Source organism: uncultured Clostridium sp. (assembly GCF_937920395.1).
Lineage (GTDB): Bacteria > Bacillota > Clostridia > Clostridiales > Clostridiaceae > Clostridium_AD.
This window is the reverse complement of the sequence record NZ_CALEVF010000036.1, coordinates 57,672-115,342: the sequence shown is the minus strand read 5'-3', so window position 1 is coordinate 115,342 and position 57,671 is coordinate 57,672. Positions and strand designations below refer to the sequence as shown.

General features: G+C 30.4%; 61 protein-coding genes and 3 pseudogenes (2 of these 64 cut by a window edge). 14 read left to right on the top strand and 50 right to left on the bottom strand.

All coding sequences use genetic code 11. The annotated features are described in order from the left end of the window. Positions 1-32: the beginning of a MarR family winged helix-turn-helix transcriptional regulator gene (locus tag Q0649_RS03035; RefSeq protein ID WP_298837086.1), read on the bottom strand. 415 nt of this gene lie to the left of the window's left edge; the window shows 32 of its 447 coding nt (coding positions 1-32); the start codon lies at positions 30-32; the stop codon falls past the left edge of the window. Positions 33-187: 155 nt separating this feature from the next. Here Q0649_RS03035 and Q0649_RS03030 point away from each other — a divergent pair, with 155 nt between their 5' ends. Both Q0649_RS03030 and Q0649_RS03025 read left to right on the top strand, forming a co-directional pair. Then, positions 188-328 (top strand): ribbon-helix-helix domain-containing protein, encoded by a 141-nt coding sequence (locus tag Q0649_RS03030; RefSeq protein WP_298837084.1) that lies wholly within the window; start codon positions 188-190, stop codon positions 326-328. 40 nt (positions 329-368) lie between these two features. Next, positions 369-794, top strand: a pseudogene (locus Q0649_RS03025) (TraB/GumN family protein); the annotation flags it as partial. A 49-nt stretch (positions 795-843) separates the two neighbouring features. Here Q0649_RS03025 and Q0649_RS03020 read toward each other — a convergent pair. The 11 genes from Q0649_RS03020 to Q0649_RS02970 form a co-directional block, all read right to left on the bottom strand. Continuing rightward, positions 844-2,211: a glucoamylase family protein gene (locus tag Q0649_RS03020; RefSeq protein WP_298837080.1), complete on the bottom strand. Its 1,368-nt coding sequence runs from the start codon at positions 2,209-2,211 to the stop codon at positions 844-846. Positions 2,212-2,228: 17 nt separating this feature from the next. Further along, entirely contained in the window at positions 2,229-4,616 is a 2,388-nt protein-coding gene (locus tag Q0649_RS03015; protein ID WP_298837078.1) for a GH36-type glycosyl hydrolase domain-containing protein, read from the bottom strand. 38 nt (positions 4,617-4,654) lie between these two features. Next, entirely contained in the window at positions 4,655-5,173 is a 519-nt protein-coding gene (locus Q0649_RS03010) for a hypothetical protein (protein WP_298837075.1), read from the bottom strand. Positions 5,174-5,208: 35 nt separating this feature from the next. Beyond that, positions 5,209-6,084 (bottom strand): carbohydrate ABC transporter permease, encoded by an 876-nt coding sequence (locus Q0649_RS03005; RefSeq protein WP_298837072.1) that lies wholly within the window; start codon positions 6,082-6,084, stop codon positions 5,209-5,211. 19 nt (positions 6,085-6,103) lie between these two features. After that, the gene (locus tag Q0649_RS03000; protein WP_298837071.1) at positions 6,104-6,994 is read right to left on the bottom strand and encodes a carbohydrate ABC transporter permease; all 891 of its coding nucleotides are present in this window, start codon (positions 6,992-6,994) and stop codon (positions 6,104-6,106) included. Positions 6,995-7,112: 118 nt separating this feature from the next. After that, positions 7,113-8,426 carry an extracellular solute-binding protein gene (locus tag Q0649_RS02995; protein WP_298837070.1) on the bottom strand — a complete coding sequence of 438 codons (1,314 nt, stop codon included), beginning with the start codon at positions 8,424-8,426 and terminating at the stop codon, positions 7,113-7,115. 24 nt (positions 8,427-8,450) lie between these two features. Continuing rightward, positions 8,451-9,449 carry a LacI family DNA-binding transcriptional regulator gene (locus Q0649_RS02990; protein ID WP_298837068.1) on the bottom strand — a complete coding sequence of 333 codons (999 nt, stop codon included), beginning with the start codon at positions 9,447-9,449 and terminating at the stop codon, positions 8,451-8,453. Positions 9,450-9,646: 197 nt separating this feature from the next. Then, positions 9,647-9,757: a fibronectin type III-like domain-contianing protein gene (locus tag Q0649_RS02985; RefSeq protein WP_298837066.1), complete on the bottom strand. Its 111-nt coding sequence runs from the start codon at positions 9,755-9,757 to the stop codon at positions 9,647-9,649. Between the two features lie 314 nt (positions 9,758-10,071). Continuing rightward, a complete protein-coding gene (locus Q0649_RS02980) occupies positions 10,072-10,461 on the bottom strand; it encodes an iron chaperone (RefSeq protein WP_298837065.1) in 390 nt (129 codons plus the stop codon). A gap of 57 nt (positions 10,462-10,518) precedes the next feature. Then, positions 10,519-11,148: a class I SAM-dependent methyltransferase gene (locus tag Q0649_RS02975; protein ID WP_298837063.1), complete on the bottom strand. Its 630-nt coding sequence runs from the start codon at positions 11,146-11,148 to the stop codon at positions 10,519-10,521. A gap of 396 nt (positions 11,149-11,544) precedes the next feature. After that, entirely contained in the window at positions 11,545-11,904 is a 360-nt protein-coding gene (locus Q0649_RS02970; RefSeq protein WP_298837061.1) for an HsmA family protein, read from the bottom strand. 251 nt (positions 11,905-12,155) lie between these two features. Here Q0649_RS02970 and Q0649_RS02965 point away from each other — a divergent pair, with 251 nt between their 5' ends. After that, complete coding sequence (locus Q0649_RS02965; RefSeq protein WP_298837059.1) at positions 12,156-13,460, top strand: NAD(P)-dependent oxidoreductase; 1,305 nt, start codon at positions 12,156-12,158, stop codon at positions 13,458-13,460. 4 nt (positions 13,461-13,464) lie between these two features. Then, positions 13,465-14,703 carry an NAD-dependent dihydropyrimidine dehydrogenase subunit PreA gene (gene preA, locus Q0649_RS02960; protein WP_298837057.1) on the top strand — a complete coding sequence of 413 codons (1,239 nt, stop codon included), beginning with the start codon at positions 13,465-13,467 and terminating at the stop codon, positions 14,701-14,703. A 129-nt stretch (positions 14,704-14,832) separates the two neighbouring features. On the opposite strand, the gene Q0649_RS02955 is transcribed toward preA, so the two are convergent. The 5 genes from Q0649_RS02955 to yiaK all read right to left on the bottom strand — a co-directional run bounded on the left by Q0649_RS02955 (position 14,833) and on the right by yiaK (position 18,829). Next, positions 14,833-15,474, bottom strand: coding sequence for an HAD family phosphatase (locus tag Q0649_RS02955; protein ID WP_298837055.1), 642 nt, complete (start codon positions 15,472-15,474; stop codon positions 14,833-14,835). A gap of 232 nt (positions 15,475-15,706) precedes the next feature. Beyond that, complete coding sequence (locus tag Q0649_RS02950; protein WP_298837053.1) at positions 15,707-16,021, bottom strand: hypothetical protein; 315 nt, start codon at positions 16,019-16,021, stop codon at positions 15,707-15,709. Between the two features lie 149 nt (positions 16,022-16,170). Further along, entirely contained in the window at positions 16,171-16,347 is a 177-nt protein-coding gene (locus Q0649_RS02945) for a hypothetical protein (RefSeq protein ID WP_298837051.1), read from the bottom strand. Positions 16,348-16,516: 169 nt separating this feature from the next. After that, positions 16,517-17,761 (bottom strand): MFS transporter, encoded by a 1,245-nt coding sequence (locus tag Q0649_RS02940; protein ID WP_298837049.1) that lies wholly within the window; start codon positions 17,759-17,761, stop codon positions 16,517-16,519. A gap of 63 nt (positions 17,762-17,824) precedes the next feature. After that, on the bottom strand, positions 17,825-18,829 hold the full coding sequence (gene yiaK, locus Q0649_RS02935) for a 3-dehydro-L-gulonate 2-dehydrogenase (RefSeq protein ID WP_298837047.1): 1,005 nt from the start codon (positions 18,827-18,829) through the stop codon (positions 17,825-17,827). A 301-nt stretch (positions 18,830-19,130) separates the two neighbouring features. Here yiaK and Q0649_RS02930 point away from each other — a divergent pair, with 301 nt between their 5' ends. Beyond that, positions 19,131-20,327, top strand: a complete 1,197-nt coding sequence (locus tag Q0649_RS02930) for an MFS transporter (RefSeq protein WP_298837045.1) — start codon at positions 19,131-19,133, stop codon at positions 20,325-20,327. Positions 20,328-20,338: 11 nt separating this feature from the next. Further along, positions 20,339-20,890 (top strand): TetR/AcrR family transcriptional regulator, encoded by a 552-nt coding sequence (locus Q0649_RS02925; protein WP_298837044.1) that lies wholly within the window; start codon positions 20,339-20,341, stop codon positions 20,888-20,890. Between the two features lie 71 nt (positions 20,891-20,961). On the opposite strand, the gene uxuA is transcribed toward Q0649_RS02925, so the two are convergent. From uxuA to Q0649_RS02900, 5 genes are all read right to left on the bottom strand, one after another. After that, positions 20,962-22,032: a mannonate dehydratase gene (uxuA, locus tag Q0649_RS02920; RefSeq protein WP_298837043.1), complete on the bottom strand. Its 1,071-nt coding sequence runs from the start codon at positions 22,030-22,032 to the stop codon at positions 20,962-20,964. 227 nt (positions 22,033-22,259) lie between these two features. Next, positions 22,260-22,637: an HIT family protein gene (locus Q0649_RS02915; protein ID WP_298837042.1), complete on the bottom strand. Its 378-nt coding sequence runs from the start codon at positions 22,635-22,637 to the stop codon at positions 22,260-22,262. A gap of 118 nt (positions 22,638-22,755) precedes the next feature. After that, positions 22,756-23,448: a YjbE family putative metal transport protein gene (locus Q0649_RS02910; protein WP_298837041.1), complete on the bottom strand. Its 693-nt coding sequence runs from the start codon at positions 23,446-23,448 to the stop codon at positions 22,756-22,758. A 242-nt stretch (positions 23,449-23,690) separates the two neighbouring features. Then, a complete protein-coding gene (locus Q0649_RS02905; protein ID WP_298837038.1) occupies positions 23,691-23,987 on the bottom strand; it encodes a PASTA domain-containing protein in 297 nt (98 codons plus the stop codon). Then, positions 23,984-25,177, bottom strand: coding sequence for a protein kinase domain-containing protein (locus Q0649_RS02900; RefSeq protein ID WP_298837037.1), 1,194 nt, complete (start codon positions 25,175-25,177; stop codon positions 23,984-23,986). Before Q0649_RS02900 ends, Q0649_RS02905 begins: the two co-directional genes overlap by 4 nt. 261 nt (positions 25,178-25,438) lie before the next feature. Here Q0649_RS02900 and Q0649_RS02895 point away from each other — a divergent pair, with 261 nt between their 5' ends. Continuing rightward, positions 25,439-28,153: a penicillin-binding transpeptidase domain-containing protein gene (locus Q0649_RS02895; RefSeq protein WP_298837035.1), complete on the top strand. Its 2,715-nt coding sequence runs from the start codon at positions 25,439-25,441 to the stop codon at positions 28,151-28,153. Positions 28,154-28,210: 57 nt separating this feature from the next. Here the strand turns inward: Q0649_RS02895 and Q0649_RS02890 are convergent, their stop codons facing one another. After that, positions 28,211-29,668 carry an ATP-binding protein gene (locus Q0649_RS02890; protein ID WP_298837033.1) on the bottom strand — a complete coding sequence of 486 codons (1,458 nt, stop codon included), beginning with the start codon at positions 29,666-29,668 and terminating at the stop codon, positions 28,211-28,213. A 273-nt stretch (positions 29,669-29,941) separates the two neighbouring features. Here Q0649_RS02890 and Q0649_RS02885 point away from each other — a divergent pair, with 273 nt between their 5' ends. Next, positions 29,942-30,517: a C40 family peptidase gene (locus Q0649_RS02885; RefSeq protein WP_298837031.1), complete on the top strand. Its 576-nt coding sequence runs from the start codon at positions 29,942-29,944 to the stop codon at positions 30,515-30,517. A 91-nt stretch (positions 30,518-30,608) separates the two neighbouring features. On the opposite strand, the gene Q0649_RS02880 is transcribed toward Q0649_RS02885, so the two are convergent. The 6 genes from Q0649_RS02880 to Q0649_RS02855 all read right to left on the bottom strand — a co-directional run bounded on the left by Q0649_RS02880 (position 30,609) and on the right by Q0649_RS02855 (position 38,637). Beyond that, positions 30,609-31,958, bottom strand: coding sequence for an MFS transporter (locus tag Q0649_RS02880; RefSeq protein ID WP_298837030.1), 1,350 nt, complete (start codon positions 31,956-31,958; stop codon positions 30,609-30,611). Between the two features lie 69 nt (positions 31,959-32,027). Beyond that, positions 32,028-33,062 carry an ABC transporter substrate-binding protein gene (locus Q0649_RS02875; RefSeq protein ID WP_298837027.1) on the bottom strand — a complete coding sequence of 345 codons (1,035 nt, stop codon included), beginning with the start codon at positions 33,060-33,062 and terminating at the stop codon, positions 32,028-32,030. Positions 33,063-33,088: 26 nt separating this feature from the next. Then, positions 33,089-33,877: a DUF3919 family protein gene (locus Q0649_RS02870; protein WP_298837025.1), complete on the bottom strand. Its 789-nt coding sequence runs from the start codon at positions 33,875-33,877 to the stop codon at positions 33,089-33,091. A gap of 108 nt (positions 33,878-33,985) precedes the next feature. Further along, on the bottom strand, positions 33,986-35,398 hold the full coding sequence (locus Q0649_RS02865; protein ID WP_298837023.1) for a HAMP domain-containing sensor histidine kinase: 1,413 nt from the start codon (positions 35,396-35,398) through the stop codon (positions 33,986-33,988). Between the two features lies 1 nt (position 35,399). Next, complete coding sequence (locus Q0649_RS02860; protein ID WP_298837019.1) at positions 35,400-36,080, bottom strand: response regulator transcription factor; 681 nt, start codon at positions 36,078-36,080, stop codon at positions 35,400-35,402. A gap of 94 nt (positions 36,081-36,174) precedes the next feature. Then, a complete protein-coding gene (locus tag Q0649_RS02855) occupies positions 36,175-38,637 on the bottom strand; it encodes a sodium-translocating pyrophosphatase (protein ID WP_298837017.1) in 2,463 nt (820 codons plus the stop codon). Between the two features lie 441 nt (positions 38,638-39,078). Between Q0649_RS02855 and Q0649_RS02850 the strand changes: the two genes are divergently transcribed. Both Q0649_RS02850 and Q0649_RS02845 read left to right on the top strand, forming a co-directional pair. Continuing rightward, the gene (locus Q0649_RS02850; protein WP_298837015.1) at positions 39,079-39,819 is read left to right on the top strand and encodes an ABC transporter ATP-binding protein; all 741 of its coding nucleotides are present in this window, start codon (positions 39,079-39,081) and stop codon (positions 39,817-39,819) included. Further along, positions 39,816-40,829 carry an ABC transporter permease gene (locus tag Q0649_RS02845; protein ID WP_298837013.1) on the top strand — a complete coding sequence of 338 codons (1,014 nt, stop codon included), beginning with the start codon at positions 39,816-39,818 and terminating at the stop codon, positions 40,827-40,829. The genes Q0649_RS02850 and Q0649_RS02845 overlap by 4 nt, the downstream gene beginning before the upstream one ends. Positions 40,830-40,925: 96 nt before the next feature. On the opposite strand, the gene Q0649_RS02840 is transcribed toward Q0649_RS02845, so the two are convergent. From Q0649_RS02840 to Q0649_RS02815, 6 genes and pseudogenes are all read right to left on the bottom strand, one after another. Further along, positions 40,926-41,195, bottom strand: a complete 270-nt coding sequence (locus Q0649_RS02840; RefSeq protein WP_298837011.1) for a hypothetical protein — start codon at positions 41,193-41,195, stop codon at positions 40,926-40,928. A gap of 84 nt (positions 41,196-41,279) precedes the next feature. Then, positions 41,280-42,668, bottom strand: a complete 1,389-nt coding sequence (locus Q0649_RS02835) for a L,D-transpeptidase family protein (protein ID WP_298837009.1) — start codon at positions 42,666-42,668, stop codon at positions 41,280-41,282. 305 nt (positions 42,669-42,973) lie between these two features. Further along, positions 42,974-44,404: a PH domain-containing protein gene (locus Q0649_RS02830; RefSeq protein WP_298837007.1), complete on the bottom strand. Its 1,431-nt coding sequence runs from the start codon at positions 44,402-44,404 to the stop codon at positions 42,974-42,976. Next, positions 44,401-44,859, bottom strand: coding sequence for a PH domain-containing protein (locus Q0649_RS02825; RefSeq protein ID WP_298837004.1), 459 nt, complete (start codon positions 44,857-44,859; stop codon positions 44,401-44,403). The genes Q0649_RS02830 and Q0649_RS02825 overlap by 4 nt, the downstream gene beginning before the upstream one ends. A 115-nt stretch (positions 44,860-44,974) precedes the next feature. Next, positions 44,975-45,183 (bottom strand): annotated as a pseudogene (locus tag Q0649_RS02820) (Ger(x)C family spore germination C-terminal domain-containing protein); the annotation flags it as partial. Beyond that, positions 45,167-45,475, bottom strand: a complete 309-nt coding sequence (locus Q0649_RS02815) for a spore germination protein (RefSeq protein WP_298837117.1) — start codon at positions 45,473-45,475, stop codon at positions 45,167-45,169. The pseudogene Q0649_RS02820 and the gene Q0649_RS02815, both read right to left, overlap by 17 nt. A gap of 568 nt (positions 45,476-46,043) precedes the next feature. Here Q0649_RS02815 and rbr point away from each other — a divergent pair. Continuing rightward, positions 46,044-46,619, top strand: a complete 576-nt coding sequence (gene rbr / locus Q0649_RS02810; protein ID WP_298837002.1) for a rubrerythrin — start codon at positions 46,044-46,046, stop codon at positions 46,617-46,619. A gap of 150 nt (positions 46,620-46,769) precedes the next feature. On the opposite strand, the gene Q0649_RS23010 is transcribed toward rbr, so the two are convergent. From Q0649_RS23010 to Q0649_RS02760, 11 genes and pseudogenes are all read right to left on the bottom strand, one after another. Beyond that, positions 46,770-47,003 carry a hypothetical protein gene (locus Q0649_RS23010; RefSeq protein ID WP_367179341.1) on the bottom strand — a complete coding sequence of 78 codons (234 nt, stop codon included), beginning with the start codon at positions 47,001-47,003 and terminating at the stop codon, positions 46,770-46,772. Beyond that, positions 47,000-47,296, bottom strand: a complete 297-nt coding sequence (locus Q0649_RS02805) for a hypothetical protein (protein WP_298837000.1) — start codon at positions 47,294-47,296, stop codon at positions 47,000-47,002. Before Q0649_RS02805 ends, Q0649_RS23010 begins: the two co-directional genes overlap by 4 nt. 50 nt (positions 47,297-47,346) lie before the next feature. After that, positions 47,347-47,553 carry an NAD(P)H-dependent oxidoreductase subunit E gene (locus tag Q0649_RS02800; RefSeq protein WP_298836998.1) on the bottom strand — a complete coding sequence of 69 codons (207 nt, stop codon included), beginning with the start codon at positions 47,551-47,553 and terminating at the stop codon, positions 47,347-47,349. Between the two features lie 149 nt (positions 47,554-47,702). After that, positions 47,703-48,035, bottom strand: coding sequence for an FAD-dependent oxidoreductase (locus tag Q0649_RS02795; protein ID WP_298836996.1), 333 nt, complete (start codon positions 48,033-48,035; stop codon positions 47,703-47,705). Next, positions 47,980-48,303 (bottom strand): hypothetical protein, encoded by a 324-nt coding sequence (locus Q0649_RS02790; RefSeq protein WP_298837112.1) that lies wholly within the window; start codon positions 48,301-48,303, stop codon positions 47,980-47,982. The genes Q0649_RS02795 and Q0649_RS02790 overlap by 56 nt, the downstream gene beginning before the upstream one ends. Next, a pseudogene (locus Q0649_RS02785) lies at positions 48,292-48,657 on the bottom strand (hydrolase); the annotation flags it as partial. The gene Q0649_RS02790 and the pseudogene Q0649_RS02785, both read right to left, overlap by 12 nt. A 148-nt stretch (positions 48,658-48,805) precedes the next feature. Then, entirely contained in the window at positions 48,806-48,988 is a 183-nt protein-coding gene (locus Q0649_RS02780) for a hypothetical protein (protein WP_298836994.1), read from the bottom strand. A gap of 17 nt (positions 48,989-49,005) precedes the next feature. Beyond that, positions 49,006-49,287, bottom strand: coding sequence for a LysR family transcriptional regulator (locus Q0649_RS02775; RefSeq protein WP_298837109.1), 282 nt, complete (start codon positions 49,285-49,287; stop codon positions 49,006-49,008). Between the two features lie 100 nt (positions 49,288-49,387). Then, positions 49,388-49,999: a DNA-3-methyladenine glycosylase gene (locus Q0649_RS02770; RefSeq protein WP_298836992.1), complete on the bottom strand. Its 612-nt coding sequence runs from the start codon at positions 49,997-49,999 to the stop codon at positions 49,388-49,390. A gap of 201 nt (positions 50,000-50,200) precedes the next feature. Then, the gene (locus Q0649_RS02765) at positions 50,201-50,599 is read right to left on the bottom strand and encodes a pyridoxamine 5'-phosphate oxidase family protein (RefSeq protein ID WP_298836991.1); all 399 of its coding nucleotides are present in this window, start codon (positions 50,597-50,599) and stop codon (positions 50,201-50,203) included. Between the two features lie 68 nt (positions 50,600-50,667). Next, positions 50,668-51,072, bottom strand: coding sequence for a ferritin family protein (locus tag Q0649_RS02760; protein WP_298836990.1), 405 nt, complete (start codon positions 51,070-51,072; stop codon positions 50,668-50,670). A gap of 252 nt (positions 51,073-51,324) precedes the next feature. On the opposite strand from Q0649_RS02760, the gene Q0649_RS02755 reads away from it, so the two are divergent. Beyond that, positions 51,325-51,888: a helix-turn-helix domain-containing protein gene (locus Q0649_RS02755; protein ID WP_298836989.1), complete on the top strand. Its 564-nt coding sequence runs from the start codon at positions 51,325-51,327 to the stop codon at positions 51,886-51,888. Positions 51,889-51,943: 55 nt separating this feature from the next. On the opposite strand, the gene Q0649_RS02750 is transcribed toward Q0649_RS02755, so the two are convergent. Then, positions 51,944-53,215, bottom strand: coding sequence for a dicarboxylate/amino acid:cation symporter (locus Q0649_RS02750; RefSeq protein WP_298836987.1), 1,272 nt, complete (start codon positions 53,213-53,215; stop codon positions 51,944-51,946). A gap of 212 nt (positions 53,216-53,427) precedes the next feature. Here Q0649_RS02750 and Q0649_RS02745 point away from each other — a divergent pair, with 212 nt between their 5' ends. Beyond that, positions 53,428-54,051, top strand: a complete 624-nt coding sequence (locus Q0649_RS02745; protein WP_298836985.1) for a YhbD family protein — start codon at positions 53,428-53,430, stop codon at positions 54,049-54,051. A gap of 30 nt (positions 54,052-54,081) precedes the next feature. Further along, complete coding sequence (locus tag Q0649_RS02740; RefSeq protein ID WP_298836983.1) at positions 54,082-54,813, top strand: polymer-forming cytoskeletal protein; 732 nt, start codon at positions 54,082-54,084, stop codon at positions 54,811-54,813. Positions 54,814-54,904: 91 nt separating this feature from the next. Here the strand turns inward: Q0649_RS02740 and Q0649_RS02735 are convergent, their stop codons facing one another. From Q0649_RS02735 to Q0649_RS02725, 3 genes are all read right to left on the bottom strand, one after another. Then, positions 54,905-55,510: a DedA family protein gene (locus tag Q0649_RS02735; RefSeq protein ID WP_298836981.1), complete on the bottom strand. Its 606-nt coding sequence runs from the start codon at positions 55,508-55,510 to the stop codon at positions 54,905-54,907. A gap of 139 nt (positions 55,511-55,649) precedes the next feature. After that, entirely contained in the window at positions 55,650-56,978 is a 1,329-nt protein-coding gene (locus tag Q0649_RS02730; RefSeq protein WP_298836979.1) for an MATE family efflux transporter, read from the bottom strand. 36 nt (positions 56,979-57,014) lie between these two features. Then, on the bottom strand, positions 57,015-57,671 hold the 3' portion of the coding sequence (locus Q0649_RS02725; protein ID WP_298836977.1) for an enhanced serine sensitivity protein SseB. Its footprint extends 111 nt past the window's final position; only the last 657 of its 768 coding nucleotides appear in the window; the start codon falls outside the window, past its right edge; its stop codon occupies positions 57,015-57,017.

Below are 57,671 nucleotides of genomic sequence, written 5' to 3'. Positions count from 1 at the left end.
TTTTTGTTATCAGATGAAATTAAACTACACATAAATTCAACTCCAATACTATATATGTATATACATATAATATAGTGAAGTCGAATTTATGTCAAGTTTATAAGTTACTTATAATTTTTTAATATTAAACATTATTAATTATCCCTATTTAATAAATGATGTTATAATAATATTGAGGTGATATTAAATGGTTTCAGATAGAACTGTTGTTACAATTCAAAAACAACTACAAGATAAATTAGAAATACAAGCTGAAAAAGAGCATAGAAGTCTTTCAAATTTAGTTAATAAAGCATTAATTGAATATCTTGATAAAATTGAGGATTAACATTTTATATGTTAGTCTTTTTTAGAAAGGTGGAAATGCAAAAATGTATCTTAATGGTACTGTTCACCTGGTGCAAAAAAACTTCTTTCCATTAAAGGAGAGGATTCTTAATTGCCTATATAAATACAACAATTTTGTCTTAGAAGTGAAAGATGAATCTATTAATAATGTTATAATTATAACAAATGATATTATATATAATAACGACTATATTTATGAAGATGGGGACAGTTTATATAATCATTTTCCAAAGGATAAAATTATAAATTTAAGAAGGTATTTAGTTAAAAATAAATTGTGCTCTAGAGAAATTGAAAGAAAATTTTATAAACTAAAACCAGAAGTTATTGAAATTTTATTATTAAGCGAAAGATATAATCAAGCTGGCGCTGCACATCTTATAGGTGAAGATAGCATTATAGACAGATTAGAAAAAAAGGGATATGAAATAATTAGGATATGTTAAAAACTGAGCATAAACTTTTTGTTTTAAAAGTTTATGCTCAGTTTTATTTTTAATTTATATCCTTTAATCCTATTTTTTTAATCCCAGATTGAACATTTTTGTTCTTAATATAATTATTCCATACAATACCGTTTTTGTGATTTTGAATCATAAGCAATGTTATGCCCTTATCAATTCCAATTACATCAGTATCATACCACTGTGTCCCTACAATAAATTCACTAGGATATGCATCATGGAGATCAGTATTATAAGAGTCCTTAAGACCATATTTCCCCCATAGACTAGGAAAATTCTCATAATAATTACGTAAAGCTGCCAGAGATTCCTTAGGTGTAAATACCATAGATCCTAAAGCACCTGATGGTGCAAGCGTACCATCATTTTTAACTTGATCATTTGCAAAGCCTGAAGGATTAGATCCATACAATCCCGAATATCCTTTAGGACCATCAGAAGCAGTAAGACCCCAAGCATTTGGTCCTAAAGTTTTATATTTAGAACCTTGGTCAATTGCATATTGCCTGCTACTCTTACTTGCTATTACAGAGTTTTCCCACCAATTTACACCTTGCTTATCAACTTTATCTTTAAAATTAATCCATGCAAAAGAAAATTGATGTGTAAATAATGAACCAAACCAAGAATTAATAAATTGTGGTTTATTTCCATAAGAACCTAAATGCCTTGTAAAACTATACATCATATTAGGATCTGTAGGATGTGTTGATGAACCAGCTCCTAATACATATAACTGTAACTGTTCTGCATAGAAATCCCAGTGGCCAGCAAACCCTTTCTCTGGTGAATATGCCATATAAAATTGATTATTTGATGAATCAACGAACCAAGGCCAATTAACTCTGTCATACAACTGTTGCGCCTTAATCATTACATCTCCACCAAAGTATTCACCAGCTGTTATTGCACCATTTATTGCTAGAGCAGTATCAATTATAGAAACTTCACTTGTACCATCTCTTTTTGCAGTATTCATATTCAAGAAGTGATAAAAGAAGCCATTTACCTGATCCGCATTATTTAATAATGTATTTATGGTTCCAAGAGCCCTATCATGAGCCTGCTTCTTTGTTATCCACTTTTTATCTGCACCTATAACTAATGCAGTAAGACCAAAGCCCACAGACGCAACACTCGATACATTATTAGTATCAGTTGTTTTTCTATTATTATCATTTTTTGCCCTATCTCTAATTAAGCCATATGCTACGCTGTTAGTATCCGTATTGGCTTCCTTCCAGAAAAAATTAAAGCTACCTTTACTTTCCTTATCCATCAATTGATTATTACTGATAGATTGCTGTTTTCCTGAAACTTTTAAACTAAAAGGATTTGTTCCAATTAATAAAACAATAGTAAGAAACAATGCTAGATATTTTGTGGTTAATTTCCTCATAATTATCCCTTCCCTTCCTATCCCATAATAACTTTTACATCATGAATCATTCCGTCATGCAAGTCTGGCAGCTTATTACCATTTATTAATTTACCATCAATTGTTATTTGCTTTACTCCCTTATTTACATGTGTACTATTATCTACAACAATAGAATAAGTTGTATTTCTAAAATTCCTCTTATAACTAAATCCATCCCATTTAGAAGGGATAGCAGGATCTATTATTAATCCATCATATTCTGCTCTTATACCAAGTATCCAGTTTGTGGCAGTTCTTTGAAGCCACTGTGCAGAACCTGTATACCATGTCCAACTCCCTCTTCCGTAGTTAGGAGACTGTGGTCCATCGGAATTGCCTGGCATTACATATGGTTCTGCCTTATAAAGTTCAATATCCGAGCTTCTATTAGGAGGACATATCCTTTTGTATAGTTCATATGCTTTCTCAACTTCGCCTACCATAATATAAGCAGTTACTGCCCAAGTTGCAGCATGAGAATATACTCCCCCGTTTTCTCGTAACCCAGGAGCATAACGCGTTATATAACCAATATCTTCCCTAACCTTGCTATAAGCAGGATATAATAAAAGAGTGCCATAATCTTTAAATAAATATTTGCTTACAGAATCCATAGCGACTTTTGCTCTACTTTTATCAGCTATACCACTTATAACTGCCCATGTCTGAGGGTTAAGAAAAATAAAAGCTTCTTTGTTTTCTTTAGCACCTACATCCTCACCATTATCCGTAGTTGCTTGAAGGTACCACTGTCCATTCCATCCATACTCATTTAAAGCTTTTTTCATATTTTTCATTGCTGTCTCACATTTTTCCAAAAAAATTTTATCATCTTTTCTTCTACAAATAGATATAAAGTCACCTAATATAATATACAAGAATTCTCCAAGCCAAAAGCTTTCTCCCTTCCAATCCCAGCCTACTGCACTTAATCCATCATTCCAATCATTTTCACCCATTAGGGGTACTCCCCTATCACTAAACCTTGTAAAGACTTTTTCTATAGAAAGTTTGCAATGTTTAAATAAGCTTATCTTTTCATCTGTATCATAACAAGCTATCTTTTCTTCAAGTATAGAAAAATCATTAGTCTCTTTTAAATAACTTGTAGTTATAAAAGGAAGCCATAATAAATCATCTGAGCATTTAGTTTCAGGCCCAATCCCTGAAATAGTCATCCACCAATGATATACTGTACCATCAGACTTTTGCTTCCCAGCATGCATTAATATTTGTTTCTTTGCATATTCTGGCATAGATGAAAAAAATATTTGACAATCCTGAAGTTGGTCTCTAAAACCATAACCTGCACTTACTTGATAATAACCCGATTTGCCCCATATTCTACAAGAAATTGCCTGATATTTAAGCCACGTATTAGTCATAATATTAAGTGCATCATCTGGAGTACTCACTACCTCACTATCAACAAATTTTTCCCAAAACTTATGAACGTCCTCTAATGCATTATGTGCTTCGCAAACTTTATTATATTTATTTGCTAGCAAGCACGCCTGCTCTTTTGAATCTGCGCAACCTAAGGTGAATACAATTTCTTTACTCTCTCCTGGCTCTAATTTTACTTTTACGTGAAGTGAAGCTGTAGCATCAAAAAATCTTCCTGTATTTCTTTCTAATTCATCCATTTCCATGGCCTTAGGATTACTTTCTGATCCATACATTCCTATAAATGATTCCTTATCCCCATCATAAGATGTAACTTTTTCACTACAAGTGTGAAATCCTACATACTCCCAGTCTCTATTGTTATGTTGACCTTTCTTGTTTTGCAATAACCAAAGACACTTAGTTGTAAGAAACCCGTTTACCTCTTCATTAAATTGATTATCAATAAATATCTTATGGAACTCTCTATGTTCATCTGGTGATGTTCCCATACACCATTCAAAATATGTCATTAAACTTAATTCCCGATCTTCACTGGACTCATTTGTAAGTTTAAGTGTCCATATCTCCATTGGAGCATCCGGTACTACATACATGGTGAGCTTACTTCTTATACCACTATATTTTTGCTCTATTACGGAATACCCAATTCCATGCTTTACTGTATATTCCTCTACTTCTCTGCAAACAGGTTTAAATCCTGCAGACCAAAAATCTTTTGATTTGTCATCCCTTATATAAATATATTTACCCCAATTATCCTTAATCACATCCTGATATGAGCGTGTAAGCCTATTTTCTACAGAATTTCCTCTCCAAGAATATCCTCCACCAGTTTGAGATACCATAAAAGCATAATCTCCATTACTTATAATATTAGCCCAAGGTCTTGGTGTTTTGGGTGTGGTAATAACATACTCTCTTCCATCTTCTCTAAAATACCCATATTTATTTTCAAACAAATGTTTATCTTCCAAAATTATTTCCTCCTCTTGTGTAAACATAAAATTATCCCTTATTGAATGCTCTTTAATTTATTCTTCGCTACATTTAATATATCCACATCACTTGGAAAAGCTTCAAGAATAGTCTTGTATGTTTCTATAGCATTTTCTTTATCATCAGCTTTCAAGTACTCATCTGCTACCTTTAGCATAATTTGACCTAAATAGCCTTTATCAATCTGAAGGTACTGTTTTAACATATCTGTCCCTGTTTTAATGTCAATTTTACTATTTATTATTTCTTGTGCCATGTCTTTTGATTTTTTATATGATGAAGGTTTTGGAAATGCATAGGGACTACTCCATATATTATCTACTTGCTCAAACCCGCCCATAAATTCATATCCACTTCCATCTTCTTTTTCAATATTTTTACCTTTTAATGCAATAACATAATCGCCTTTTTCAAAATTACCCATTGCATCCTTATAATATTTATTAGACATGTTATTCTGCTGAATCCATGCCACCCCATATATTAAAAGCACTGCTACTATAACTATTAAAGCAATTTGTGCGTTTTTTTTCACTTTTCTATTCCCCCTTTGTCCCTTCAGTCCAACTATTATTTAAGACCAACACCCGTAAATGCCTTAACAAAGTTTTTCTGCATACAAAAGTAAATAATGACTATGGGCAAAGAAACTAAAACCATTGCTGCCCATAATTGTTCAACATGAACTCCTGGTATTGCATTACTAAACTTATATATAGCAATTTGCAATGTCATTTTTGTATCACTTCTTAAATATAAAAGAGGATTTAAAAAATCATTCCACGATCCCATAAAAGCAAGTATAGAAATAGTAGCCAAAGCAGGTTTTGCCATTGGTAATACTACTTTATTGAAAATCATAAATTCATTAGCTCCATCTATTCTAGCTGCTTCAAGATAAGCATCATCAATCTGTGTAAAAAACTGGATCATAAGAAATATATTATAAGCACTTAGAGCCATAGGTATAATTAGTACTCTATAGGTGTTAATCCAGTTCCAGTTATACAGCATTGTATATGTAGGAATTAATAATAGTACACTAGGTATCATCATTGATGCTAATATAATATTTCGTGTTAGAGATTTAAACGGAACATCTAGTTTTACTATGGCATAGGCTACCATTGATGAAAATAGAACATTTAATGCGGTAACACTACTAGCAATAAATATAGTATTAAAGAATAATCTTGGAATATTTAAAGATTTAAATACCTCAGTGTAACCACCAAAATTTATTGATTTAGGTAATGCAAGTGGTGAGTTCATTATTTCCGGACCAAGCTTAAAAGAATTCATAATTAAGAAAAAGAATGGATACAATACTATAATAGAACCAATTAATAAAATCCCATACAAAATTATATTGACTAATATTTTTTTAAATTTATTTTCATTAAAATGACTTGAATTATTCTTGCGACTAATATTTATTGTTGCCATAATTATATATAGCTCCCTTCTATTCCTCTATTACATTAAGTACTTTATTTTGAATCTTAGTAAATATAAAAATCACTATTGCAAGTAAAATACCTATCGCAGAAGCCTCTCCCATCTGCATATCCTGAAATCCCTTTTGATAAAGATACATTACAGGTGTTAACGCAGAATTATAAGGTCCTCCAAGTAAGTCAAAATTTATAAATACTTCAGTAAACATTTGAAATCCATTAATAATATTCATAGTCATTACAAAAATAATCTGAGGCTTTAATAATGGAATAGTAATTGCAAACAACGTATTAATCCATGAGCTTCCATCTATCTGAGCTGCTTCAATCACTTGCTTGTCAATACCTGCTAACCCACCAATAAAAATAATCATTTGTATTCCAAACCATTTCCAACTACTAAAAATAGCTATAATTGGCATTGGAAGCCACTTAGTTGTTTTCCAAAATACACCTTCCCTTATCCAACCATGTTGGAGCATTAATTGTTGAATTGGGCCAGTGGGACTTGATATATAATTAAATATAAGCATAGCTATAACCACCGATGTAACCATTGGTATAAAATATATTGTTCTAAATAAAGAACCGCCCAATTTTATCTTCGTTAGTATAAGTGCAAGTGACAACGATATAATGAAAGTCAATGCAATAAATATACTTTGATTAAACAAAATATTAAACATTGACTTCCAAAATAATCCATCCGTTGCTACATTAATCCAGTTTTCAAACCCAACAAAAGTTGCTCTTTCTGGTTGAATTAAATTTATGCTTAAATAACTGTTTTTAAAAGCGAGTGCCATAGGATAAGCTAAAAATACGAAAAAATATATTACCCATGGAGATACAAATAAAATCCCCCACTTTCTTTTCGAGGTTAACTTTATTTTACTCATTGTTTTCCTCCTTCTATAAATAATAACAAGTGTAAGTTTCGTAAATTGTTACACTTTATAAATTAAAATTTACTGAAAATATTCTTCTCAGTAAATTCTAATTATAAATATACCTTTTCTATTTAGTAGTACTTAATAGCTTTCTAGACTTAACTGCTGCTTCCTTAACACCTTGCTCAGGAGTAAGTGACTTTTTAATAACTACCTTTTGGTAAGTCTGTAACATTATATTTTGAATTCCATCAGATTCTGCAAACCCTTCGTTTGGTATACCAGTCTTTAGTTGATCTAAGAAAGGTTTATTGTCTGGTGTTTGAAAATAAGGATCAGTGACAAGAGATTTTAATGTAGGCAACTGTCCTAATTGTTTACAAGCGTCAAGGTTTTGTTTATCTTGCATTAAGAATTTTACAAGTGCCCAAGACATAGTCTCTTTTTCTTTATTTGTTTTAAATATCATTAGTGCTCTTCCGTCTATAGTGGAAACTGATCTATCTCCTACTTTTAACACTGGCATAGGTGCTATTCCAACATCTTTACCTATTACCATTGTCTTACCTAATGCTTGTTTAAGGTTAGCTTTCCATCCATACCCAAACTGTGACCACATTCCTATACTTCTTGAGAAAAAGTTTTTTTCCATTGTTGGTGGAGCTAATTTTTGAGCATCTTGTGAAAATTTAAAAAATTTGTCCAAATTAGCTGCAGGTTTATCAAATACTACATCTGTGCCTAATTTATTTAACAACTGATATTTACCACCGTTCATGTTGTAATATTCTTGAGCTAGCATTGTCCAGTACCAACCACCAAATGTTAATGCCTCATTCCAAAATACAGTTCCATAAGTTTTGGATCCATCTTTTCTCTTAGGTAATTCGCTTATTTTCTTAGCATAAGTTAAATATTCATCAAAAGTTACTGGTGGTTTTTCTGGATCTAGTCCAGCTTCTTTAAATAAATCCTTATTATATATCATCATTTGAGTAGTTGCATTCATTGGAACATAATAAGTTCCATCTAATACTTTGCCTAAATACTTACTGTCTATTCTCTGTGCAAGTGCACTATAATCTTTGAAGTTATCATAATTTACTAGTTTATCCATTTTTGCATATTTAATAGGTTGAGCTCCCCAAACCCCTGCATATACACTTGGTGCATCTCCAGCATCAATTCTCGTATCAATGTTCTTATCATCTGTGACCGTGACCTTAATATTAGGGTACTGCTTTTTGAATTCAGGCAAAATTGATTTTTTTACATAATCAATATAGTCTCCAGCTGGAAGCATAAGCTCTATATCACCTTTAAGAGCTTTTGGGTCAACCGCTTTGGTTTGACTAGAACTCGATTTTGTTCCACACCCCGAAAAACTAATTGCTAACATGGATGTTACTAAGAATAATGAGCATAACTTTTTAAATTTCATTTTGTTCCCCCCTTAGATTTATTTTTAATTTGACTTCTTTTGGCATGAATCTCTTATTATTAGTTCAGTAGAAAGCGTAACTGATTTATTCACTTCACTACTGTTTAACATATTAAATAAAGTGTGTGTAGATAACAATCCCATTTCATACATCGGTCTTTTAACTGTAGTCAATGCGGGAGTTATGTATGATGAAAGAACAAGATTATCAAATCCTACTACTGCAACATCTTTGGGTACATTATATCCTTTGTCCCTAAGTGCAAATATAGCGCCTATGGCCATTTCATCATTAGATGAGAAGATTGCTTCAGGTGGCTTTTTATTTATTTCTAAGTAATTTGTTACTGCATTGTAACCTGAATTTTCCGTAAAACTACCATTTATTACCATCTTTTCATTAAATTTTATACCATTATCTTTTAAAGTTTTTTTATACCCTTCAAACCGTTTCCTATTATCATAAGCCTCCTGCGGACCACTTAAAAATGCAATATCACGGTATCCTTGACCTATTAAATGCATTACTGCATTAGATGCTCCATGTTCATTATCTACCAGTACATTACACAACTTTTCCCCTGTTATTTCTCTATCAAGTACTACAATTGGTAACCCATTTTTGGTAAGTGTCATTATCTCATCATCCTTGATAGTGGAGCTAATTATTATAGCTCCATCAACTCTTCTCTCACTTAAAAAATTGTAACTAGAGTTCTTTTTAGTTCCTGAATCACAAAACACTATTAATTCATAGCCATTTAATATAGTTACCTGCTGAATTCCTCTTATAAGTTCATTATAGAAAGGTCCATTAATGTCATGTACAAATAATCCAACTAATTCAGTCTTTTGTTTTTTAAGATTTTTAGCTGCAAAGTTTGGTGAATATCCTAGTTCCTTTGCTATCCTTAAAATATTAACCTTTTTTTCTTTGCTTACATTACCTTTATTGTTTAAAGCATAAGATGTAGTCGAAATTGATACACCAGCCGCTTTTGCAACATCCTTTATTGTTACCATAAACTTCCTCCAGTCGAAACGTTTCTGTTATTACATATATAATAACGTTTACATATATTATTGTCAATAGGTTATTTTTGACTTTTATATTTAAAAAGCCTCTAGTCTCTTTATTAGTAACATTTAAATTATTTATACATTTAGAGATCTAATGTTCATTTCAAAGAAACGTTACTTTATAATCTCGAAACTTGACATTAAGCCTTCAACTTAATCAAATTTTTGAACCCCTTTAATTCTTTGACAGGCCTTGTAATTGAAGCCACTAAATCCCTTATATAAAGTTGAACTGTTTTTTCGCCTTTCATATTACACTAACTGTCCAATTTTTTCTTCAAGTTTCATAGTAGATAATAGTTTATTAATTTTCTTATTAATCATTATTTTCAACCCCTTCGTTAATAATCATTTTCACTCCTTAACACTTCACTAATTGCAAATTTACTTTTTCATCCAATCCCCCTAGAAACGTTTCTTGTTTTTTTATTATACTATATGCATTTTATATTACAATATAGTTATAAACGGCCATTACCAGTATAATGAATTTTTACAACCCACAAAATGCGACCCAATATATGAGTCGCACTCTACCTATTATTTTATATGGTTTTTTTTGAAATTATTTCTTGTTTTTTAACTTGGCTTCTTCTTTTTTTATATTCTCTGCAACTCTAAATTTAACTATTTTCCTTATTAATTCATAAGGCAGTGGCTTTTCTATAGGAAATTGTATTGACCCTTTTCCACTTTTATATTGTGATAATTCAAGTTTGAATGACTCAGTTCCACTAGGCTTTGGGTAAAGTCCAATATGATTTTTATAAGCAGCAAAATGCACTAAATTTCCATGAAGTACAAAAGTAGGCATTTGATAACTTATCTTTTCCTCAGCATCAGGTGCACACTCTTTTATAACTTTCCTTAAGGTTTTAAGTATTTCCTGAGTCTCAGAAGAAAATTTTAAAATATACTCATCAATTGACTTAGAAATATTCTTTGCTTCTTCCAATATTTATCCTCCCACTATTTATTTTTCACCTTTTCTCCAAATAAATAATTAATATCACTACTTTTCACATACACAACATAACCAATTTTTATCTTCCACTAAATCTATTTTTATATTATTGTACCCAGCTTTTTCTAATAACACTTTTAGTTCTTTAGGCGTATGTATTTCCATATCTGATATTGCAACAAATTCATCATTTCTTTCTTTAAATTTTTCACTAGAATACATTTCACATATTATAATAAGTTTTCCTAATGGTTTCAAAACTCTTTTTACCTCTTTAAAACTTTCAACAAGATTAGGCCAAAAATAAATAGTTTCTACTGCTGATATAATATCAAATTTATCATTTTCGAATGGAATTTTTTCTACACTTGCATGAAGAATTTCTACGCTACCCTCTTTAATAAGTTTTTCATTATAATCTTTTGACCATTTTACACAATCTGTTGAATAATCTATACCAAATGTTTTACCCTGCGCTGCCATTGATGCCATTCTATTTACTGTTCTACCACCACCGCAACCTATATCTAATATAACATCATTTTTTTTAATATTTATTTTCTCAAATCCCCAATTAGTTAGTTCAAAATGTGCTATATTCATATCTTTTGCTATAACTTTTCCTATCTCACCAGTTGGCTTTCTACATTGATTTAATCTTTTTGCAATTTCACTCATAATGTTCCACCTTTCTTAATTTTCTTTTGGTGTCACCCACATGGCAAGTGGCACCCATTAACTTTTTTTCTTTAATGATAATGATAATCAATTGTATGTTGTTATATTATAATCTATTTATGTTCATATTACAATTTTTAATATAAATCACATAAATTTAATATAATTACTTGATAAAAACAATACATTTTGGTGTTACAATTTATATATACAATAAGTTACATCAAGTTTTATTTTCTTAATAAATAAAAAGGAGTTGAGAATATTGATAATTTTAGTTTCTAGTGTTTTATACTTTGGATTATCATTTGTCTATTTCTTAACTGTTTGACATAGACAACCTTTGGTGCCACGCACATGGCAATTGGCATCTTCATTATTATAGATTCCATAGTTTTATATATGTGTAGACACACCTAGAATATAAGAAATAATCCAAATAACCCATGCAAAAATACTAAATTTATAAAACTTATCAAGTAAATTTTTATATTTTTTTAATACAAGTATTGAACCAATTACATTCACCAACATAAGTAATAAAGCAACAAATCCTAATATATCATGGACTCCTAACTTTACTATATTCCCACCTAGTTCATACATTATTAAAGTTCCTAATATATCACAAGTTAAACCTATAAAAAACATAACAACATGCCAAGTCAGCAATTTTTTTTCTTTCACTTCATTTAAGATAGAAATCGTATAAAAAATTAATGCTATGTTCACTAAAATTATTGATATAACTAACATTTTCCACCTCTCTTAAGAAATTTCTATACTATATTATATTGCACTATTGTTAATATTTATACAATATCGCATTAACTCTGTAAAAGTATTATAGAATACTGTCTTTACAATAAATATGACCTATAAAATTGAAATATTACAAAATGAGTGTTAATCTATTAACAAGTAAAACATATACAAACAATTAAATATATTCTTATAATTTAAATAAATATATTAAATGTATATTTTTAAAAGGAGATAAATTCTATATGGAAAATAAATTATATTTGAAAGAGACAACTCAAGTATTAACACCTTTTTTAGCAATAGAAGAAGCAACAAGATGTCTTTTATGTCATGATGCACCTTGTAGTAAAGCTTGTCCTGCAGGCACAAATCCTGCAAAATTTATTCGCTCACTTCGTTTTAATAATCCCAAAGGTGCGATTGAAACGATAAGAACAAATAATATTCTTGGTGGCATATGTTCTAGAGTCTGCCCTTATGACAAGTATTGTGAAAGTGCTTGTAGCAGATGTGGCATAGACAACCCTATAAAAATAGGTGCTCTTCAAAGATATTTAACCGATTATGAACAACGTATAAACTTAAAAGTTCTTGATAAAGTTGAAGCTACAAAAGAAAAAATAGCAATTATAGGATCTGGTCCAAGTGGCATTACAGCTGCTTCAGAACTTGCATTAAAAGGATATAAGGTAAGGGTATTTGAAAAAAAAGATATATTAGGCGGATGGTTAAGTTACGGAATACCACCTGAGCGTTTACCTACGCAGATTGTACAAAATGAAATAAACTATATAAAAGAATTAGGCGTAGATTTTAAAACAAATTGTACAGTAGGAAAAGATGTTAAAATAGATGCTCTTAGATCACAAGGCTTTAAAGCATTCATACTTGCTTGTGGAAATCAAAGTGGAAAAACTATAGACGTTAAAGGTTCACATTTACAAGGTGTTGTAAATGGTATAGATTTTCTTTCAGAAGCTAAAACTAAAAATGGTAATATAACCGTTGGTAACCATGTAATAATTATTGGTGGTGGAGACGTTGCCATGGATTGTGCATCCACTGCAAAATTACTTGGCTCTGAAGATGTAAAAATAGTTTACAGAAGGACTATAGAGAAAATGCCTGCAACTGTAGGGGAAAGAAAGCACGTTCAATCCTTAAATATCCCTATATTTACAGGGTTTAAACCATCAGAAGTAATAGGTAAAAATGGTAAAGTTGTTAGTTTTAAAGCAGCGGGAATGTTTGATGAATCAACATTGGATATTGTAGCAGATATGGTTATATTTGCAGTTGGACAGGAATCAGAAGATATAGAAACTATTGTCGATGTAAAAGTTAATAAAAAAGGAATAGTTATTACAGAAAACTATAGGACAAATGTAGAAGATATATTTGCATCAGGTGATATTGTTTGCGGTGATAAAACAGTTGTACAAGCTGTTGCCTCAGGCAAGTTAGTTGCACTGGAAATTGAAAAATATTTAACTTCAAAAAAAGGCTCTATGGAAACAATTAGATTGTCATCAACTAAGGAGGCATAAAATTATGAGAAGAAAAGATCTTTCAATAGAATTTTGTGGTGTAAAGTGCGAAAACCCATTTTTCTTAGCATCATCCCCAGTCGGGAACAATTATGAAATGTGTGCGAAAGCATTAGAAACAGGTTGGGGTGGGATAGTATTTAAAACCTCAGCTATGCAACAAATGAATGAAGTATCACCACGTTTTGATGCTAATAGAAAAGAAGGCACTCCTTTTATAGGATTTAAAAATATGGAGCAGGTTTCAGAACATTCAGTGCAGCAAAACCTTGCTGATATGAAAAAACTAAAAAAAAATTATCCAACTAAGATATTAGTAGCTTCAATAATGGGATCAAACGAAGAAGAATGGACTAAGCTTGCACAACTTGTTACTGAAATTGGAGCCGATATTATTGAATGCAATTTTTCATGTCCACAGATGACAAGTCATGCTATGGGCTGTGACGTTGGTCAAAACCCTGAATTAGTTAAAAAATATTCAGCAGCCGTAAGAAAAGGAACTCATCTTCCTGTACTTGCTAAAATGACTCCCAATATAGGAAATATGACCATCCCAGCAATAGCTGCAATAGACGGTGGTGCTACAGGCATTGCTGCTATAAATACAATAAAGTGTATTACTGGAGTAGATTTAGATAAAAAAATAGGACTTCCAATAATTAATGGAAAGTCATCTGTATCCGGATACTCAGGCAATGCCGTTAAACCAATAGCATTAAGATTTATAAATGAACTTGCTAAAGAACCTAAACTTAAGAATATTCCGCTTAGTGGAATCGGCGGTATAGAAACTTGGCAGGATGCACTTGAATTCATAATGCTTGGCTCTTCAAATCTACAAGTTACGACAGCTGTAATGCAATATGGTTATAGGATAGTTGAAGACATGATAAGTGGGATAGAATACTATATGGAAGAAAAGGGCGTGGAAAAGCTTTCAGATTTAGTTGGTGTTGCGCTTGATAACATAGTTCCAGCTGAGAATTTAGATAGAAATTACATAGTATACCCAAACTTTGATCATGACAAATGCATAGGTTGTGGAAGATGCTACATTTCATGCTTTGATGGAGCCCATCAAGCAATAGAATGGGATGAAGGTAGCAGAAAACCATCATTAAAGAAAGATAAATGTGTCGGTTGCCTCTTATGCTCACTAATTTGCCCAATAGAAGGTTGTATAACAAAAGGAGAAATTAAATTTAAAGATCCTGGTGTAGAAAAAGATTTAATTCTTTAACATAATGCATACAAACACCTCTGGAATTTCAAAAGGGAAGATGATGTGATTTTCCCTTTTCCAATTGTAACTAGGAATGCTGTTTTTAGTGTTTTCTTCATCTTAGTGCCCATCCCTTATTCCTATTTACTACAACAAACATTCAAAAGAATCTATGTATCTGTCACAAAGTAGCTGCATTTCATTTTTAGATTTACCTGTTGCTTTATCATATACTCCAATGGTATAAAACCCAGCATCCTTTGCCGTTTTCATTGCATAATCAGCATCCTCATAAACCATAACATCTGATAATTCAGTTTCCATCTTTTTTGTTGCAAAATAATAACTATCTGGTTCACTTTTACCTACTCCAACCTCATCACAACATAACACGAAAGTAAAATATTCTAGCACTTTGAGACGTTTTAATGCTGCCTCTGCTAGTTGTAATGGTGTAGCTGTGACCACGCACATAATTATACCCTCTCTTTTAAGTTTTAAAAGATACTCATTCACATATGGTTTTAGAGGCATCTCATATTTGTACTTGTCTTCAATTAATTCATTAATATCAGACATAATTTTCTGCACGTTATCATTAACACCAAGCTCCTTTTGAAAATAATTTGCAGATTCCGTCATAGACATATCATTTGTAATTACATTTAAATTTTGGGGAACTTTAATTCCTTTTCCTATCAAATAATCTCTTCCAAGATTTTTCCATGCTGGCATAGAATCCATCATTGTTCCATCCATATCAAAAATAGCATGTCCAAATTTTTTCATTAACCTTGTCCTCCTAATTTTTATTTATAAATAAAAAAAAACACAAAAGGTAAGTGCGCCCACGGTGGTGCACCCCTTTTTATGCTTTTTTAATATACATAAAAGAAACGTGTTTCTCAATATTAAGTTCACTTTAATTAATACAAAATTTTATTTGATTATAACATCTATTAATTTTTAAATCAACAGATGCAAACCATATGTTATAATATATTTTAAGTTTTTTTATAAATTACATATGATATATTGTTCCAGTGTAATGTGTTTTTGAATTTTCTTCATACTCCTCATAATCAATATATGCACCCTTAAACTCTATTACATTTTCATGTATACCAAAGCCTTCTATACTTATTGTTTCTATTTCTTTATTCTCATTAATACAAGTAGCCAATGTATAATAAAAATCATCTTCCTCATTATAAATAATTGTTGTATCTAATATTATAAATCTTGCTTGTCTTATAATATTTCTATCTTCATCTGTTATTTCCACAAACTCAATATCCTCTACAACATTATTTCCTTTATCATTAAATAAACTCACAACCGCTACCCCTCCTGCTTTTAATTATATTTTCTAACTAAAGCATTAATTATTTAAATAACAGTAAAATTAATAACTATTATATACTATTCATCAATGCTTAGTTATATTACTAATATAGTATTAAATGGCAGCTTTAAAATAATTGTTTAATTATTTTCCATGGTTTTTAATATATCTCTATAATCATGTACAGTAGTCCCTATCTTTTTTTCTACAGGTTTCTTATCTATTTTCCCATCATAATGCTCATATTCACTTACACTTGACTCTAATTTCTTTAATGTATCCTTTATAGTTTTATTTGCTTTTATATTATCTTCCATTTAAATTATCTCCTTATTAAGTTATTTAAAAGAATAAGCTGATGATACTATTCTATAAATATATGCAAAAACCTTTAAACGTTTACAGATTTACATATAAATATTAAATATAACCAGATTTGTCTTTATAAATTTAACAATCTATTTAAATTTGAGTTAACTTTATATTTTAAGATTTATGCTTTGATATATTAGATTGGAATAGTGTAAGTAAAATTCCAGTAATTAAAAGAAAAATGTTCAATACAAATGGAAGTCTACGGTCAATGCCCGATAAAATTCCTGCAATAAATCCAAATGGGGATGTAAATGCAACCACAATTACATACAAGATAGCCATTATTCTAGCTCTTTCCTTTGGGTCTACAAGTATTACCTGCATAGAATCTAATATCGGACTTATGAGGGATATACTAATTGCCTCCAATATAATACTTATTATTAAAACAAAGTATCCTTTATTAGGAGTCAAAATTAAAAAAATTTGACTAATTACAAATAATGAAAATCCAATAAGTAATGGTTTCTTAAATTTTAATGCTCCAATGCTATGAACTACAGTAAAGAAAAATGTAATCATAATGGTCGCTCGTATAAAAGGAAACATTCCTATATATTTAGCTGGTATATGAATTCTTTCTGTTACAATAATCGCCCAAAACGTATTATTCACTACCCCTATTATGCTCATAATAAGCATAATTCCTACTGTAAGTAGGGTTTCTGGTGTTTTTAATATTTTAATAAATACAGCTGAATATCCCTTAAGTAAAGTGAAAATACTTATATATTTAGTTTCTTCCATTCTAATTAGCCCTTGCTTTGTTTCTGTAGAATATTTATTAAGTATTATGAATTTAGAAGTCATCATTATAAAAGAAATAATATACAAGACTCTAACAGTTGAAACTAATCCAAATTCCCCTATAAAAAATCCTGATAGTGGTGCAAAAAATGCAGCACCTAATCCCAATATATAAATCCATGTATAAATATTTACAATTTGATCTTTATCACAATCCTCAACCAATAAACCACTCCATGAGTTCATTGTGACGCGAGAAATACTATTTATAATAGCTGCAAACACAAAATATGAGAAGTTTTTTGAAAAAGCCCATATTAAGCAGGGAATACTCCATGATATAGTGTCAAAAATAAAAGTGGTTCTTTTTCTACCCAGTTTGTCTGTAATTACACCTCCAAGAAGTGAAAATATAATTTGAAACATCATTCCAATACTTGCGGTAAATCCAATTTGGGTATCTGTTAGACCCAAAGTATACATATATATAGAAACATATGGTGCATATAAATTAAATGGAATACCCCATAGTGGCTCGGTATAAACGCAAGCCCTGGGATTTCCCTTTAAATGAGTTAAAGTATGAATTAGTGGGTGTTGTTTCATCATAGCTTTATCCTTTCTTACTATATTCAGATGATTTCCTTAATATTATTTTGTTTTTTTATATGCCTACATATTCTCTATAGTTTTCCATATGTTTTCATCTACTGGAATACCCTCTTCTAAATTTTTGTTCCTAGTATTTAGTGTTCTCTCACCTGGGTAAAAAATCCCCCTATTTTCATCCACTCTTTGCGAATCTTTAATATCCTTTATAACTTCATTAACTGCCACTTTTATAAATTCACTGTCAGTTGCTTTACTTGGATCAATAGCTATAAATATTTGTGATAATTTATATTCTGCTACTCCATCGATTTTTCCTACCTCGTATGATGAATTACCACCAGATAAAATTGTGGCTATTAAATCTAGTAATATAGAAAGACCTGACCCTTTCCAATATCCTATTGGTAAAACTCTCCCAGTCTTTTCAATTTCCCCTGGATCTTTCGTAATATTCCCCATGGAATCATAACCACCTACTACTGGTAATTGTTCTTTATTTAATTTAGTTACTTCTATTTTGCCATAAGAAAACTGTGCCATAGCCATATCTACTACCACATGACCGTTTTCTTTTGGAACTGCTAATATAAGAGGATTGTTGCCTATTCTACTCTCCTTTGAACCCCAAGCTGGCATGTTAGGAAGAGTGTTTGTCCAGCAAATACCAATACATCCTGCATCAGCTGCCTGCCATCCGTAACTACCTCCACGCATCCAGTGATTAGTGTTCTTTAATGCTACGCATCCTATTGTATTTGTTTTAGCGAGCTCAATAGCCCTATCCATACAAAATTTAGCATTTAAATTTCCCATACCAATGTTACCATCCCATTTTTCAAATGCTCCCATTCCTTCAATTTTACTTGGAACAGCATCTACATCTATATACCCTTTATCTATATATTCTATTACTCTTGAAAATCTAACATACCCATGGGAATAAACTCCGTCACAGCTAGTTTGCGTAAATAATAAAGCTGAGGCCTCTGCCCTTTCCTCACTAAACCCTTTTTTTATTAATACTCTCTTAAATTCATTTTTCATTTTTTCAAAAGCAACTCTCATTATAATATCTCCCCCTCATCTTTATTTATATTATTAAGCTAAGCTATCTTTAAATAAAATTGTTTTCTTTGTTAAATCGATTTCATAATACATATCCTTATAGATCTAATATCCATTTAATTTAATGAATTGTCCAATACTTCATTATTATCAGTATAACATTTTTATAATATATTCGCTTTTAAATTTAAGATTATCCATAATTAACTTTTGTTGACAATATTATAAATAAGAAATATACTTTCTCTTAGGAAACTTTTTTAGTTTTTATAGTTTCCAATATGAAAGGTGATGTCTTTATATGAACGATAAAATATTTACTCGAAATGAATTGTTTTTTTTAATTACGATAAGTTTAGCTTTAGGAATTAGACAAATGGCAATGACTATAGTTATGCCATTTATTTCAACCTACAGTAGAACTTTAAGATATAGTAATTCTACTTTAGCTGGCGTAGCCCTTGGTATTTTCGGATTAACACAAGCTATCTTTCAAATTCCTTTTGGCATATGGAGTGATAAAATTGGAAACAAACGTGTAATTTTAATAGGACTCTTCCAAGTAATAATAGGGCTAGTTATTGCCTTTCTTGCTAAAAGTATATATATGCTTATTTTCGCTAGAGCTTTGCAAGGAAGTGGAGCTATACTTGCCTCTGGATATTCCTGGCTTGTTTGTAGTGTTGATAATAAAAAAGGACCCCGAGCTTTGAGTATTTTAGGAATGATTGTTGGTTTTTTTGCAGCATCAGCATTTGCTTTAGGCCCTTTGATTAATAACTATATATCAGTAAGACAAATGTTTTTAGTATGTGCGCTTTTAATTTCCTTAGTATGGATTATCATATTGTTTTTCTTAAAAGAAACCCATGATAAAAGTTCTTGTACAATACCCGAAAATCAAATTAATATAGGTGAAGGGATAAAAGTTTTATTAAGAAGCAAAGAATTTTTAGGACTTAATTTAGCCGGATTTTTAAATAATTATATAATGGTATCAGTATTTTATATAGTCCCAATATATCTTGAAAAAATCACTGGTACTAGTGGTATGTGGAAAATTTTTATGCCTGCAGTAATTATCGCAATAATATTTATGAGAAAATCTATTATATGGGTTGAAAAAGGCTTTAGTTCAAACTTAATTATGCTAGCATTCATTTTAAGTGCCATAGGTATATGCTTTTATTTTAAGAACCACTCATTTTATTTTATATTGATAGGCAGCATATTATTTATGACAGGATACATTCTACTAGCTACTGTAATCCCTTCTGCAGCTAATGATATTGCAGAAAATAGCTATAGAGGAGCAGCGAATGGAATAATAAATAGTTTTCAATATGTTGGATCTTTTGTAGGTTCGGTGATTACTGGTATTTTATGGGGCAATCACAAAATTATTGCTTTATTTTTAATAATAGCAGTGTGTATAATTGGTCTATTTACTGTAAAAAGAACTAAAATCAACTGTTTTAAAAAAATAAAATTAGAATAGGGAGATATAAAATGAAGGAAATAATAATGAAAATTGCCGCCCAAAAGATACAGACATATGGGTTAAGAAAATTTACTATGGATGAAATTGCTTCAGAACTTAAAATGAGTAAAAAAACTATATATAAACATTTTAAAAGCAAAGATGATATCATCTTAGAATATTTTAAAGAAATAATAGAAAGTGATAAAACTTATACTATTGAGGCTATAGATAAAGCTGGTTCTTTAGAAGATAAATTGAATTCAATAATTTTTTCTTATCATAAATATAAACTTCCTATTAATATACTAGATGAAGCACATAAGTTTTATTATGAGGAATGGAATAAAATTCAGGATCTAAAAGACTTTAAATTAAAGCTCATAGAAACTACACTAAAAGACTCTATGGAATCCGGAGTTTTAAGGGATGATATTAATCTAACGCTTATTAGTTCCATCTTAGAAAGTGTCAGTAACACATTCCTAGATTACAAATTCTTAAGCAAAAATAACATGACACTGAAAGATGCAATGAATGAAATGATTACAATATTACTTCATGGAATTTTGAAGTTATAATAAGTTTTATATAAAAACAAAAGATCCACCTGTGTTAGATGAATCTTTTAATATTAATTTGTTAAACATTTTTATTTCTTTGATGATTTATCTATTGCTTCCCATAGTCCATTTAAATATGTTGCACCTAATGCCCTATCGTACAATCCGTAACCTGGCATAGCAATCTCATCCCAAATCATTCTACCATGATCCGGTCTTATAGGGCCTTCAAAACCAATATCATAAAGTGCTTTCATAAGTTCAAACATATCTAATGATCCATCGGATGATAAATGTGCTGCTTCATCAAACTTACCTGGTGCAAGATGTTTAATATTCCTTAAATGTGCAAAATGAATTCTTCCTTTGAAACTTCTAACCATATCTGGAATATCATTATCAGGGTTAGATCCGAGTGAACCTGTACATAATGTTAATCCATTATTCATAACAGGAACTGCATCTAACATTCTTTGAATGTTTTTCTTATTATTTATGATTCTTGGTAATCCATATACAGACCATGCTGGATCATCTTGATGAATAGCCATCTTCATTCCTAGCTTCTCACAAGTTGGCATAATTTTCTTAAGAAAATACACGAGATTTTCAAATAATTTTTCTTCATCCACCTCTTTGTATAATTCAAACAATTCTTTTACTCTTGAAAGCCTTTCTGGTTCCCATCCAGGCATTATAAATCCATTAGAATTAGAATCTATTTGTTCAAACATTTTAGTTGGATCTATTTTATCAATAAGTTCCTGATCATATGACAGAACTGTAGCACCATCAGATCTCATCTTTGCAAGGTTAGATCTTGTCCAATCAAATACAGGCATAAAATTATAACATACTAAATCAATGCCTTCCTTTGCTAAGTTTTCAAGAGTCTTGATGTAATTTTCTATATACTTATCTCTCGCTTTAAGCCCAATTTTAATATCATCATGAATATTTACGCTTTCAATACCACTAACCTCAAGGCCTGAAGTTTCTACTTCCTCTTTCATAGCTCTTATTGCCTCTCTGCTCCAAACTTCTCCAGGTTTGCTGTCATATAGTGTTGTGATAACCCCTACACAACCCGGAATTTGTCTTATTTGCTTTAGTGTTACGCTATCAAATTTACTTCCAAACCATCTTAGTGTCATTTTCATATTAATATTCCCCTCTTTCTTTATTCATAGTACAATCAGCATAATGTAAATACACTGATCCTACTTATATGTTTACGTTTTCACATTATCAATACCAACCTACATTTGATGAATTAAAACATATATAGGTAGTAAATATTTGCAATGATCCAATATTTTAAATTTAGTATACTTGTATACTAGCATAACAATAAAGACTAGTCAAGATATAGAACTAATATTAATTTCTATCCATCATATTCAACCAAAGAATTTTTTAAATTTCTTACTCCACCTCTTGGATCATCCACATCACCTATATATCTAGGAATCAAATGCACATGTAGATGATTTATAGTTTGCCCTGCATATCTTCCTACATTAATACCTATATTGTATCCTGCTGGTTCGTATTGAATATCAAACATCTCTTTTACCTCATGCATTAATTTGTATATTGCTTTAACCTCTTCCTCTGTTGCCTCAAAAAAGTTAGCAAAATGCCTCTTTGTTATTATTAAACAATGGCCATTATTTACTGGAAAATGATCAAGTATTGCAACTGCATACCTATTTTCTACTATTATTTCAGATTCATTGATATTGCAAAATATACATTCTGACATATTATCGTCTCCTTTTAATGTTATGTTATCCTTGTAAATTCTATTTTTATCACCGTACTTAATCTATCATAACAAAAAAACTGTACAATTAAGTACAGTTTTTTATAAATCTTTTCGCTTATGTATTGTGTCCAAAAGCTGTTTTTGATTTTTCCACTCTTTTTATTTCTAAGTACCCATACAACAATATTCCAATGGCAAAAACCCAAGGAATTATTACTGAAATGGTATGTGGAAGACCTAAATATTTTATTGTTATATTATCCTCAAGTATCATTTTTACCGATGTGTGAGCGAGTATTGCTCCACCTAAGAATATAACCATAGGATGATCTTTCATTAAATTTGCAACAAATTGACTTCCATAAAAAATTATTGGTATGTTTATCAAAATACCAATAACTATTAATAAAACATTGCCATCTGCTGTGCTTGCTATTGCAATTACATTATCAAGACTCATACTAATGTCAGCAATAATAATTACAGCTACAGCTCCCCAAAATTTATCCGCGTTTTTTACGTTACACTCTACTTCTTTAGATGCTGGTTTAATAAAATCCCATGTTATTTTTACTAAAACAATTCCACCAACTAACTTAATTGGTAACCACTGTATAGCCATTATTTGAGTAATTACACATGCAAATAGTATTCTTAATCCTATAGCACCTGCTATTCCTATAAAACTAGCTTTCTTTGCAAATTTAGATGATAGATTCTTTGTTGCTAATGCAATAACTCCAATATTATCACCAGATAATGTTAAATCAAGTATAGTAATTTGTAGCACTCCTATGATAAAAGCCATTAAAGTTCCCGTTTGTATCTCCTTCTTCCCTTTGGCATTAAAATTTATTAATTAACACAAACTTTAATAACGATTTTTACATTAAAATAATATTTAAATTTCTTACTACTTACATTATATCATACTATAATAATATTAAGTACATCTCCTTCATCTCTTTGCCGTAACTATATGGCTTTCTAATATATTAACTTATTAAGATTATTCCTTTTTCAAGTGAATACATCACCATAGAGCTACATTTACTTTTTGGAATGCTTACTCTTAGAGCTCTTTCCATGTACCTGTATAATCTTTTTTATGTCTTTTCCCACCTTTGTTTGTGGAGGTGTTGCCTTAACTATCTTTTTACCTCGGCTTAATACTAGACTTATTTTACCACCTTTTACATAGGCTGTATTTACCTCTGGAGATTGGCTGATAACTAACCCCTTAGCAATCCTATCACTATAATTATTTGTTATATTACCAAGAAAAAAACCATTATCGACTGCGGCTTGTCTTGCGCTACCTTCAGTTTTTCCAATAAGCGAGATCACAATTTTTTTTCAATTACTGGAACTTTTGAAACTACTTTGGGAACTGGAGTTTTCACACTTGAAGCTACCCCATTAGAAAGAGATTTCCCAAGCATTATGATAATCATAACTAAAATAATTGACGTTACAATTAACATACTATTTTTATTTTTAATGAGCTTTTTCTTTATAGGTAGTTCTTCACTTTCTTTTTTTAATATCGTTTCCTCAACCACTGAATTATCAAAAATTGTTTCTTCCATAATTGTTTGTTCCAAAATTGCTTCTTTACTCATAACCGTTGTTAAATCTTGTTTTATATTGGAAGCTACTACAGCATCCATAATTTTTGTAGAACCATCTATTTCACTATTTACTATTACTTTATAATTAGGATTTTCTTTAATTGCACCTATTACCTCTGACATTTCCTTAGCCGTCTGATATCTTTTAATAGGTTCCTTTTGCATCGCAATTAAAATTACTTGATTTATATTTTCCGGTATATCTGCAATAATTTCTTTTGGCGGCGTAACACTTCCCTGGATATGCATCATCGCTATAGTAATAGCACTTTGTGCATTATAAGGCACCTTACCTGTTACCATTTCATACATTACAATACCTAAGGAATATATGTCTGTCCTACAATCTACATAACTCCCTTTTGCTTGTTCTGGAGAAAAATAATGAACGGTCCCCATAACTTTATTAGAATTGGTTACAGTTCTTGCATCCGCAACTTTAGCTATCCCAAAATCCATTACCTTAACCATTTCATCTTTGGTTATCATAATATTATCTGGCTTTATATCTCGATGAATTATACCGTTTGTATGTGCACACTGGAGAGCTTTTGCTATTTGAAATACTATATCCAGAGTCTTTTTAGATGTAATTCGTCCACTTTCCTTTATTATTTGCTTTAATGTCTTTCCATCAACATATTCCATAACTATAAAATTAACACCATTTTCCGAGCAGACATCATGAACATTCACTATGTTTGGATGTGATAATTTTGCAATTGAAGTAGCTTCCCTTTTAAACCTTGAAACAAATTCCTCATCATCACTTAACTCTTCCTTTAATATCTTTACTGCTACAAATCTATTTAACACATGGCACTTTGCTTTATAAACAGTTCCCATGCCACCCTGACCAATGTTCTCTAATAACTCATATCTATTTAAAAGAAATGTCCCTATCATATATATACTGTCCCCCTAAGAAGAATATTAACATATACATTATATCATAGCTTATAATTTTGTTTTTCAACATATTTAGCTCCCTCTATAATATGGGTCTTATTTATAAGCTATTATATTCAACTATATACTACTAACATATGGATTTACCTTGTCGAATCATGTATAATAAATATATTGATGTTTTTTTAAGAACGCTGACAGGTGCTGATAATTCTATTATGCAAAAATTAAATGAAAGTTTAAAGTGGTGAAAAAAAAATGAAAAAAAAGAAAAAATTCAACAGGTATAATATCCTTACAATAATTATGCTAGCTATGTTCTTAACACTAGGTTCAAAGTTATATTATTTACAAATTTTCAAAGGAGAATATTACAAAGAAGCTGCTGAAACTGCTAATACTGCAAAGCTTGTAACAGTAGCCGCACCAAGAGGACTCATAACAGACAAAAACGGAATAAAACTTGCGACTGAAGCCCTTGGTTATAACCTTACATATACAAGTACAACTGATACAGGTAAAGATAACACACAGCTATTTGCAACATTACAAAAGGTCTTTAAAATTTTAGATGATAATAGAGAAGTTCAGACAGACAGTTTCGAATTAAAAATCAATCCATACAGATTTGAATTTACATCAAGTGACGCTAAGGTAAAACAGGTGATGCTTTTAAGATTTTTAAAAGATAGAAACCTTCAAGATAGTATATTAAAGGCGAAATTTGAAGGTAAAAAAGAAGAAGAGTTAAGCACGTCTGAAAAAACTGCTCTTAATAATGAGCTTTTAAAATTAACTCCTGAACAAATTTATAACAAACTTCTAATTAAATATTCTATAGAAAAGGGACTTGCAAGTTTGGATATTAAAGCAACCCCGGATGTGGTAAGAAGATATTTAATTGTAAAAGACAGCATTAAAATGAACTTTTATTCTTCTAATAAATCAATTATTGTAGCAACGAATATAAAACAAAATACATCACTTATATTCGAACAAATTCTTTCAGAATTGCAAGGTTTCAAAGTAGAAAATCAGCCTATGCGTGAATATCCCTACGGTCAGCTTGCTTCATCAGTCCTAGGATATATAAGTAAAATAAATTCTGCTGACAAAGCTAAGTACTCAGCAAAGGGTTATGACACAAGTGTAGATTATGTTGGGACTACTGGAATCGAAGCCGCAATGGAGAGTAACCTTAAAGGTGTTAACGGAGAAAAAGATATAAATGATGATTCTAAAGCAATAATTAAAAATACAGCTCATAATAAAAAAGCTGTTCCAGGGAAAAATGTTCAACTTACAATAGATGCAAATTTGCAATATGCAACAGAAAATGCATTAAATGAACAAATGAAGAAATTACAAGCTCAAGGGCATGTACAAGATTTAAATGTATCAAATGCTACAAGAGCTGCAGCTGTTGCCATAGATATTAATACTGGTGGAGTACTAGCACTTGTTAGTCTTCCAGGTTATAATCCAAATGATTTTTCTACAACGCAAGGTTTAACTGAAGCGCAATCACAAAAATATTTTAATCCAGATTATGAAAAGATGGCAAAAGCTGATGGTATATCATCTTTAACTGATTATATGTTTCCAATAGACAAAAATATAAAAGGAAATACAACCATTCGAAAGGATAAGTTTGATTATTATCCAAAATACTTATACAATTATGCAACTATGTCCCTTATTCCTTCAGGTTCTACATTTAAACCAATGACAGCAATTGCAGGGCTTGAAGCTGGAGTTATAAATGCTAGTTCTACCTACAATGATCAAGGTCGTTTTGATATGGGTGGAGGCCATTGGAATTCTTTCGTATCTGATGGTGCACAAGGTATTGTAAATGTAGTAAGGGCATTGGAAGTATCTAGTAACCCATTTTTTATGGATGTAGGCAAGAAATTAAGAGAACAATTCGGAGTCGATAGTTTAGCTAAATATGCCTGGATGTTTGGCCTAGGTGCTAATCCTAATTCAAAGAATCCTGGTACAGGAATAGAAATAAATGAAAATTTTGGGCAAGTATATAATACGGTGTCACAGAAAAACTTATCCGCATCTCAATTTCTTTTAAGTATTGAACAAGATTTAACTAATGGAGTTTCAGCAAAAGATGGAACAAAATTCCCACAAATAGATTTATATGATAGAGACGAGGATAGCAGTATAGTTTATGATGGAAAAAAGCTTTCAGAGATTAAAACTCAAATTAAAGACTATATAAAAGATTCTGTGAAAAACGCGAATTTTTCTCAAAAAAATTATATGGGTTTATTTAAACAATTAATTGCTGCTGATCCTATATATAAAGGCAAAAAATTCACACAAGCTAATCTAAACACAATAGTAAATGATGTAAACTTTCAAGCAGTACAAACAGGACATGGTTCTTTAGGTTTGCCATACAATATGTTTATTGCATCTATTGGTCAAGGCATGGACAATTTTACGCCTCTTCAGATGGCAAATTATATAGCAACTCTTGCTAATGGTGGAACAAGATATAAAGTTCATTTAGTTGATAACATAAAAGATTCAAATGGAAAATTAATATCTCAAACGAAACCAATAGTATTAGACAAAGCTAATATAAGTGCTGAAACTAGATCACTAGTTATGCAAGGTATGAATAACGTTACCGGTGCTGGCGGTGGTACAGATGGTACCGCATATGCAGCACTTGGCGATTTTCCTATTCCTACAGGTGGTAAAACTGGTACAGCTCAGTTTACAACTTCAGATGTACAAAATAAAGTTGGTAGAGGCGATTATGCATGGTATGTAGGTTATGCACCTGCTAAGAATCCTAAAATTGCAATATCTATAGTTATATTTGATGGTGGTTATGGTTCTGGTGCTGCAAACATCGCTAGAGGTATGTACGAGAGTTATTTTAAAAATGACCCTCGAATGAAACAGTATAAAAATCATTATAACATAAAAATTAAACGTATTAACTAATCAAGATAAGGAGAGCCTGCTGGCTCTCCTTATCTTTTCTAAATTATATTTGTTTTATTAGTAAACGTCTGAAAATTCTACTTGGATATTTTGTTTTTCACCTCTCATCGAATTAAATTTAGTATTTTCATTAAGTACCTTTTTTGAAGGAAATCTAACTGTAAACTTACTACCTACCCCAAGTTCACTTTCGACTTTTATACTACCCCCAGCTAATTCTACAATGGACTTAACTAAACTTAATCCAACACCTGCGCCTTCTGCACCTCTTGATAATGATTTATCTATCTGGCTATATTTATTAAATATCGAACAAAAATGTTCTGTCGCAATCCCAATTCCATTATCCTTCACAGATATCTCTATGAAATTAGTATTGTCCTTAATATTTACAAATATTTGACCACCATTTTTTGAAAATTTTATTGCATTTGATATAAGATTTAACACTACTTTATCTACCTTTTCAGGATCACAGGCAATAATTTTTTCTTCTACATCTGTGTCAAAAGTAATATTAAGTCCCTTACTCTTTGTAAATTCAGTTACAGCCATAACCATATCTTCTACAACTTCCACTATATTATTATTGGATAAATTTAATTCAAAGATTCCAGATTCAATTTTTGATAAATCAATTATATTATTAATAAGTTTAGACAATCTATACGAATTTCGTTTGATTGAGTCTATATGTTTAACAGTTGAACTTTTATTTTCATCTAAACTACCACTTTCACAGTACACATCTAATAATTGAGCCGCAGATAAAATAACATTTAGTGGCGTCTTCAGTTCATGTGACATATTTGTAATGTACTCCTCTTGAACAGTAAGTTCATTATATAATTCTTTATTTATTTTATTTTTTCTACTAATTTGTTTGTGCATATTTTTCCAAATAGTACCAATAAATATAAAATTACATATAGTAAGTATTAACCCTAAAAAGAATAACAAATATTTATGAACTCTTTGAGTTTTAGCAACTTCACTACGTGAACTATCAATATTTGAATTAATCTCATTCAGTATTGTGTTATCTATTATTCTAAATTCATCAACTAACTTTTTACCCTTATTTAAATTTAATTTTGCTTGTTGTGATTCTCCAGAATCTAACAATAATATTTGTTGGTAAAAAAAGTTTTGAATATATTCTCTTTGTCCTTCTAATCGATTAATAGTATTATTATTTAATCCTATTTCTTTTAAGTTATTAAGAGAATCATAATATTTTTCCATTTCTTTAGTTTTTAAATAATATGGTTCTAAAAATACTTTGTTTCCTGAAATAATATAAGCTCTTATTCCTGTTTCTTGATTAATTATTGATGATAAAACTTCCATTGAAAATATTTTTCCAGGAAGCATCTTTTGGGAAATGAAATCAGATTCTTCACGTACTTTATTCATACTGTATATACTAAATAATATTATAATTAATGATAAACAAGCAACTGATAAACATCCTAACACCATAGCTTGTTTACTTCTATTCTTTATCTTACCCATAAACTATCCTCTTTTCTCAATGCTTGTACTACAATCAAATCGAAATTCGTTTATTTTAGTACCACTACCATTAAACGCTTTATGTTTATTACATATTATTACATGAAATTAAATTCACCTTAATTAATATACCACAATATTTTACAAATTGGTATATTTTCGTTAAAATAAATCAAACTTATTATCCTATTAATTTTTATATTTAGCATATTATTAGAGATACTACAATAACTTAATATAAATAATTAAAAATAATATAGAATGGGAGATCATATGAGAAAATTATATTATAGAAGAAACCTAATAAAACCTTGGCATTTAACTTTAATCCTTATATTAGTTTCTCTAATATATATGATTTTTACTATTTTCTCTAATTGTAAAACTCCCTTAAATAAACCCAAATATATAGCAAATGGACAACAATATTCTACATTAACAAATGGGAATAACATAAAAGCCTACTGCGTTACTTTTATAGGAATGCATTACTTATGGGGTGGCACAACGCCTGAAATATCTTCTACTTCTGGAAAATATATGAGTGGTGGTTTCGATTGTTCAGGTTTTGTATCATATGCTTACAAATATTTTGGTATAAATTTACCTAGAACAACTATGGATCAAGTAAATAAAGGTATTTCTATTAATATTAAGAATCTTAAAGATGGCGATCTAGTCTTCTTTATGACTAATCCAGTACTCCCTTACCAAGTATCTCATGTTGGAATATATATTGGGAACAATAAGTTTATCCATTCTCCAAAATCTGGTGAAGTTATAAAAATCTCTGAACTAAAAGGCTATTATAAAGAAAGATTTGTTATAGGAAAAAGGATAATAAAATAATCACTGTATTTTAGTGTGCCCAGTACAAAATCATAAGCCCCCTATACCATAGGAGGCTTATAAAAAATATTTTTGTATACATAATATCTATTTAACTTAAATACTTAATTTCCTCAGAATCAGGTTTTGACCTATCATGTACGTTCCAAGTAAGGGATAGTAATACAATAGCAATTATAGATGAAGCTATAAGAAGTTTGAATCCTCCTGCCCAGTTATATTTATCTACAACTATTCCCATTACTACTTCAGCTGAAACTTGTCCAATAACATATCCAAATAACCCAGTAAATCCAGCAGCAGTTCCAGCTGCCTTTTTAGGAACTAAATCTAAAGCACTTACTCCAATAAGCATTACCGGTCCATATATTAAAGCACCTATGCAAGCTAAAGTAATGTTTATTGCTAATAGACTTGTGCTCTGCCAATAGATGAATACACCAATTGCAACACCTACCATGCAAGCTACGCCTACTGGCGCCCTACGACCATGGAATATCTTATCACTAATCCATCCGATGAGTATAGTTCCTGGAATCGCAGCATATTCAAATAAAGCAAATCCAATGGAAGACTGTTGAATACTAAAACCTTTTACAGTATTTAAGTATACTGGAGCCCAATCTTCAATCCCATATCTCACCATATATACAAACCCATTTGCAAGAGCGATATACCATAGATATTTATTATTTAGTACATATTTAAAAAGTATTTCTTTTGCTGTCATTTCTTTTTCTCTATCTTTTACTTTTGCAGCTGGGTAATCATTTTTATATTCTTCTATAGGAGGTAACCCTACTGATTGAGGTGTATCTTTTGCAAAAATCATATATAATACGCCGGTTATTATTGCAATAATAGCTGGTAAAATAAAAATTCCTTTCCAGCCTCCAAAAATTTGAACACCAAGAATAGCAATGACAGCTATAAATCCACCGCCTACATTATGTGCTGTATTCCAAATAGCCATTTTAACTCCACGTTCTTTATCTGAGAACCAATGAGTCATTATTCGCCCACATGGTGGCCAGCCCATACCTTGAACCCATCCATTCATAAGCATTAATATAAACATAACTGTGATACTTGTGGTAAGTGGGAAAAATAGATTTATGATACCAGACAGAATTAAGCCAATACCTAAAAAATACCTTGCATTGGATCTATCTGATAGATTTCCCATAACAAATTTACTAACACCATACGCAAGTCCTAGTGCAGAAGCGACTATACCTAATTGTGTTTTTGTAAAACCCTCCTGAAGGAAGTATACCTTAGCTAATGAGAAGTTACTTCTAACAAAGTAGTAAACTGCATAACCAAAATATATGCTTAAAAATACTTGCAGACGATATCTTTTGTATGCTGAATCAACCTTATCTTTCGGCAATGGTTTAATTGGAAGTGCAGGTTTTAAAAAGCCAAATAAATTTTCCATACGTTTTAGCGACCTTTCATTTTAGATTATTTTATTTAAACATATTAATCTATATATAAATATATAAATTCATGGTTTAATTTTTCCAAGGGCATCTAACATTTCTTCTTTATCAATTCCTGCTTTTTTAAAATCGTACTTATCGCTACCCAGAAGATTACTTAAATTTTGTCCTCCCTGTGGCAATGGCACATCACCCCTTGTAGACATAGCCATAGAAAAATTTTTCAGATCATTACCCGCTTGCGCCGTTAAACAATAATCTATAAAAGCATTTGCAGCCTTCGAGTCTGGTCCATCCTTAATTTTAGATACTGCACACAGCGTCCATCCCACATCTTTAGGAATTTTAGATTGTATATTAAATCCAGACTTTTTAACAATAAGCTGTTGATTTATAAAATTAACAGCAATTAAATATTCGCCAATGCCTACCTTTTCTGCTGGGGTAAGGCCATTTGTAGTAACTTGTGCTACATTATGGTTAAGTTTGCCTAAATATTCTAATGCTTTCTTTTTCCCCATAGATTGTACAAGATAAGAAACAAAAGTATAGCCGGTTCCAGAGGTTTTTGGGTTAGGAATAATAATTTCACCTTTAAATGCTGGATTTAACAAATCTTGAAAGTTTTCTGGCTGCTTTATTCCCTTTGATTTAAACTCGGCGTCCCATCGTTCTTTATTGATACCAATAGATAAGGCTTCTATATAAAGTCCTGTCCAATACCCATCTTTATCTTTATACCTATCAGAAATATAACTTGCATTTTTAGAAATATATTTTTCAATTATGCCCTCTTTTTTCATGTACTCATGGGCATCTACTGTGCCTCCTAAAAAAACATCTGCTTTAGGAGCTGTTTTTTCCTCCATTGCCCGGGCTAAAGCTTCCCCTGTAGGAAACCTTAAAAGCGAATACTCACAACCAGTCTTTTGTTTGAAGCCTTCTAGTAGAGGTTTAGCCTCATCTTCATGAAAGGCTACATAAACTAGAAGTTTTTTACCTTGCAGATTAGGATAATCACTCCTGTTTTTATTGCATGCAGTTAACAATGTAGAGCAAAGCAAGAGAAGAATAAATATAGTAAATTTGTAAGCTTTCATTAAGGTACCTCCAAAACATTTAAAAATTAAATACCAGTTTTTTTTATGTTTTTACATATCTCTACTAAATTTCCTTTCATGTAAATTGCATTTACTACATCATTACTAAAATCTTGAATAACAATATACCCATTTTCATATACATCAATATTTATGATTGCATAGAAAGTATCCTTTGTATTTGGAGTAGAATTACTTTCTTTTTCTAAATAGGTTTTTATGTGGTATAATACTTTTCCCTTTGTATTGATTGCTTTTTCTAGGGAAACGTTATCCTTAATTTTAGAACATTTTAATATTTTATTACGAATAAATGTTTTATCATCACGACCACATTTTTGTATATTATTATTACTATCTACTACGGTAACTTTATTTCGTTCATTTATAAGGTTGCTTAGATTTTCAGGCGAACATAAAACTTCATTTAAATAATTTTTAAGCTGATCTACATAAGGTTTATCTTTAGCATTTCCATAAATAATAGTACCTATTTTTAAGTAACTTCCTAAAGTAAAAGTAGATTTTTCTCCATTCAGATAATAAATAGTGCCACTTATTTCATCATTCGTATATGTGTTTTGACTTTCTTGCAAAGGACTATCTTTAGACATTTCGTCTATAATATTCCATATACTCCGAATAACATCACTCTCAGAAATAACAGTTTTGCCCCAATGTTTACTATAAACTTCTACCTTTACAGGCGTAGAGGTACTTACAGCTTTTAAAACTTGTTCTCTATCTTGAATAAGTACTACATGATCATAATTTTTTTCGTATTGCCAAAATATTATGATTCCTAGTAATAACATAAAAACAAAATAAATGATTAATAACTTTTTGTGTTTTTTTAAAATATTTATTTTTCTCTTCCTCCTTATCATATCAAAAAACGTTTTCAAAATTACATCAAAATTGTATCAACTTTGTAACAACTTAAAAAACAATTCCGCCTTTGTTCCATTGTCACTGCTTATACAAATATCTCCCTGTTGCTTTTTCATAATTTCCATGCAAATTGCAAGTCCAAGGCCCATACCACCATATTGATTTTGCAGTCTTTTATTTGCAGTATAAAAAGGTTCAAAAACCTTCTTCAGATGTTCCTTTGGTATGCCGCATCCATTGTCTGTTATAGAAACAATTAATGATTCATGACCTAAGAACATCTTTATAACAATCGAAGTACAATCACTGTATTTAACGGCATTGTCAAATATATTTAAAAATACTTGTTCCGTTTTTTGTTTATCTATCCAAATGAAGTGATCAAATAAACGTGTCTCTATAAATATATTGTATTTCTCTAATCTTGGCCTTAAAATTAACAAACTTTCCTCTATTACAACTTTAAGGTTCGTTTGTGCAACTTCCATTTGAAAATCTTCCTTATTTAATTTAGATAAGTTTAACAATTCTTCTACAAGGCAAAGCAGACGATGTCCACCCTTTTGAATATAATCAAGACATTGGCTTTTGTCTTTATCATTTTTTACTCTAGGAAGTAAATCTGCATATCCAATGATTGAAGTTATAGGAGTTTTTAATTCATGGGTAACGTTATCTAAAAATCTTTTTTGATTTGCTTTTTCATCTTTTAACTTTAAAATAGAGTTATTTATATTAATAGACATAAGATTAAAAGAATCCGCTAAATCTTTGATTTCATCCGTGGTATCAATTTCTATAATGTTTGTAAAATCTCCATTTGCAACCTTCTGTGAGGCTCTTTTTAAAGATACAATTGGGCTTACAATTTTCCTAGAAAATACATTACTTAAAAAAATAGAAAGAAACAGCGCTAGTAAACCTATCAAAAGCATTGTAACACTTGTATTCTTAACTAATCCTATTTCTTTATCTAAGGGATAAATATATCGAAAACAGCCAATAGTTTCTCCTTCAAAATAAAGCGGGCTGGAAAACAAAATATATTGCTTATTTTCAATTTTTTTTATAATATATGATTTGGTTCCTGAAAGTGCATAAGTAACATCTTTATTCTCTAAAATTATAGGGTACTCCTCAGAATCCCCTACCAGTCCATCCTTGTTGTATAATTGAATTCTGAATCTATAATGATCAGATAAATTTTTAGCAATAAATGGGCTCATATTTTTAAGAATTTCTGGCAAGCCTATGTTTTTTTCGTTATCTAAATATGTAATGATATTTAATTGGCTGTTGTAGCTTTCTTGTTTTAACATTGTAATAGAACTATTTATTATATTTTCATAGAGATTACCAATGGTAATGAAGCAAACAATAAGCAAAACAGGAAGTAACACAGCTATATTCATAATTACGATTTTATTTTTTATACCAATTTTCATCTCATACCTCTAATCTATATCCAGCACCATAAATAGTTTGAATAGCATTTCCATGATTTTTAAGTTTTTTACGAATTCGTTCTATGTGAATGTCAACAGCCCTTGTGTTTCCTTCATAATCATAACCCCAAAGTTTTTTTAGTAGCTCGGTTCTAGTAAAGACCTTATTAATATTTTGCATTAAAAGATTTAAAGTTTCAAATTCACGAAAAGTAAATTTTACTTCGATAGAATCTATAAAAATCTTTCTTTCAGCTTTTAGTAGCATGATGAAGCCTTTTTCTATTTTGTTTTCAGCATTTTCATTAAGGCGCTTCGATTGATTTATCCGCCTTGAAATTGCACGTATTCGCAGTATAATTTCCCTGCTATCAAAGGGTTTTGTAATATAATCATCTGCCCCTAACTGTAACCCTAGTAGTTTATCATTGAGTTGCCCTTTTGCAGTAAGAAGAATAATTGGAATTTTTCTATTAATCTTTTGCATTATTTTCATAACTTCATATCCATCTAAGTCAGGTAACATTAAATCAAGTAACACTAGGTCTGGATTTTCATCTTGAAAAGCCTTGATTCCATTATTACCAGTTGCACTAGTTACCACATCAAAACCTTCTAGTACTAGGTTCATACGTACTAAATTTAAAATGCTTTCTTCGTCATCTATAAGTAAAATTTTCATTTTAAACCACCCCTCCTTATATCTAATGAATAATATAAAACACAGAGGACCAGATTCAAAATAAAATCTGGTCCTCTGCAAATTTAAATTAACTTTAATTTTTAATTCTCATTCTATAGAATGAACGCCATACAAATATAATCGCAATTGCAAAGAATATTGCTCCAATGTATGGAGCTATAGCTCTGAATCTTTCTGATATAGCAATTTCCATAGCAAGCATTCCAAATAATGTTGTAAATTTTATTATTGGATTTAATGCTACTGATGAAGTGTCTTTGAAAGGATCTCCAACTGTATCTCCTATAACACAAGCATCATGGAGTGGAGTACCCTTCTCATCTAGGTCAACTTCAACAACCTTTTTAGCATTATCCCAACATCCACCAGCATTTGCCATAAATATAGCTTGATATAAACCAAAGACTGCTATAGATATTAGGTAAGCAACAAAGAATGCAACCGGTTCAGTGTTATTACCTCTAGGAGCTGAGAAAAATGCAAATGCTAAAGCAAATGAGAATATTGCAACAAATATATTAAACATTCCCTTTTGTGCATACTGTGTACAAATTTTAACAACTTCCTTAGATTTTTCTGTAGATGCTCTTTGATCTGCATTCTCATCTAAATCTATATTTTTCTTAATAAATTCTACAGCTCTATAAGCACCTGTAGAAACTGCCTGCGTAGATGCACCTGTAAACCAATAGATTATCGCACCACCACACATAAATCCGAATAAAGTGTAGGGGTTAAGTAAATTAAGAATAGTTTCAGGTTTAACTTTTAATACATCCTGAATAACTAGAATAAGCGAGAAAATCATTGTCGTTGCTCCAACAACAGCTGTACCAATAAGTACAGGTTTTGCAGTTGCTTTGAATGTATTCCCTGCACCATCATTAGCTTCAAGGTAATATTTTGCTTTTTCAAAATCTGGTTTGAAACCAAAATCTCTTTCTATTTCTTTCGAAATATTAGGAATAGTTTCAATAAGTGAAAGTTCATAAATTGATTGTGCATTATCAGTTACTGGACCATAACTATCTACTGCAATAGTAACAGGACCCATGCTTAGCAATCCAAAAGCAACCAAACCAAAAGCAAAAACTGAAGGGTAGATCATTATATCTTTTAAACCAAGTGTACTTGCAAGATATGCTACAAACATTAAGATTACAAATACTAATCCCTGCCAGAATGCACTGAAGTTACCAGCAACAAATCCTGATAGTATGTTTAATGAAGCTCCACCTTCTCTTGATGCTGTAACAACTTCTTGTACATGTTTTGATTTACCACTAGTAAATATTTTAGTAACCTCTGGAATAAGTGCTCCTCCCAAAGTACCACAACTAATAATTATAGCTAGTACATACCAAATACTATTAGAATTAGCGGTTAATGCAACCTGAGTTCCAGGTCCAAGAATTAAGTAACTAACTACAAAAATAACAATTATTGATAGTACTGATGAAATCCAAATAAGATTTGTTAGAGGTTGTTCAAAATCAAGATCATCAGCATTACTGTATTTCATATTACTATAAGCTCTATTTATATAAAATGCTGCAATTGACGTAATAACCATCAATATACGCATTGTGAAAATCCACGTGAGAAGAGTAGACTGAAGTATTAATCTATCAGCCTGTGGAAATGACATACCAACTGCAAGAACAATAAATGAAATTAAAGCAACTCCTGTTACTCCATAAGTCTCAAATCCATCAGCAGTAGGACCAACACTATCTCCCGCATTATCTCCAGTACAATCTGCAATAACTCCTGGATTTCTAGGGTCATCTTCTTTAATCTTGAAAGCAATTTTCATAAGATCTGATCCAATGTCAGCGATTTTTGTAAAAATACCACCGGCAATACGTAATGCACTCGCTCCTAGTGATTCACCAATTGCAAACCCTATAAAACTCGCCCCTGCAAGGCTACGTGGAACAAAAATTAATATTGTTAACATCATAAAGAGTTCTACACAAATTAAAAGTACTCCAATGCTCATACCTGCATCAAGCGGAATATTCACAAGATTTAAAGGTTTACCTTTTAAAGAAGCAAATGCCATTCTACTATTTGCAAACGTATTCATTCTTATACCATACCAAGCAACACCATACGACCCAAGTATACCAACAATAGTCCAGCCAAGTACTAATAATACCCCACCAAAACTAGTTCCTTGCAAATAACCAAAGTAAAATGCAATAATACTACCTATAATAAGAAATAAAATCGCAATAAATTTACCTTGCTGAATTAAGTAAGTTTTACATGTTTCAAAAATAATAGCTGAAACATCAAGCATTGATTTATGTGCTTTAATTTTCTTTACCCTTAAAAATTGATAATAACCGAATGCCATTCCTAACAGACAAATTACTAGCCCCATCATAAGTGTTCCATTTTGACTCGATGATAGTTCAGGAATTTTTAAGTTAGATTCATCAGCATATGCTATAACTGGTGATAATGAAGCTAAAATTACACTACTTAGAATTGAAACCTTTACAATTTTGTTAGACTTGTTAGTATTCATAAACACTACCTCCTATCAAATTATAAATTAAGTGGTACCTAAGTTCCACATTGAATAAGTTACATTCATAAACTAATATAATTTAATGAAGAATCTAGGATAATACATGTCCATATTACCATTTAAAATGATATTATTCAACTTTATTTTAACTTTTTTTGAATAATTATCCTCCTTTTTCGCAAATTGTTAGTCGTAATAATAATTACAAATAAAAACAATTCCCACTATATATTATGACATAACTGTCAAAAAAAGTACAGCCTTTATTCTATTTAAATATTATAATAGTTTATCATAAAGTTTATTCATAATTTCTTTAAATTTCCAATTGACAAAGTATATTTTATAGCTATAATAAAAGTGTGAAATTTTACCTAAACTTGTGATTATAGTTGATATTTCAATAATACAATAGGATTAAAAAGGAGCGAGGAATAAATGAACAATGAAAATGTTATTAAAATAGAAAATTTTAAGCAACAGTTCGGAAAATACATTGTACTTGAAAACATTAATCTAAATGTAAAAAAAGGAGAAATTCTTGGACTTCTTGGACCATCGGGCTCTGGTAAAACCACTTTAATAAAGGCTATTGTTGGAATGAGTGAACCTACAAAAGGCTCCGTATGCGTACTTGATACTAAAATGCCATCACTAGATGTAGTTTCGAAAATTGGATATATGGCCCAATGTGATGCATTGTATGAAGACTTAACCGCTCTTGATAATATATTATTCTTTGCTTCACTATATGACATGAAAGGCAAACTCGCAAGGCAAAGGGCAAGTGAGGTCTTAGAATTGGTCCTTCTTCATGATGAAGGTAAAAAGCTCATCAAAAATTTTTCTGGTGGAATGAAAAGAAGATTATCTCTTGCTATAGCACTGGTTCATAAACCAGAAATACTTATTCTTGATGAACCTACCGTAGGAATTGATCCAGTCCTTAGACTCCAATTTTGGAAGGAGTTTGACCGTTTAAGAAAAGAAGGCGTTACAATAATAATAACTACCCATGTAATGGACGAAGCTGAACATTGTGATAGACTTGCTCTAATTAGAAATGGCGGATTAATTGCAATTGGCACCCCCGATGAACTAAAAGAAAAGTCTGGAGAAAGTACTGTTGAAGGCGCATTTCTCTATTATGGAAATGAAAAAGAGGTGAAAAGCATATGAGAGTATTATCAATTGCTAAAAGATTAATAAAGCAGCTTCGCGGTGACAAAAGATCAATTGCTCTAATGTTTGTTGCTCCAATTTTTGTAATGTATCTGCTCAGTGCTATCTTAACCTCTGGAGCTACAACACCAAACATTGCTATTGTATCTGCACCTGATATCTATGTAAATAAGCTACAAAGCCTTGCTAATGTTAGTAAACCCTACAATGAGAAAATTGCATTGAAAAATTTGAATAATAAAAGTATAGATGCATATATTGTTTTTAGTGACAATAAACAAAAAATTACATTAGATGGCGCTGACCCATCAATAACCAGCCTTGTTATGACTACACTTAATAAACTTTCTCTTGATAATACTACTCAAAAGCCCGAAATTAATTTTTTGCATGGCTCCATGGATATGGGAGCATTTGATTCCATGGCACCAATTCTTATGGGCTTCTTTATCTTCTTTTTCGTGTTCCTAATAGCAGGCGTTGCATTCTTAAGGGAGAGAATTAGTGGAACCCTTGATAGAATACTTGCGACGCCTCTAAAAAGGTGGGAAATAGTTTTAGGATATTTTCTAGGTTTTGGTTCCTTTGTAGCTATCCAGACTATAATACTTCAGATTTTTAGTGTCTATGGCCTTAATGTGCCAATGGTAGGTAGCTTTTGGGCAGTACTTGTAATTAATTTAGTTCTTGCTTCAGGTTCCTTAGCACTTGGAACCCTATTATCTGCCTTTGCACGCAATGAATTTCAGTTATTTCAATTTATACCTATAGTAATAGTTCCGCAAATTATGTTCAGTGGTATTTTTGATTTGAGAAACGCCCCAACCTTGGCAAATATATTATCAAAAATATTTCCTATGACTTATGGAGCCGAAGCGCTTAGAGATGTAATGCTAAGGGGAAAGAGTCTAATAGACGTTAGGTATGATGTAATAATACTTATAGGCTATGCATTATTATTTCTTATGTTAAACACTATGGCTCTCAAAAAATATAGAAAAGCATAACCTAAAATAAACCCACACCTTATCATAAGATGTGGGTTTATTATTGTTCTTTTAAGTAATAATAGTCCTATTATTTATAACCGTTAACACTGCTATTTAATAACCGCTATTCATTCCAGCACCCATCACAACTATAAAAAACATTGCACACAATGTTAATACTAATCCTATGCCTGAAAAAATTAGCTGGGCTTGAAATAAAGTTTTTTTACTCTTATTTACATTCTTACCAAATGCCCAAACAAACATTAAAACTATGTTTGCAATAGGTATCAGTAACAATAAATATGTAAGTACCCAATCCTTTAATGTCATTGGTTGGTTATTAATTATTCCATTTTGAGCTTGATCGTAATTATCTTCCATAATTAATTTGTCCCCTTTTTAATTTAATTCATATTCTTATAACTCTGTACTTTTGTTTATAAGAATGAAATACCCTTTATTAAATTACTGCACATAACATACAACTGGAGTATTAGCTTCGATGTTATTAAATATAGTCTTTGATAAACTAGGTGGACAATTTATACAACCATGAGAACCATTTGTCAAATATATATTTCCCCCAAACTTATTTCTCCAAGTTGCAGGATGTATACCGATACCACCATTAAATGGCATAAATTCAGCTACAGGAACGCTGTACCCTTCTCCCACTAATGTAGCATTTTTCTCTTTGTATTTTAATTTATAAATTCCTGTTGGTGTTCCATCATTTATGCTTACATTACCAGTAACAACATCTCCTTGTACAACAAGTGAACCATTCTTATAAAACCATAAATGCTGTTTTGTGATATTAATTTCCACATAGGTATTTCCAATATCATTAATATCATGAGATGCAGCCTTTTGTGTATAACTTGGCTGCTTTGATATAGTTTGTCCAGCTTTTATATTAACAATTAAGTTATCAACTTCACCTGAGCGATTAACCAACCACCCATAATCTCCGCCACTAACCTTTACCGTTGTTCCAAGAGACGCAGCAAAATTTCTTTGCTTACCAAATGTATTATAATTATCGTCTACTTTTCTTACGTAATTATTCATTTTATCTTCATCAAATGTTATTTCAAGGTTTTGGTTAACTCCAAGCCAGTCATGTATTATAGACCCATTTACGACTTCACTTCCTCCAGCAAATGTATAAGTGATTTTTGATGCTATATACTTGTTCAACAAAATTTTAGTACTTTTTACCTTTTGAGAGGTTGAAATATATTTGGGATTAATATAATAATTTTCATCCTCCAAATTCACTTCTGTTTCTCCCTTAACAATTGACTTTTCTATGTTTGCATACAACTGCTTGCTATTTACTTTATTACCCATAACTTCCTTCACAATGACATAGCCCTTATCTGAATATTTAAAGCTAGCATTTTGAGGTTCAATTATTTTTTTGCTGTCAGAAAGTGTGAGCTTATCAAAACGTTCTTTTAATAGTTTATCATCATAGGTAACTATTCCATCCATTTCAGATGATTTTTGATTAAAAATCGAAAAAATCCAAGCAAATGAATTTTGGCTATCTTTTAAAGCTTGGATTTTATCCTTTGCATTATATTTAAGTCCAATTTCAGTAGCCTTAATCTGTTCTTTCACACCATTTCGTTCTTTAAGCTCCAATGTATATGTTTTAGATTTAGCTAGCAGTTCTTTATTAACTTCCTCTACGGTTTTACCAGAAGCATTAATGCCATTAATTACAGACCCAAAATTAAAATGATTGCTAAAATACATTGATATACCCAAATATAAAACGATTAATATTGGTAAAACTATTATACTAATTTTCATAGGTTTTTTCTGTATTATTGTTTGTATTTTCATTAGGCACCTCCTTTAATAGAATTTAATTTTGTTTACATAATTTCAATTTATCAAAAATACAAAATAAATTCAGCAAATGTTACTACCGTATTAATTTCAAAATACATGTAAGACTTTTGCCTTCATTAAGCAAGTAATATCTAAAATATAATTATTGAATTATAATAAGCATTTCACTATATTATAATTCTTTTCCACTTGCATGTATACAATTATGTCATGAAAGGTAAAAATATGTACACGAACAGTATTTTTACAATATATAGGTCCTTTTAAATGATTTTTCTGACATACATTAGTTAATTTTAAACTTTAATATGATTTTTTATAAATTCTTCATTCATATATCCAACCGTATAAGAACTCCCTAATATATCCCCCGCTATCGTTACTTTACATTTAGTAATAGCTTTATTCTTTTGGAATAAATTTTGTATTTTTTCCATTGACTGAATACAATCTTTTTGTATTATAACTGTTTCCCTTGAGAATTTTCTATATCTCATTACAATAAATTTATCGCCACAATACAGTCCATTATCAATAAATCTTGTATAATGTAAAATCACTAAGCTAGGAACTAATAAAAATATATAATATCCATAAGGTGCAAAATATGCTACTAAAAAGATTGCTATAAACTCAGGTACTAATCTAAGTAAAAGAAATCCTTTTAAAGCTTTTCGAGGAGACTTCTCTAGTTTATAAATTATATTCATTTCAGGTAAAATATCCACAAAGAACTTATCTAGTACTATTCTTTTAGCAATAGGACAAATTATAGTACTCTCACCCTTGTCTTTTCCATATCCAATAGTTTCAACATTTAATGAAAAGTATCCTAATGGCTTTTTAATAATTCCCTCAACTATTATTAGACTTTGAATTCGTTTAACCGGGATAGTTACTTCCTTTTTATTAAATAATCCATATGATAGTTTGATATTATCGTCTTCACGTATAACTGTAAATTTGTAATATTTTATTATAGTTAAACCGATAGATATAACCCAGGAAATAAACAACATAATAATGATTAGCATTACTACATATCTTATTATATTAACACCATTAATTCCCTTCATTATATTATCCGTATATCCCTGAACTTTTTTCTTAAATTCCTTTGGCATCATATCATCTATCTTAGAATAAAAGGCCAAAATTATAAAAAATACGGCTAAAATACGTGTAGAAAATGTCGCCATTACAAATAAATCTCTTAAAGAAGAAGTGAACATCTTTATATTTTTTTCTTCTATAATTTTATCTTGATTTTCATTTTTTTTAAGCCTAAATATAATTTCTTTGATTCTTAGTGCTTCCTGATTAGATAAGAAAATAGATATTTCAGACTTTTCAGTTCCACCAGCAGTATCAATCTCAAGCTTACAAACATTAAACAAACGCTGAATTAATGATGACGATATATCTGCAGTATGCACTTGTGAAAAAGGAACAGTTCTCTCATGAATTTCAAAAACTCCATATTTCATGTACATCCCCTCAGCCTGAACATAATATACATTTCTCTTCCATTTAAATATAGCTAAAGCGCTAACTATAACAAAGAAGATAATTATAACTATAACTTCGGTATAATCTCCGCCATACCTTTTCGGAATTTTAGAACCTATGGATATTAAAAATATAATAAATGGAATTATACTATTTTTTATAAATTGAAAAAGTTCAGAAAATATTATATATTTATGTTGGTGTTTTAGTTCTTTCATATATTTATCTCCTGGACAGTTTTTGTAATACTTAACTGAAGTGCATTACCAATCTCACTTTCCAAATAAGGAATTTTATAAGCTCCTCCAGCAGTATGCACCGTTAAATTTATTAGTTTATATTTTCTTAATATTATTCCTTGATCTGTGTCTACATACTGAACTCTACTCATTGGAATAATTACATTTATTTCAGTAAATACACCATGTTTCAGAATAATCTTTTCTTCGTCCATATAATAACTAAATTTTTCATACTTATATTTTGGAATAAATAATGAATTTATTAATATAATAATTGTTACCACATATACAATCGATATTAATATATATTTCCATATTGAATCAAATCCTAAAAATATGCTTAAAGCCACTCCAATTATTAAAAATACACTTGTTAGAACTAATCCATCAATTGTCCACATTTTTTGTGAAAACGGTGAAATCTTTTTCATAATACCCCCCAAAATTGTTTACTTATTCATCTATAGTATCTATTGTACCCTACTTAGATATATATTGGCAATATAAGCCAAAAGACTAACAATAGGATTTCTCCTTTCGCTAGCCTTAAATTTGGTAGTCACCTCTCCCAGTTTTTTGAACTTTAACTTTTACATTTACTTCAATATTCGAATTACATACTATAGAATTCCAGTCTACGCCCGTTTGTCTACCCTATTTAGCTGCTACAACCTGACCTAGATCTAAACAATCAACTTTAGACTTTTCATTTTTGTAATAAACTCATCACATTCTTTTTTAACTTTTTGAGCCATATATAAGACTACCCGATCGTCCAATTTTTATATTTTTCGTAACTATATTAATATCGTTTTCCACTAAAATTTTTGACATTAATATATATTTATCACATACATATTCATTAATAAATTTGATATCACTAAAATCCTCATTAACTTGGTGCATTAAAAGGTTTAATATATCTCTATTTATAATATCTTGATCAGTTAAACCATCTTTATATAAAAAAGCTACTTCAATAGGATTAACTTTACCAATATAAAATTTTCTGATTATAATTTGTTGATTACTACCACATAACTCCATAATAGAATCGATTTTATCCTCTAAATTCATAATCAAATCACCCTTTCCCATAAATATAGTCTTCTTTACTTATTATTTGAAGAATTACACTGTGTAAAATTATATTGTAATATATTCATTTAAGATGATTTGATTTTTAAAAATTCTATTTTAAATATGTACTTAAAACCACTCAATACTACTTAAAATATGATTTATACTTTATAAAACCATACATAAAAGCTTTATTAATAAAGCATGTCCATACTTATGTCAAACTTAATAAATATTACACATATTTGTCACCAAAATGACACAAATCTATACTATTATGTAAATATAGAGTAGACGTTAAAGCAGAGCCCCCTTTGCTTTAATATATATAACTAACGTTTACAATAATAGAACCTACAAGGGAAGCCATAAAATAATGGCTTCCCTTAATTCATATTATTTAAAAAAATATCCTTTCGCATAAAATTATAAATTATGAATAAGAAAATATTCTTTTTCAAAATAAAATATGTTATTGTGGTAATACTATTTAATATGGCTATTTTCTCAACAGATAAAAACAAGGAGGCATCACATGACAATGTTAAAGGGAACAAATACAGCTGAAAATCTTATGCGCGGTTTTGCTGGAGAATCACAAGCTAGGAATAGGTATACATATTATGCATCCGTTGCAAAAAAAGAAGGATACATACAAATATCTAATATATTTACACAAACCGCAGGTAATGAATTAGCTCATGCTAAAAGGTTTTTTAAGCTTTTAAATCAAGAATTAAATGGTGAATCAGTAGACATTACTGCTGGTTATCCTGTTGGACTTGGAGACACTAAAGCAAATTTATTATCGGCAGCAAATGGAGAACATGAAGAGTGGACAGCAATTTATCCAAGTTTTGCAACAGTTGCAGAGAAAGAAGGCTTTACAGAGATTGCTCTTGCATTTAGAAAAGTAGCCGAAGTAGAAAAACATCATGATGAAAAATTTAGGTCACTATTAACCAGTTTAGAAACCAATACAATATATCACAGTGAGACACCAGTTAAATGGATATGTAACAACTGTGGTTATATTTATGAAGGAACAGATGCTCCAAAAATATGCCCAGTCTGCAAACATCCTATTGGATATTTTCAGGTATTAACTTAAATATTAAATAGAATATTAGATTAAAATGAGCACTCACATTAATATAGAATAAAATTCAAAATATAATTTCCTTTGCTTTAATATATATATAACTAACATTTACAATAATAGAACCTATAAGGGGAGCATATCATAATGTCTTCCCTTAATTCATATACTCTCTGGTGTTCCATTATTTAAATAATCCTCTGCATCTTTTGAAAATAGAGTTTGAATTATAGCTAAAGTTTCCACATTATTGATACAAGTAGGTAATGAAAATACCCCCTTTTGTTTAATATAAGGTGGTTTTATCCTAGGTGTGCCACTTCTTCCTTCTATGGATTCAGCTAGAACAGATCCTTCTCCACAAACGTATAAACCACCACCAGAAACAACCTTTATTTGAAATTAAACCCTCTACCTAAAATGTTATCTCCAAGAAGATCTGCTATTTTCGCGAGTTCAATTACATTATTCATTCTTCTTTGAAGTTTTGGATATTCCTCTCTAATATATACATATCCTATATTTGCATCTATATCTGCATCTATAGCAAAAGCTGTAATAATCATGCCTTCTAAAACTTTAAATGGTTCATACTCGAGTAAAACACGATCCTTAAAAGTGCATGGTTCTCCCTCGTCTGGATTACTATAATTAAATTGTCTAGATATTATTTTTACTGCCTTTTTCATACTATCAACCCTTCCTTTCACTTTGAATAAAACATTTTGTATATTTCAAGTTATACCATCCTATAACTCTGAATAATATTTTTTATTTTTTCATTATTCAAATTTTCCACAACGTTTTCATCAATTCTAAATACTGGTGATATATCACATGCCCCAAAGCAAGGCGTGTACATAAGCGTAAATATTCCATCTTTTGTTGTTTCACCAACTTTTACTCTTTTGCAATCTACATCTCCAGCCCAATGCACGTGACTCATTTGTACTGCAGGAACATTTGATATAAAAGGCGAGGCACCTACTGCAATAATTAATGCATCTGGCTTGTTTTCTTTTATAGTTTCTACGGTTACTTCTGTGTTTAAAACAATTTTACCTCCACATTTTAAAGTTTGGGAAACAATCCACTCTAAGAAATTTTTAAGATCTTTTTAAATTCAAGGTCTGTCGCATGATTTAAAGTTCCACCTAATTTATCTTCTTTTTCATAAATCGTTACATCATGGCCCCTTTGCATTGCAGTAAGTGCAGCTTGCATTCCTGCTGGTCCACCACCAATTATTACAACTTTTTTCGGAGTTTCAGCCTTTTTAAATATTCCACCAAGATATTCTGTTTCACGTCCATTCGTTGGATTAACTGCGCAAAGAGTCTTTTTAAAGAAGGCAGAACGTCCGCAACATATGTTACAACGCACACATGGACGTATATCTTCTTCTTTTCCTAGAGCCGCTTTTCTCATAAACTCTGGATCTGCTACGTACTGCCTCTAATAATTCTATACAAAACCTTGCTCTGTTTTCAAAACTTCCGCCGTATCTTTCAACACGTTTATTTACATATGGTGATAAAAATTGACTTGGTAGCATACCATGTGCTCCATGAATCATTACCATTTTAAATCCGCTATCTTTACATCTTCCCGCTGCATCTGCATAATCCTGAATAGTTTTATTAATTAGCGGAATACTCATTTCTTCAACTTCTGCTGGTGACTTAAATCTATTCATATCAAAACACAATTCCTTTGGAGTTAAAAATGAAATTTGTATATTCTCAGGGCCACCACCAGCATCTTCTATAACATAGTGTGTACGTCCCTGAAACTTCTTAATTATGGGTGTAGCAGGTTCTAGTATTATTGCTCTATCTTCATCGCTAATCGATATCCCATAATGGCCTTTTTTAAATCAAAGCATGTACCTCATGTCCTCAAGTGCATGCCATGCAAACCACCAATTTATCATTTCAACAGTTACGCCTGGAAATTTGTTGTTAACAGCAACATAAGCCGCTCCATTTGGAATAACACAATACTCATTTTCAACCTCATGATATGATGAATCAAATTTCCTTGTATATATATTAACAAAGTATAGATTAATAAAAAAATACCCAATTAGAATTACTCTTATTCTTTTATGTTATAACTAGTACATATGTTTTTCTCAAAAAATAAGAAAAGCACAGCCTTCGCCATACTTTTCTTATATTAATAATATTAATAATTTTTTATATTTTTACTTTATTCAAAACATCATTGGTAAATAATGTAACTACCGGATTCATATTTTCTTTTTTCCAAGCCATAACTACGCTTATAAAATCATCTTTTAATTTAAAAAATTTAAAATTCTCATTATTATGCATTCTAATATTACTAGCAACCAGTGAAATTCCAAGCCCATACTCCACATATAAAAGTAAAGACTCTATATTAGGAAGTTGTTTAACAATGTTAGGCGTAAACCCATTTTTTCTACAGCACTTTCAATAGCTTTTTCAATACGCTCAGATACACCACTCAATTCCTTAAAAAGAATAACACCAGCCGGTGTTAACCGAACATCTCGTTTTGTTCTATAAAAAAGTTGAACACCTATTTCACTTTCTAAAATAGTAGTTTGCTTACTCAAAGAAGGTTGTGAAACGTACAAAGACTTTGCATCTTCTGTAAAGTTAAGGTATTTTGCTATAGCAAAAAAATAATTGATTTGGAGTAAAGTTATTCTTTTCTAGCTTATAATAACTCACCAACCTTGTTATATATTATTTATGTTACTTCCATACATTCTTATTATACAATAAACCCCTCTATTTAACAGATACACATATATTGTCTTTTATGTAAAATCTCCATAAAAAGTCTGCTGCTTCCTGTGCATAATTAATACCAATTCTTTTAGCTTCTATAATTTGTATTTCTTCTTTATCCACTAATTCTTCAATATATAATCCACTTGTACACAAATCTTGCTCGTTATTTTCTTTATTTATATTCATAGCTATACACAACTTAGATGGACCAGTTGTTAAGTTTTTGATTTGAGCTTTAGTTAATTCATTATAATCTTTCTTAAATCTTAACTTTGCCATTTCATTAATGCCATCTATTGGCTCAATTGCTCTTATTAAAACCCCTTCTGGAAAGCCTTTTTCTTTTGTTATTACATTAAAGCAATGATACATTCCATAAATAAAATATACATATGCTATACCAGGCTCACCATATAAAGTTTCAACCCTGGGTGTATGTTTTCCTCCATAAGCGTGGCAAGCCTTATCTATTGACCCAATATATGCTTCTGTTTCAACTATCTTTCCCCTAAATTTTACTCCATTAATTTTATGTACAAGCACTTTTCCAAGAAGTTCCCTCGCAACCTTCAAAGTATCTCTAGCATAAAATTCTCTAGTAAGTTTCAAAAGAACCCCTCCTAAGAAATATATTTTCCTTACCATTTACTATTCTATTGATAACTTTTATGCTTAGAGTCTATTATCTCATAAATTAGAAAGTATATAAAGCATATAATATCTACCTCCTACTTAGAAATGGGCAAAATAATAGGCGTACTTAAGTCCATAACATAAATGTTGTGGACTTAAGTACGCCTAGATTTTTTATTATAATGTAATTACTCTTGGAGCATCTGAGAATGAATACAATGTTGCTGTTCCTTCTGCTACATAAAAGACTTCGAAAATAGGATTTTCTGGAGTTTTGTACATTTTTAGAAGATCAGGCATAACTTTAAACACTTTAGCTTTTGCTTCCAAATTTTTATCAAATACTGCCTTACCTTGTAGTCTTATCCATTGACCTTTATCAGACATAGTACATATTTCAAAATATGGATTTGTAACTAATTGTTTATATACATCCTTTTGATTGCTTGTACAAAAATAGATTTTGCCTTCATGTTCCATAGCAAATCCAAATGGACGTAATCTTGGTTTATCACCCTCAACAGTTGCTAGATAAAATACTTTAGCATCAGTAATAAATTTTAATATTTCATTCATAATTTTTACCTCTCTTTACTAATTTATTTATTTATTTATTTATTTATTTAAATTTAATTAAATACATTTTATTTTGCCGATTCCTTAACTAACTTTGCAAGTAACTCCCCATGTCGTCGTTCATCCTCTGCAATTACATCTATTTGCTTTGCAGCGTCTTCAAGTCCAATTCCACGCATCTGACTTGCAAATTGATTTAAGCTTTCAAAAGCATTACTCTCGGCTGGTGCAATCTTTTTTAAAAACCCTAAAATATCTTCGTTGGTGTGGCCATTTAGAACTGCATATATACCAGCATGACGCATTTCATCTGCAGCAATTTTTAGAAGGATTTCTGATATCTCATCAAGTCCTCTTTCCTTAGCGAGATATGCAAGCCCCGCGTACATTCCAGCACCCTTTTCTTCGCCTTTTCCATTTTTATCTATTTGCCCTTCGAATTTTGTACCTTTAGTTACTCCATAAATACTCATATAAAAACCTCCTGATATTAATAATTTCATCTATTAATATAATTATTAGCACTTATTAAGTCATTATTTCAGCTTTGCTAAAATTATTTATATTAAATATATTTCATTCCCTTGCTTTTTGTTGTAGATAATAATATATTAGTACTACTAACATTTATTTAATATTATCAAACATTCTTATCTGTGTCAATATTTTTTTAGTAATAGTAAATAATGTTTTGTATCACTAAACTGTTTAAGGAGTGTTATATAATGTCTATCGGAAATAAAATTAAAAATTACAGGCAACAAATAAATATGAATATTTCCAAATTAGCTGAGGACACTGGATTATCCTGTGGATTTATCAGTCAAGTTGAAAATGATAAAGTCTCTCTTTCACTCGAAAGTCTTAAAAAAATCTCCTCAGCACTCAAAATTCCAATAAAAAATTTTCTAGAAGATCAATTATTTAAACCAGAACTAGTTAGGAAAGATAATAGACCAAAAATAAAATTATCAGAAGGACCAGAAATAGAAGTATTGTCAGCAGCTTTTGGTCGTCAATTACAAGTATTAATGGTTGACCTTCCCTCAGGTTATCAAGCAGGTAATAGCACTCATACCCATGATGGTGAAGAATTTATTACTGTACTACTAGGGAAAGTTAAAATAACGCAGGGTGATTTCACATCTACCCTAGAAGTAGGAGATAGTATTCACCTAGATAGCACTTACCCTCATCTTTGTCAAAATATTGATGATACTCCAGCTAAAGTTATTATAGCCTTAACTCCTCCAACACTATTACCAATTTGTAAAATTGAAGATAATTAAAAAAGAGATCTCCTTATGAAATTATATTTCATAAGGAGATCTCTTTTTTAATTATTTACATACTCGTTTCGCTAGTAACTTCTTTATCATGTTTCAACCAGTTTTTACCTTCTACAAGTCTAGTAACAAGCATAGAACATACTGTGTTTCCAGTAGAGTTAAGTAATGTTGCTGGTGCATCTATAATTACACTAATAACTGCAATAATGGGAAGAACCTCTGGTGGAAAACCATATACACTTAGTATTAACATTTCACCAATCATTCCACCACTAGGAATAGCTCCCATAACTGCCCCCACTAATAGCGAAACACCTATAATGCCAAGTATTGAGCTAACACTAGTCATATCCTTACCAAACAAACCCAGTAAAAGTGTAATTTTCATAACACCACCAAAAACCGATCCATCCTTATGCATGTTTGCACCAAGTGGAATTACTGTTTCTGCTATATCATATGGAACACCGATCTTTTTAACAGTTTCTAAATTAGCTGGTATACACGCAGCACTTGAACAAGTAGCTAAAGCCGTAACTGAAGGTGTAACAGCATTTTTCCAAAATGTTTTTAACCCATTTTTCCCAGCAGCAACAAATGCATATAAACTGAAAAATCCAAAATAATAAACTACAGAAAGGATTAAATATAATATAAATATTTTTAAATATCCATTTAGAATCTGACCCCCAAGTTGGCCAACCATTGAAGCAAAATAACAACCAAGACCAATAGGGGCATAATACATAATAATTTTAACAACTTTCATCATTGTAACTGAACCTGCCTCAAGTAAATGCGCAAGTGGTTTTGCTTTTTCTCCAGACATAGAAACAGATATACCAAAAATAATTGAAAATACAACAAGTTGTAGCATATTCTTTCTTGAAAGTAAATCAACAAAATCCGAAACAGTGAATGTATTCACAAGTTGATCTAAAAATGAAACTTTCTCGCTAGTTTGCGTTCCTACAGCAGTCTTCATTAAACTTTTAAACATATCTATATGAAGCCCACTAGTTGGTTTCATAATAAGGGCACCTATGGTTCCAATAATAGCCGCAATAAGTGCTGTAGATAAAAATACCAACATTATGCTTCCCATAATTTTACCTAGTCTTTTCATTCCACTAATATTTGCCATAGCAGAGGAAACACTAAAAAATACTAATGGAACTAAAATCATAAACATTAGATTTATAAATAATTTTCCAAAAGGTTCTAATACTGAAGATTTTGGGCCCACTACGACGCCTATAATACCTCCAAGAATAACCGAACCTAAAAGAATAATTGTTGATTTATAGTTTTTAAATAACTTTTTCATCTGTAACTCCTTCATATTAAATTTTAGTATGTATTATAATTAACTTTATATCTATTTTACATTAAAATTTATTAAATAGGGATACTATTAAATAAATAATTGTATAAAAACATAATATGTTTTTATTTACAACGTAACAATGTTATGTTACACTACATATATTAGAAAAAATAGTCTTATATATAATTACTAATTACAAAAGGAGATCAAATATGGACGAGGATTTAATAACAAAAAAAGAATTGCTCGAAGTCACTAATGTTTCCTATGGACAGTTATATAGATGGAAAAGAAAGAACCTCATACCTGAAGAATGGTTTATAAAAAAGTCCAGCTATACTGGTCAAGAAACCTACTTTCCAAGACTGAAAATATTAGATCGGATAGAAAAAATTTTAAATATGAAAGATGACATATCCTTAGATGACCTGGCACAAATGTTTTCACCTCAATTAGCAGATGTATTTTTAAGTGAAAAAGATTTATTAACTAAGAATATTGTTACGGATCAAACATTAAAAACGTATAAAAATATTTATGGAGAAATAAAAACATTTTCTTTTCAAAAAATATTATATGTTTTATTATTAGAAAAAAGTCTAATATCCGAAAATATATCAATAGATGAAAGTAAACTTATGCTAGAAACTTTAGAAGAAAATTATATTTTATTAGATGGAAAAAATTGCGAGGTGATTTTTATAAGCAAATTTGGAATCAGTTTATGTTTTTTAATAACAAGACCAAATGAAATTTATATAGACAAGCATTCAAAAATAATGTTAAGACTTAATATTTCATTGTGCATTGAAGAACTTAAAATTAAAATGCAATAATTCATCAATAAATTTATGGAGGAATTTAACATGGAAAATATGAATAATGATTTAAAAATGTCAGGGTCAGGAAGCTCAGGTGGAGGAAAATATAATAATGTATTTATAAGCGGATCTGGGAAAATCAATGGTAATTTAGACTGTGTTTACTTTAAAACTAGTGGTTCCTCGAAAGTTATAGGTAACCTAAAAGCAGAAACTATAAAAATTAGTGGTTCTTCAAAAATTGAAGGTAATGTAGAAGTAAAAGATATTAAGATAAGTGGATCAACTCATGTCATAGGCAATCTTAAGAGTGAAAACATAAGCATAAGCGGGTCAACTCATATCGACGGCAACCTATATGCACAAGAAGTTAGTATATCTGGCTCAATAAATATAGGTAAAAATTGTGAAGCAGAATGTTTTAATGCTAATGGTGGTTTTAAAATACAAGAATTATTAAATGCAGGACAAGTAACTATTAGACTTGGTGGTAACTGTTTTGTTAAAGAAATTGGAGGCGAACATATTGACATAAGAGTTCATCATATAGACAACTCTATATTTAGAAAAGCAATTGACAAAATTTTTAATACCAGAGCTGAGTTAACTACAGATTTAATAGAAGGAGATGATATCTATCTTCAAAACACAAATGTTAATATAGTCAGAGGAAATAATATTACAATAGGTACAGGTTGTAATGTTGGTCTCATAGAGTATAAAGGTGAGATTAATATTTCAGACTCTTCCATTGTTAAAGATCAAAAAAAGATATAAAAATAACTTAAAACATTTTTATATAAGTCAACTTTGTTAGATACTTATATTTAAATGTTTTAAGTCATAATATTTTTTTATAACCTTTAATTTAAGATTTTTTCACTCTTTTTATTGTAATTAATTTGTATCCTATAAGTCCTACTATTACGACTACCACAAGAATATCTGCATAATGGAACCACGGCCTAATTATAACCCAATTCTCCCCCATGTAATAACCCGTAAGCCCAAGTAAAGTGCTCCAAATTAATGAACCAAAAAAAGTATACACTGTAAACTTTTTAAAATCCATATTACTTATCCCTGCTGGAAGTGAAATAAAAGTTCTTACTATAGGAAGTAGCCTTGAATAAAATACAATTTTTTCTCCATATTTTTTAAAATATAGATCACTTTTATCTAAACTTGATTTTGATAAATGCAAAAAAGATGCATATTTCTCAACTAGAGGTCTTCCACCTAATTTTCCTAGATAATAAGCTAAGATTGAACCAAAGGTTCCTCCAAGTGTTCCTAAAATTATTGTTGGAATTATGCTTAGCCTTCCTGTATAGCTTAAATAGCCTCCAAATGGAAGTATAGCCTCACTAGGTATTGGAATACATGCGCTTTCAAGAGCCATAAATGTAAAAACCCCTAAATACCCCACTTTATCCATAACTAAAATTACCATGTTAATTAAACTTTCTACCATCTTTTCCTCCCTTAAATTCTAATACCTGTTTACTAATCTACCTTTTTATTTTATATTATGGCTATATGTAATGTCAATGAAGTGTCAATATTATATTTTTTTTATGTGTTTTTATAAGGTACATAAATCTAATATACTATTAACATCTATAAGTTTTTCTGTGCTTAATGCAAAGTGGAACCTCATAAGCTAGCATAATAATCCATCCAGCAAGGCAAGCTAGTGCAACTCCTACAATACCATATTTAGGTGCCAATAAGTATGTAAATGATACTCTACCAACCATTTGTATAAATGTTGACCTTAATGTAACCTTTAAATCACCCATACCCCTAAAATATCCTTGTATCCCATTTGTCCAACTTGGAAGCAAATAGAAAAATGCCATCATTTCAAGATACGTTACTCCAAGTTCTACAACTTTTGAATTTTTTTCGGGAACAAATAAATTCATTATATGTGGTGCTCCGAAGTATATTACCACTAGAAGCAAAAGCCAATATAAAGACTCAATCTTCATTCCATACCAAAAGCCTTGCTTTATACGTTCATTTTTTTTAGCTCCCCTATTTTGTGCGAGAAAGGTAGTCATTCCATTACTAATACTCTGTTCTGGTGCAAAAGCAAAATCATCTACACGATTTACAGCATTAAATGTAGCGATAGATTCTACACCTAGCGGATTAACTGCCCCCTGAACAAATACTTTTCCAACATAAAGACATGTCTGTTGCATAGCTGTAACCCAACTATAGTTAATTGTGATTTTAAGTAAACTTCTATCTATAATAAGTTCTTTTCTTGAAAACCTAAGTATCGGAAATTTTACGCATGCATATGTAATACAAAGAATGCTCGCAATCACTTCTGCAGTAACCGTTGCTATTGCTGCTCCATTAACCCCCATATGCAAATACACTACAAAAACAATATCCATGACTACATTTAAAACTGAAGATATTATTAAGAATAATAACGGTGTTTTTGAATCTCCCATACTACGAAGAGTAGCAGCATAAACATTGTATAAGAATGTAAAAACTAAACCACAAAATATTATTCTTAGGTAACTTGTTGCATCTCCTAATATTTCAATTGGAGTATTTATCATTAAAAGAATTGGCCTGGTCAAAACAATGCAAGTTATTATAATAATTACAGTAAAAATAAAACCAGCTATAAAAGTTGTAGATATTTCGCGTTTAAGCTTTTTTTTATCACCTTGTCCAAAAAATTCGCTCATTAAAACGGAAGCCCCCATACAAATCCCTATAATAAAAAACATTGCAATGTTCATAATAGGATTAGCAGTACCCACTGCCGCTAATGCATTAGTACCAACATAACGACCCACTATTATAGAGTCTGCTGCATTATAACTAAGTTGAAAAAGGTTTCCAAGTATTAACGGTATTGCAAACCCAACTAAATGTTTTGGTATATTTCCTTTTGTCATATCTGTAATCAATTTAAATACACATCCGATCTTTTAATTAAAATGATTTTAAAAGAGTTTTTTAATTTTCTTTGTATAAAATGGTGTAGAATCCTTTACTGCACTTGTTCCAAGAGAACTCTCCATTGAAATCATATCAAAATACTCTCCTTTACCTAACTGTCCTTTCATCTTAGATGCTATTTTAGGAAACAATAAATCTTTTTTCCCATCAAAATCAATTACAAACAAAAGATTAGATTTTGAGTCACCTTGGGTTCGAGCTAAAAATAAATAAGCACTTTTTACTTCACTTTGACTTTCAAAAAACTTCGACATGGCATTTACTAATTCATTAGGATACTCAGCTGGCTGCCCTAACATAATTTTAGTATCTTCTTTTACAACTATCTCAGATTTTCTTTGAGAAAAGTACGACATTACCTCAGGTGTAATAACAAATATTTGATTATATGGATTTATAACAAACCCCTTTATCATATTTATATTTTCTAAAACAATGTTATTCAAATCCTCATATGTATATGCTAGTGTCTGCTCCTTACCTTTTGCCCATTTGCTTAATTCATCATGATCTGTAAATGTAACTATGTAAGATTCGTTATTTGTATTAGTTATAGTTTTAAAACTAACTGTTGTTCCTTCTGAAATCAAACCATTTTCTACCTCAGCATTTATTATTACTGGTGTCATTAAAAGTGATTT

Coding starts and splice junctions, on each gene's coding strand:
- Q0649_RS02800 (WP_298836998.1), bottom strand. CDS start 47,553: ATGAGTCACGTGCATTGGGCTGGAGATGTAGATTGCAAAAGAGTAAAA.
- Q0649_RS02805 (WP_298837000.1), bottom strand. CDS start 47,296: ATGAAAAAGGCAGTAAAAATAATATCTAGACAATTTAATTATAGTAAT.
- Q0649_RS02930 (WP_298837045.1), top strand. CDS start 19,131: ATGAACGATAAAATATTTACTCGAAATGAATTGTTTTTTTTAATTACG.
- Q0649_RS02865 (WP_298837023.1), bottom strand. CDS start 35,398: ATGAAAATTGGTATAAAAAATAAAATCGTAATTATGAATATAGCTGTG.
- Q0649_RS02915 (WP_298837042.1), bottom strand. CDS start 22,637: ATGTCAGAATGTATATTTTGCAATATCAATGAATCTGAAATAATAGTA.
- Q0649_RS02945 (WP_298837051.1), bottom strand. CDS start 16,347: ATGGAAGATAATATAAAAGCAAATAAAACTATAAAGGATACATTAAAG.
- Q0649_RS03005 (WP_298837072.1), bottom strand. CDS start 6,084: ATGGCAACAATAAATATTAGTCGCAAGAATAATTCAAGTCATTTTAAT.
- Q0649_RS02885 (WP_298837031.1), top strand. CDS start 29,942: ATGAGAAAATTATATTATAGAAGAAACCTAATAAAACCTTGGCATTTA.
- Q0649_RS02830 (WP_298837007.1), bottom strand. CDS start 44,404: ATGAAAGAACTAAAACACCAACATAAATATATAATATTTTCTGAACTT.
- uxuA (WP_298837043.1), bottom strand. CDS start 22,032: ATGAAAATGACACTAAGATGGTTTGGAAGTAAATTTGATAGCGTAACA.
- Q0649_RS02875 (WP_298837027.1), bottom strand. CDS start 33,062: ATGAAAGCTTACAAATTTACTATATTTATTCTTCTCTTGCTTTGCTCT.
- Q0649_RS02855 (WP_298837017.1), bottom strand. CDS start 38,637: ATGAATACTAACAAGTCTAACAAAATTGTAAAGGTTTCAATTCTAAGT.
- Q0649_RS02840 (WP_298837011.1), bottom strand. CDS start 41,195: ATGGAAGATAATTACGATCAAGCTCAAAATGGAATAATTAATAACCAA.
- yiaK (WP_298837047.1), bottom strand. CDS start 18,829: ATGAGAGTTGCTTTTGAAAAAATGAAAAATGAATTTAAGAGAGTATTA.
- Q0649_RS02970 (WP_298837061.1), bottom strand. CDS start 11,904: ATGTTAGTTATATCAATAATTTTAGTGAACATAGCATTAATTTTTTAT.
- Q0649_RS02890 (WP_298837033.1), bottom strand. CDS start 29,668: ATGGGTAAGATAAAGAATAGAAGTAAACAAGCTATGGTGTTAGGATGT.
- Q0649_RS02745 (WP_298836985.1), top strand. CDS start 53,428: ATGGACGAGGATTTAATAACAAAAAAAGAATTGCTCGAAGTCACTAAT.
- Q0649_RS02815 (WP_298837117.1), bottom strand. CDS start 45,475: ATGGAGTTATGTGGTAGTAATCAACAAATTATAATCAGAAAATTTTAT.
- Q0649_RS02765 (WP_298836991.1), bottom strand. CDS start 50,599: ATGAATGAAATATTAAAATTTATTACTGATGCTAAAGTATTTTATCTA.
- Q0649_RS02850 (WP_298837015.1), top strand. CDS start 39,079: ATGAACAATGAAAATGTTATTAAAATAGAAAATTTTAAGCAACAGTTC.
- Q0649_RS02925 (WP_298837044.1), top strand. CDS start 20,339: ATGAAGGAAATAATAATGAAAATTGCCGCCCAAAAGATACAGACATAT.
- Q0649_RS03000 (WP_298837071.1), bottom strand. CDS start 6,994: ATGAGTAAAATAAAGTTAACCTCGAAAAGAAAGTGGGGGATTTTATTT.
- Q0649_RS02860 (WP_298837019.1), bottom strand. CDS start 36,080: ATGAAAATTTTACTTATAGATGACGAAGAAAGCATTTTAAATTTAGTA.
- Q0649_RS02795 (WP_298836996.1), bottom strand. CDS start 48,035: ATGAGAAAAGCGGCTCTAGGAAAAGAAGAAGATATACGTCCATGTGTG.
- Q0649_RS02845 (WP_298837013.1), top strand. CDS start 39,816: ATGAGAGTATTATCAATTGCTAAAAGATTAATAAAGCAGCTTCGCGGT.
- Q0649_RS02835 (WP_298837009.1), bottom strand. CDS start 42,668: ATGAAAATACAAACAATAATACAGAAAAAACCTATGAAAATTAGTATA.
- Q0649_RS02790 (WP_298837112.1), bottom strand. CDS start 48,303: ATGAATAGATTTAAGTCACCAGCAGAAGTTGAAGAAATGAGTATTCCG.
- Q0649_RS02755 (WP_298836989.1), top strand. CDS start 51,325: ATGTCTATCGGAAATAAAATTAAAAATTACAGGCAACAAATAAATATG.
- Q0649_RS02975 (WP_298837063.1), bottom strand. CDS start 11,148: ATGAGTGAAATTGCAAAAAGATTAAATCAATGTAGAAAGCCAACTGGT.
- rbr (WP_298837002.1), top strand. CDS start 46,044: ATGACAATGTTAAAGGGAACAAATACAGCTGAAAATCTTATGCGCGGT.
- Q0649_RS02760 (WP_298836990.1), bottom strand. CDS start 51,072: ATGAGTATTTATGGAGTAACTAAAGGTACAAAATTCGAAGGGCAAATA.
- Q0649_RS02910 (WP_298837041.1), bottom strand. CDS start 23,448: ATGGCTTTTATCATAGGAGTGCTACAAATTACTATACTTGATTTAACA.
- Q0649_RS02900 (WP_298837037.1), bottom strand. CDS start 25,177: ATGATAGGGACATTTCTTTTAAATAGATATGAGTTATTAGAGAACATT.
- Q0649_RS02955 (WP_298837055.1), bottom strand. CDS start 15,474: ATGAAAAAATTTGGACATGCTATTTTTGATATGGATGGAACAATGATG.
- Q0649_RS02995 (WP_298837070.1), bottom strand. CDS start 8,426: ATGAAATTTAAAAAGTTATGCTCATTATTCTTAGTAACATCCATGTTA.
- Q0649_RS02895 (WP_298837035.1), top strand. CDS start 25,439: ATGAAAAAAAAGAAAAAATTCAACAGGTATAATATCCTTACAATAATT.
- Q0649_RS02870 (WP_298837025.1), bottom strand. CDS start 33,877: ATGTTATTACTAGGAATCATAATATTTTGGCAATACGAAAAAAATTAT.
- Q0649_RS02990 (WP_298837068.1), bottom strand. CDS start 9,449: ATGGTAACAATAAAGGATGTTGCAAAAGCGGCTGGTGTATCAATTTCG.
- Q0649_RS02825 (WP_298837004.1), bottom strand. CDS start 44,859: ATGAAAAAGATTTCACCGTTTTCACAAAAAATGTGGACAATTGATGGA.
- Q0649_RS02985 (WP_298837066.1), bottom strand. CDS start 9,757: ATGAAAGGCGAAAAAACAGTTCAACTTTATATAAGGGATTTAGTGGCT.
- preA (WP_298837057.1), top strand. CDS start 13,465: ATGAGAAGAAAAGATCTTTCAATAGAATTTTGTGGTGTAAAGTGCGAA.
- Q0649_RS02880 (WP_298837030.1), bottom strand. CDS start 31,958: ATGGAAAATTTATTTGGCTTTTTAAAACCTGCACTTCCAATTAAACCA.
- Q0649_RS02735 (WP_298836981.1), bottom strand. CDS start 55,510: ATGGTAGAAAGTTTAATTAACATGGTAATTTTAGTTATGGATAAAGTG.
- Q0649_RS02740 (WP_298836983.1), top strand. CDS start 54,082: ATGGAAAATATGAATAATGATTTAAAAATGTCAGGGTCAGGAAGCTCA.
- Q0649_RS02940 (WP_298837049.1), bottom strand. CDS start 17,761: ATGATGAAACAACACCCACTAATTCATACTTTAACTCATTTAAAGGGA.
- Q0649_RS02965 (WP_298837059.1), top strand. CDS start 12,156: ATGGAAAATAAATTATATTTGAAAGAGACAACTCAAGTATTAACACCT.
- Q0649_RS03030 (WP_298837084.1), top strand. CDS start 188: ATGGTTTCAGATAGAACTGTTGTTACAATTCAAAAACAACTACAAGAT.
- Q0649_RS02750 (WP_298836987.1), bottom strand. CDS start 53,215: ATGAAAAAGTTATTTAAAAACTATAAATCAACAATTATTCTTTTAGGT.
- Q0649_RS03020 (WP_298837080.1), bottom strand. CDS start 2,211: ATGAGGAAATTAACCACAAAATATCTAGCATTGTTTCTTACTATTGTT.